46 protein-coding genes (1 of these 46 running past the window's edge) are annotated in these 43,834 nt (G+C 58.6%); 17 read left to right on the plus strand and 29 right to left on the minus strand.

The window, feature by feature from the left end; translation table 11 throughout:
- From pheT to AC2FI9_RS11330, 11 genes are all read right to left on the minus strand, one after another.
- Positions 1-468 carry the start of a phenylalanine--tRNA ligase subunit beta gene (gene pheT, locus AC2FI9_RS11280; RefSeq protein ID WP_496767669.1) on the minus strand. Its footprint begins 1,929 nt before the window's first position, so 468 of the gene's 2,397 nt are visible here — the first part of the coding sequence; it begins with the start codon at positions 466-468; the stop codon falls past the left edge of the window.
- A gap of 88 nt (positions 469-556) precedes the next feature.
- Positions 557-814: a cupin domain-containing protein gene (locus AC2FI9_RS11285; protein WP_496767671.1), complete on the minus strand. Its 258-nt coding sequence runs from the start codon at positions 812-814 to the stop codon at positions 557-559.
- Between the two features lie 2 nt (positions 815-816).
- Positions 817-963 carry a hypothetical protein gene (locus AC2FI9_RS11290; RefSeq protein WP_496767673.1) on the minus strand — a complete coding sequence of 49 codons (147 nt, stop codon included), beginning with the start codon at positions 961-963 and terminating at the stop codon, positions 817-819.
- A 65-nt stretch (positions 964-1,028) separates the two neighbouring features.
- Positions 1,029-1,823 carry a CE1 family esterase gene (locus AC2FI9_RS11295; RefSeq protein ID WP_496767676.1) on the minus strand — a complete coding sequence of 265 codons (795 nt, stop codon included), beginning with the start codon at positions 1,821-1,823 and terminating at the stop codon, positions 1,029-1,031.
- Positions 1,824-2,076: 253 nt separating this feature from the next.
- Positions 2,077-2,544, minus strand: coding sequence for a hypothetical protein (locus AC2FI9_RS11300; RefSeq protein ID WP_496767679.1), 468 nt, complete (start codon positions 2,542-2,544; stop codon positions 2,077-2,079).
- Positions 2,541-3,614, minus strand: a complete 1,074-nt coding sequence (gene pheS, locus AC2FI9_RS11305; protein ID WP_170415244.1) for a phenylalanine--tRNA ligase subunit alpha — start codon at positions 3,612-3,614, stop codon at positions 2,541-2,543. Before pheS ends, AC2FI9_RS11300 begins: the two co-directional genes overlap by 4 nt.
- Before the next feature lie 65 nt (positions 3,615-3,679).
- The gene (locus AC2FI9_RS11310; RefSeq protein ID WP_496767681.1) at positions 3,680-4,801 is read right to left on the minus strand and encodes a Hint domain-containing protein; all 1,122 of its coding nucleotides are present in this window, start codon (positions 4,799-4,801) and stop codon (positions 3,680-3,682) included.
- Positions 4,802-4,865: 64 nt separating this feature from the next.
- Positions 4,866-6,236: a glutamate--cysteine ligase gene (locus AC2FI9_RS11315; RefSeq protein ID WP_058273615.1), complete on the minus strand. Its 1,371-nt coding sequence runs from the start codon at positions 6,234-6,236 to the stop codon at positions 4,866-4,868.
- Between the two features lie 64 nt (positions 6,237-6,300).
- Positions 6,301-6,828: a hypothetical protein gene (locus AC2FI9_RS11320; RefSeq protein WP_496727287.1), complete on the minus strand. Its 528-nt coding sequence runs from the start codon at positions 6,826-6,828 to the stop codon at positions 6,301-6,303.
- Complete coding sequence (locus AC2FI9_RS11325; protein WP_496767683.1) at positions 6,825-7,673, minus strand: GNAT family N-acetyltransferase; 849 nt, start codon at positions 7,671-7,673, stop codon at positions 6,825-6,827. Before AC2FI9_RS11325 ends, AC2FI9_RS11320 begins: the two co-directional genes overlap by 4 nt.
- A complete protein-coding gene (locus AC2FI9_RS11330; RefSeq protein WP_496767685.1) occupies positions 7,670-8,395 on the minus strand; it encodes a 16S rRNA (uracil(1498)-N(3))-methyltransferase in 726 nt (241 codons plus the stop codon). Before AC2FI9_RS11330 ends, AC2FI9_RS11325 begins: the two co-directional genes overlap by 4 nt.
- Positions 8,396-8,407: 12 nt before the next feature.
- Here AC2FI9_RS11330 and ubiA point away from each other — a divergent pair, with 12 nt between their 5' ends.
- The 4 genes from ubiA (at position 8,408) to AC2FI9_RS11350 (ending at position 12,396) form a co-directional block, all read left to right on the plus strand.
- Entirely contained in the window at positions 8,408-9,370 is a 963-nt protein-coding gene (gene ubiA / locus AC2FI9_RS11335; protein WP_496767690.1) for a 4-hydroxybenzoate octaprenyltransferase, read from the plus strand.
- A gap of 65 nt (positions 9,371-9,435) precedes the next feature.
- Entirely contained in the window at positions 9,436-11,370 is a 1,935-nt protein-coding gene (locus AC2FI9_RS11340; RefSeq protein WP_496767693.1) for an OmpA family protein, read from the plus strand.
- Between the two features lies 1 nt (position 11,371).
- A complete protein-coding gene (locus tag AC2FI9_RS11345; protein WP_058278866.1) occupies positions 11,372-11,692 on the plus strand; it encodes a hypothetical protein in 321 nt (106 codons plus the stop codon).
- A 173-nt stretch (positions 11,693-11,865) separates the two neighbouring features.
- Positions 11,866-12,396, plus strand: coding sequence for a hypothetical protein (locus AC2FI9_RS11350; protein ID WP_058278867.1), 531 nt, complete (start codon positions 11,866-11,868; stop codon positions 12,394-12,396).
- Positions 12,397-12,445: 49 nt separating this feature from the next.
- Here the strand turns inward: AC2FI9_RS11350 and AC2FI9_RS11355 are convergent, their stop codons facing one another.
- The 3 genes from AC2FI9_RS11355 to pgsA are packed head-to-tail and all read right to left on the minus strand — an operon-like array spanning position 12,446 to position 13,811.
- Positions 12,446-12,889, minus strand: a complete 444-nt coding sequence (locus AC2FI9_RS11355; protein WP_496767697.1) for a molybdenum cofactor biosynthesis protein MoaE — start codon at positions 12,887-12,889, stop codon at positions 12,446-12,448.
- 4 nt (positions 12,890-12,893) lie between these two features.
- Positions 12,894-13,139, minus strand: coding sequence for a molybdopterin converting factor subunit 1 (gene moaD, locus AC2FI9_RS11360; protein WP_496767699.1), 246 nt, complete (start codon positions 13,137-13,139; stop codon positions 12,894-12,896).
- Between the two features lie 3 nt (positions 13,140-13,142).
- Complete coding sequence (gene pgsA / locus AC2FI9_RS11365; protein ID WP_496727277.1) at positions 13,143-13,811, minus strand: CDP-diacylglycerol--glycerol-3-phosphate 3-phosphatidyltransferase; 669 nt, start codon at positions 13,809-13,811, stop codon at positions 13,143-13,145.
- A gap of 178 nt (positions 13,812-13,989) precedes the next feature.
- On the opposite strand from pgsA, the gene AC2FI9_RS11370 reads away from it, so the two are divergent.
- On the plus strand, positions 13,990-14,874 hold the full coding sequence (locus AC2FI9_RS11370; RefSeq protein ID WP_496767750.1) for a DMT family transporter: 885 nt from the start codon (positions 13,990-13,992) through the stop codon (positions 14,872-14,874).
- Here AC2FI9_RS11370 and uvrC read toward each other — a convergent pair.
- The 6 genes from uvrC to AC2FI9_RS11400 all read right to left on the minus strand — a co-directional run bounded on the left by uvrC (position 14,871) and on the right by AC2FI9_RS11400 (position 21,557).
- Positions 14,871-16,745, minus strand: coding sequence for an excinuclease ABC subunit UvrC (gene uvrC, locus AC2FI9_RS11375; protein WP_496767752.1), 1,875 nt, complete (start codon positions 16,743-16,745; stop codon positions 14,871-14,873). The genes AC2FI9_RS11370 and uvrC overlap by 4 nt on opposite strands.
- Positions 16,746-17,035: 290 nt before the next feature.
- Positions 17,036-17,815 (minus strand): SDR family oxidoreductase, encoded by a 780-nt coding sequence (locus AC2FI9_RS11380; RefSeq protein ID WP_496767702.1) that lies wholly within the window; start codon positions 17,813-17,815, stop codon positions 17,036-17,038.
- Positions 17,816-17,836: 21 nt separating this feature from the next.
- The gene (locus AC2FI9_RS11385) at positions 17,837-18,799 is read right to left on the minus strand and encodes a calcium/sodium antiporter (RefSeq protein WP_496767704.1); all 963 of its coding nucleotides are present in this window, start codon (positions 18,797-18,799) and stop codon (positions 17,837-17,839) included.
- Between the two features lie 168 nt (positions 18,800-18,967).
- Positions 18,968-19,765, minus strand: a complete 798-nt coding sequence (locus AC2FI9_RS11390; protein ID WP_496767706.1) for a S49 family peptidase — start codon at positions 19,763-19,765, stop codon at positions 18,968-18,970.
- A 104-nt stretch (positions 19,766-19,869) separates the two neighbouring features.
- On the minus strand, positions 19,870-20,631 hold the full coding sequence (locus AC2FI9_RS11395; RefSeq protein WP_496727270.1) for an ABC transporter permease: 762 nt from the start codon (positions 20,629-20,631) through the stop codon (positions 19,870-19,872).
- Positions 20,628-21,557 (minus strand): ABC transporter ATP-binding protein, encoded by a 930-nt coding sequence (locus tag AC2FI9_RS11400; protein WP_058273632.1) that lies wholly within the window; start codon positions 21,555-21,557, stop codon positions 20,628-20,630. The genes AC2FI9_RS11395 and AC2FI9_RS11400 overlap by 4 nt, the downstream gene beginning before the upstream one ends.
- Before the next feature lie 339 nt (positions 21,558-21,896).
- Between AC2FI9_RS11400 and AC2FI9_RS11405 the strand changes: the two genes are divergently transcribed.
- Entirely contained in the window at positions 21,897-23,006 is a 1,110-nt protein-coding gene (locus tag AC2FI9_RS11405; protein ID WP_496767710.1) for a CaiB/BaiF CoA transferase family protein, read from the plus strand.
- Positions 23,007-23,053: 47 nt separating this feature from the next.
- On the opposite strand, the gene hemE is transcribed toward AC2FI9_RS11405, so the two are convergent.
- The gene (gene hemE, locus AC2FI9_RS11410; RefSeq protein ID WP_496767712.1) at positions 23,054-24,097 is read right to left on the minus strand and encodes a uroporphyrinogen decarboxylase; all 1,044 of its coding nucleotides are present in this window, start codon (positions 24,095-24,097) and stop codon (positions 23,054-23,056) included.
- A gap of 107 nt (positions 24,098-24,204) precedes the next feature.
- Between hemE and hemC the strand changes: the two genes are divergently transcribed.
- On the plus strand, positions 24,205-25,164 hold the full coding sequence (gene hemC, locus AC2FI9_RS11415) for a hydroxymethylbilane synthase (protein ID WP_496767714.1): 960 nt from the start codon (positions 24,205-24,207) through the stop codon (positions 25,162-25,164).
- Between the two features lie 228 nt (positions 25,165-25,392).
- Here the strand turns inward: hemC and AC2FI9_RS11420 are convergent, their stop codons facing one another.
- The 7 genes from AC2FI9_RS11420 to AC2FI9_RS11450 form a co-directional block, all read right to left on the minus strand.
- Entirely contained in the window at positions 25,393-26,670 is a 1,278-nt protein-coding gene (locus AC2FI9_RS11420) for an aspartate aminotransferase family protein (protein ID WP_496767716.1), read from the minus strand.
- 1 nt (position 26,671) lies between these two features.
- Positions 26,672-27,775 (minus strand): mandelate racemase/muconate lactonizing enzyme family protein, encoded by a 1,104-nt coding sequence (locus AC2FI9_RS11425; protein WP_496767718.1) that lies wholly within the window; start codon positions 27,773-27,775, stop codon positions 26,672-26,674.
- Positions 27,772-28,878, minus strand: a complete 1,107-nt coding sequence (locus tag AC2FI9_RS11430; protein WP_496767720.1) for a mandelate racemase/muconate lactonizing enzyme family protein — start codon at positions 28,876-28,878, stop codon at positions 27,772-27,774. The genes AC2FI9_RS11425 and AC2FI9_RS11430 overlap by 4 nt, the downstream gene beginning before the upstream one ends.
- Entirely contained in the window at positions 28,875-29,159 is a 285-nt protein-coding gene (locus AC2FI9_RS11435) for a cupin domain-containing protein (protein WP_496734228.1), read from the minus strand. The genes AC2FI9_RS11430 and AC2FI9_RS11435 overlap by 4 nt, the downstream gene beginning before the upstream one ends.
- Positions 29,160-29,247: 88 nt before the next feature.
- Positions 29,248-29,826, minus strand: a complete 579-nt coding sequence (locus tag AC2FI9_RS11440; RefSeq protein ID WP_496734226.1) for a dimethylsulfonioproprionate lyase family protein — start codon at positions 29,824-29,826, stop codon at positions 29,248-29,250.
- Positions 29,823-30,905: an alcohol dehydrogenase family protein gene (locus tag AC2FI9_RS11445; protein WP_496767724.1), complete on the minus strand. Its 1,083-nt coding sequence runs from the start codon at positions 30,903-30,905 to the stop codon at positions 29,823-29,825. The genes AC2FI9_RS11440 and AC2FI9_RS11445 overlap by 4 nt, the downstream gene beginning before the upstream one ends.
- Positions 30,905-33,358, minus strand: coding sequence for an FAD-dependent oxidoreductase (locus AC2FI9_RS11450; protein WP_496767729.1), 2,454 nt, complete (start codon positions 33,356-33,358; stop codon positions 30,905-30,907). The genes AC2FI9_RS11445 and AC2FI9_RS11450 overlap by 1 nt, the downstream gene beginning before the upstream one ends.
- Positions 33,359-33,426: 68 nt before the next feature.
- Here AC2FI9_RS11450 and AC2FI9_RS11455 point away from each other — a divergent pair, with 68 nt between their 5' ends.
- The 5 genes from AC2FI9_RS11455 to AC2FI9_RS11475 are packed head-to-tail and all read left to right on the plus strand — an operon-like array spanning position 33,427 to position 37,402.
- Positions 33,427-34,314 (plus strand): MurR/RpiR family transcriptional regulator, encoded by an 888-nt coding sequence (locus AC2FI9_RS11455; protein ID WP_496767733.1) that lies wholly within the window; start codon positions 33,427-33,429, stop codon positions 34,312-34,314.
- A complete protein-coding gene (locus tag AC2FI9_RS11460) occupies positions 34,311-35,399 on the plus strand; it encodes an aromatic ring-hydroxylating oxygenase subunit alpha (protein ID WP_496767736.1) in 1,089 nt (362 codons plus the stop codon). Before AC2FI9_RS11455 ends, AC2FI9_RS11460 begins: the two co-directional genes overlap by 4 nt.
- A gap of 18 nt (positions 35,400-35,417) precedes the next feature.
- Entirely contained in the window at positions 35,418-36,236 is an 819-nt protein-coding gene (locus tag AC2FI9_RS11465; RefSeq protein WP_496767738.1) for a hypothetical protein, read from the plus strand.
- Between the two features lie 24 nt (positions 36,237-36,260).
- Positions 36,261-37,001 (plus strand): sulfotransferase-like domain-containing protein, encoded by a 741-nt coding sequence (locus AC2FI9_RS11470; RefSeq protein ID WP_496767741.1) that lies wholly within the window; start codon positions 36,261-36,263, stop codon positions 36,999-37,001.
- Positions 37,002-37,018: 17 nt separating this feature from the next.
- Positions 37,019-37,402 (plus strand): carboxymuconolactone decarboxylase family protein, encoded by a 384-nt coding sequence (locus AC2FI9_RS11475; RefSeq protein ID WP_058273646.1) that lies wholly within the window; start codon positions 37,019-37,021, stop codon positions 37,400-37,402.
- Positions 37,403-37,473: 71 nt separating this feature from the next.
- On the opposite strand, the gene AC2FI9_RS11480 is transcribed toward AC2FI9_RS11475, so the two are convergent.
- Positions 37,474-38,076 carry a helix-turn-helix domain-containing protein gene (locus AC2FI9_RS11480; protein WP_058273647.1) on the minus strand — a complete coding sequence of 201 codons (603 nt, stop codon included), beginning with the start codon at positions 38,074-38,076 and terminating at the stop codon, positions 37,474-37,476.
- A 147-nt stretch (positions 38,077-38,223) separates the two neighbouring features.
- Here AC2FI9_RS11480 and glyA point away from each other — a divergent pair, with 147 nt between their 5' ends.
- From glyA to AC2FI9_RS11505, 5 genes are all read left to right on the plus strand, one after another.
- Entirely contained in the window at positions 38,224-39,477 is a 1,254-nt protein-coding gene (glyA, locus tag AC2FI9_RS11485) for a serine hydroxymethyltransferase (RefSeq protein WP_496767743.1), read from the plus strand.
- 11 nt (positions 39,478-39,488) lie between these two features.
- Positions 39,489-40,871, plus strand: a complete 1,383-nt coding sequence (gene lpdA / locus AC2FI9_RS11490; RefSeq protein WP_496767745.1) for a dihydrolipoyl dehydrogenase — start codon at positions 39,489-39,491, stop codon at positions 40,869-40,871.
- Between the two features lie 14 nt (positions 40,872-40,885).
- The gene (lipA, locus tag AC2FI9_RS11495) at positions 40,886-41,830 is read left to right on the plus strand and encodes a lipoyl synthase (RefSeq protein ID WP_496767747.1); all 945 of its coding nucleotides are present in this window, start codon (positions 40,886-40,888) and stop codon (positions 41,828-41,830) included.
- Positions 41,831-41,855: 25 nt separating this feature from the next.
- The gene (locus tag AC2FI9_RS11500; protein ID WP_170415306.1) at positions 41,856-43,226 is read left to right on the plus strand and encodes an alanine/glycine:cation symporter family protein; all 1,371 of its coding nucleotides are present in this window, start codon (positions 41,856-41,858) and stop codon (positions 43,224-43,226) included.
- Between the two features lie 80 nt (positions 43,227-43,306).
- Positions 43,307-43,729: a universal stress protein gene (locus AC2FI9_RS11505; protein ID WP_496767749.1), complete on the plus strand. Its 423-nt coding sequence runs from the start codon at positions 43,307-43,309 to the stop codon at positions 43,727-43,729.
- Positions 43,730-43,834 lie beyond the last annotated feature (105 nt).

Genomic DNA, 43,834 nt, shown 5'->3' on the forward strand with positions numbered 1-43,834 from the left:
CGCCGGCTCGTTCTCGGCCAACCAGTCGACGAACTTGTCTCCTACCTCGCCCGAGGGCAGCTCGATGATGCCGTCATGTTCCTCTGACAGCTCCAGCTCCCGCTCCGAGGCCATCATGCCAAAGCTTTCGACGCCGCGGATCTTGCCCACGCTGATCGTCAGATCCAGACCAGGGATATACATGCCCGGTTTACAGACCACGACCGTGATACCTTCGCGTGCGTTGGGCGCGCCGCAGATGATCTGCAGATCGCCTTCGTCAGTCGCGACCGTGCAAACGCGCAGCTTATCCGCATCCGGGTGCTTTTCCGCGTGTTTCACATAGCCCAGCGAAAAGCCCGCCAGACGGTCCGCAGGGTTCACGATCTCTTCGACTTCCAGTCCAAGATCGGTCAGCGTCTCTGCAATCTCATCCACCGACGCATCGGTGTCGAGGTGGTCTTTCAGCCAGGAAAGAGTGAATTTCATCGGTCGGTTTCCGCCAGTAAATCTAGGGTCAGACCGCGTGTAACGGATATTGCGGACAGGGGAAAGAGGGTGCGGGGGGCTTGGGCGCCTACTCTTCCGCGACCGTGTTGGAAACACCATCCGCACCGGCAAACACGGCTAGAATCCGTGCGATATCTTCGCCTGAGTTCACCCCGGCATGAGGGGAGCGGAATGCCTCGACCAACGCATCGCCGGTTTTGTAGGTTTTGGTCCCGGCATCTCCGTAATCCACGGTGATTTCACCCTCTAGCATGTAAGCCGCCAACGGGGCCTCATGCCGGTGCCAGCCGGTTTTTTGGCCGGGCTGCATGGTCACGATGGCCATAGTTATCTGCGCCTTGCTTCGGGGTACTCCAGCGGTTCACCAATCACGGACTTATCGGTCTGCAGCAGAACCTCAACCGGCGGATACGTATCGCGCGCCAGAACAGGTGTGGTTGCAAGGATCAGGGCGCTTAGCAGCAAGGTTCGCATCGGGCAGTTCCATTTTCGGATCATTCCGGGCAACCAGGCTGGAAATACCCGTCCAAGTCAAATGATCAGGGGTATGTCGGTTCACGCCCCAACAGTTCATCCAACTGCCGCCCAATCCAGCCATGCGGGATGAAGTGCCCGCCGGGATGCGTATCCAGCGAAACCTGTCCCTGTGCGCAATCGGTCCATTCCACCCGGCTGAGCGTCAGGATCGGCACAACACTCCAATCCCCGCGCGGCGTCGCTGTTTCACACCCGAATTTCTGCCGCCACAGCGCCACTGGATAAGTCGTGTCCGCGCCCGGCCCAAAGGGGAAATCCATTACGGTGTCGCTGGTCCCGTGCACATGGCGCACCTCGGCCGGGGCTTGCGGGCAGTGCTCGGTCTGACGGATCGACCCCGCGACCGCCAGCAAGGCAGCCGTGTCATTGCCTGACTGGCACACATAGCGCCACGCCATCGCACCGCCGAACGAATAGCCAGAGACATAGATGCGGTCCGGATCAATTGGATAGCGTTGGGCCACATCTTCAAGCACCCGGTCGGCAAAAGGCACGTCGCCGGTGTCCGAGGTCCAGAAATCCCAGCTTTTGCCCAACCCGTTCGGGGCCACCAACAACACGCCGCGCAGCTTCGTGGCCCCGGCGATACGTTCGTGGTTCACCACCACCGTCCCCTGCCGCGCCCAGCCGTGAAAATGCAGCAACACCGGCAAAGGCGCTTTGCCATCCCAGCCGTCGGGTTCAAGCACATGATAGGAACGGTCGCCGACCTGACAGGCGGTATCGCCGTGGCATCTATCCACAGCAGCGGCTTGGGTGGCGGTCAACAGGAGAAGGCAGAGCAGTCGGTAAATCATCTGCCGAACCCTAGCGAGCCTGCGCCCGCTGTCACGTCACAACCCCGTGCGAGAATGTGACAAGCCGTGCTGTCGCAAGACCGCGGGGTGGCGATATTCGGGCTGTGGTGGGCAATTCATGCTGGTCAAGTCCGTGGATCGCTCAAACCGAGCGCCTGCGGAGACAAATCGCCAGCCCGTGCGGGCGGTCTGGCGATAGCGCGGCGGCCTATCGGCCTTTGCTCCGCGCACTGTTTAGGACATCAACTAGTTTTCACTTGTTTAGTTCTTTACGCATGCACTTCTCACACGCGATGAGTGCCTCACGAAAGCTCTCGCGACCGCCATCAACTCGAGCATGAATATTGCCTACGTTTCCAACAACGTCATTTACTCTTGCCGATGTTTCCTCTCCGGCGACTAAATTGATCTGCTTTCCCAAGCCGTGCAATTCCATAATTTCAGGAACATTTTGTACGCTGGTACCTGTTTTTGTTTTGGCGGCCAAATGAGCGATTTCTACGCGACTCACAAACGCCGAAAACAATTCTCTTTTTTCTTTATTAAACTGAATTTGTTCAGAAAGCTTGATTTGGGATCTCCAAATCAGCAGTGAAATTATTCCGCCGAGCACCAGAGCCCAAATTGGGTTCTGGGCTGCGCTAATCATCCAATTTGAAAGAAAAAACCAAAAATCACGGCACACATTCTCGCATACCGTAATCACTTCAACTTCACTCACCGAGACAAGCCACCATGCAGGTTCGGCATATCCAGCGCCGCAAACCCGTAATGGCGCAGCCAGCGCAGGTCGGAATCAAAGAACGCCCGCAGATCAGGAATGCCGTATTTCAGCATCGCCAGACGGTCGATGCCGATGCCAAAGGCAAAACCCTGATAAACCTCGGGGTCGATGCCACCGGCGGCAATCACCTTGGGGTGGACCATGCCGGAACCCAGAATCTCCATCCAGTCGTCGCCCTCGCCGATCTTCAGCTGGCCGTTGTCCCAGGAACAGCGGATATCAACCTCGGCCGAAGGCTCGGTGAAGGGGAAGTGCGAGGCGCGGAAGCGCAGTTCGACGTCGTCGACCTCGAAGAACGCCTTCACGAACTCTTCCAGAACCCATTTCAGGTTCGCCATCGAGATGTCCTTGTCGATGGCCAGCCCTTCGACCTGATGGAACATCGGGGTGTGGGTCTGGTCATAATCGGCGCGGTACACACCGCCCGGGCAGATCACGCGGATCGGCGCGCCCTGTTTTTCCATCGACCGGATCTGCACCGGCGAGGTATGGGTGCGCAGCACGTGCGGCGGGCGATTGTCGCCCTCGGCGCGATGCATGTAGAACGTGTCCATCTCGGCCCGCGCGGGGTGGTGGCCGGGGATGTTCAGCGCGTCGAAATTATGCCAGTCGGTCTCAATCCGCGGCCCTTCAGCCACCGAGAAACCCAGTTCGGCAAAGATCGCGGTCAGCTCCTCAGTCGCTTGGCTAACTGGGTGGATCGAGCCCTGACGGCGCGCGCGGGTCGGCAGGGTCACATCCAGCCATTCCGTGCGCAGGCGTTCGTCCAGCGCGGCATCGGCCAAAGCGGCTTTCTTGGCGGACAGGGCCGAGTTGATCTCATCCTTCAAGGCATTCAGCGCGGGGCCAGCGACCTGGCGTTCCTCGGGCGTCATCTTGCCCAACTCGCGCATCTTCAGCGCAACCTCGCCCTTTTTGCCGACAGCCGCGACACGGATCGCTTCGAGCGCGTTTTCGTCGCCTGCATCGGCGATCTGACCCAGATATTTTGCCTTAAGATCGTCCATGACGGTTCCCTGAATGCTGTTGAAGCTCTGCTATCACAGCAGTCTGCGAAAGCAAGAGGGGCGGATCAGATCGCCCGCAGCATTGCCACTTGTGGGCCGCACCGGACCGGGCGAACAGTCGGGCCATAAGTTTGCGGCTGATCCAAAAGCTCGGGGAACAGGGCGAACAGCTCGTCTGCGGCTTCGCGATCAAGACTCGACAGGCCCTGCGCCCCGGGAAAGAAGCTTTCCGAGATCAGGCCAGAGGTCGACACCAGTTGATGCCGGTCAAAGAACAGGTGGACATAGTGGACAAGGTCGCAAGGCGCGGATGTGATGGTCGTGTCATTGACCATTGATTTGGCCGCGACAAGAACCTCATCTTCTCCGAACAGCAGCTGCGCCTGCCAACCTGAGACCAGCAGGCGGTGTTGCGGCGAGACGTAAATGTCCCTTTCCGCCCCCAACGCGCCGGAACGGATACGAACGGGTGCAAAACGACCCCGTCCTGAAACAGTGCGGCCACCGGCCCAGCGAATGATGCAAGCACCATCATCCTGTGTCAGCACCAGGTCACCCGGCCCCAGAGTTTCAACACTGCGCGGGCCATCTGGCGTGTCGACCAACGTGCCGGCCGCGAAACACGGCGCGCCTGAATCACCGGGCGAGAGCGGCGCATGCACCAGTGTGTCCGGGTTGGGCTGATTGAATTGCAGGGTCGTAGTGGTTTGGTTCGGCCCAACGAGAACCGGCAGATTTTCCGAAGTTTCCCCGGCGGCCAACCCGTTTTGAGCGACGATATCCGTGGTTCCGCCACCGATATCGTAGAAATCAATGACCTCGCCCGTCGATGTATTGGTCAGCGCATAGGCTTCATAGTTGTTCGGACCCCCGCCATTGGGGTCTGTCAGCAGGATCGGAAAGAAATCTGCCGAAATTACAAAGACCTGTTCATTGTTGTCAGGGTCGATGGAAACCTGAACCGATGGGTGGGTCAGCGGAATCTCAATCCCGACCTGACCATTCGCCTGATAGAAGGACACAGTGAAATTGGCCGGATCCTCATCGGATCTCAGCGCAACCTCTAGGAACTCGGAAACGCCGCTTTGGGCGGCATAGGCATTGGAATAATGCAGTTCGCTGATACGGGCCATGACGTCATCACGCTCGGGGATATCTTGCCAAGCATAGTCGGTTGACCCCGCCACATGGCAAGGTCACATCACGTTAATTGGCAAATACTCTCCTAAAGGCAACAGACCTAAAAGACGGTCAGTAGCTGAAATCGGGATAAATCCGGGTCAGATCGCCGTTCCAGTCGCCGTTATAGTGATCCAGCAACTCGTCCGCCGGAACCTTGCCAGTTTCGATACTGTCCTTGAGCGCATTCAGGAAATGCGTTTCATCCGGTACCAACCCACCTGCACCGGGAAAGGCGCGGGATTTCAAGCCGGCTTGGGCGATCGAAACCACCTCGCCAGCCAGATCGTGCATGTTGATGTCGCCGACCTGCGCCTGCAGGCCGTCCCGGGCGGCGGCAACCCGAAGCTCTTCGCGCGTCTCGGCATCCCAGCCTTTGACCAGATCCCAGGCCGCATCCAGCGCGCCTTGATCATAGGTCAAACCGACCCAGAATGCGGGCAAGGCACACAGGCGCCGCCAGGGACCACCATCGGCCCCGCGCATCTCCATGAACTTCTTGATCCGCGCCTCGGGGAATGCTGTGGTCAGGTGATCCGCCCAGTCAGACAACGTTGGCGTTTCGCCCGGCAATGCAGGCAGTTTGCCTTGCAGAAAGTCACGGAAGGACTGACCCAGCGCGTCGATATACTTGCCGTCGCGATAGACGAAATACATCGGCACATCCAAGGCGTACTCGACCCAAGCCTCGAACCCGAACCCGTCTTCGAACACAAAGGGCAGCATACCGGTGCGCGCATCATCCAGATGACGCCAGATATAGCTGCGCCAGCTTTTTTGGCCGTTTGGCTTACCCTCAAAGAACGGGGAATTGGCAAACAGTGCCGTTGCCACAGGCTGCAACGCCAGCGCGACGCGCAGTTTCTGCACCATGTCGGCCTCGGATCCAAAGTCGATATTGACCTGAACCGTACACGTCCGGCGCATCATCGACCGGCCCATGGTGCCGACTTTTTCCATGTAGTCATTCATCAGCCGGTAACGCCCCTTGGGCATCAGCGGCATTTCCTCGTGGGTCCAGATCGGGGCGGCCCCAAGGCCGATGAAACCGACACCGATCTTGTCCGCGATATCCTTCACATCGCGCAGATGCGCGTTCACCTCGTCACAGGTTTCATGAATGGTCTCAAGCGGCGCGCCTGACAATTCCAACTGCCCGCCGGGTTCCAGCGATACATTGGCGCCGTCTTTTTCCAGCCCGATCAGCTTGCCGGCCTCTTCCACCGGGGCCCAGCCATGCAAATCACGCAAACCCTGCAGGACGGCAAGAATGGAACGCTCACCCTCAAAGGGCAGCGGTTTCAGCGTGTCTTTGCAATAACCGAACTTCTCATGTTCGGTTCCGATGCGCCAATCCTGTTTGGGCTTGCAGCCCGATTCCAGATATTCGGCCAGTTGCTCATGGCGTTCGATCGGTCCGCCGCCGGACTGGGGAATGGACATGAACCGTGCTCCGATCCTGATGTGTCTGTCGTTTGGTCAGTCGTGGTCTTAAACCGCGCCAGTGTCAATGCAGCCTCAAATGGGCCGGACGCAGAGGCGTGCGTTCCCAAATAACCACAGGATGCGTCGCGCCACCGTTCAGTTCCAACAGCATTTGTTCGGTTTTCAAACCCGGAAGGGCCGAGAACACATCAAACAGCGCTTCGGCACCTTCCGCATTCACAGGAATGTGAAGCGTCGGCTGCCCCTGCTGATCCAAAATCCAATGTGCCGGGGACGATGTCGGGTCCAGCACAAGGCGCTCGATTTCACGTGTCGCAACGATGCCGCCTGTCAGCGGTCCCAGATAAGTGATCTGACCTTCATCGATTGTCACCAGACCGGGGCCACCTGCACCGGTACGGAACCGGGCGCGTTGAATGCCAATAACGGCCAGCGCCACCGAGACCGCGATCAGTACCCAGCCCAGCCAACCCAGCAATCCACCGGGTCCGCCGATCCAGCTGAGGCCGACCAACAAGACGACCCCTGCCACCAGCACTTCGCGCCAGCGCCACAGGGCCAGTTTGGCTTCGGGTCGGATGAAACTCATGCCGTGTCCTCAGGGTTTTTGAACAAAATCAGGGAATAATGGCCTGCTGGCCGGAACCCTATTGCTATATAGGCACGCGCGGCGGCATCGCTAGCGGCAAACAGAACAGCGCGGGTTGCGCCGTTGCTGTGCGCCTCGCGTAGATGTAGCGCCACTGCTAGTCGCGCGTATCCATGCCCCCGAAGATCGGGCGGCGTATAAACACCGCCAATCTGGACAACCTCTGGCAAACGCGAGTTGAACCCGGTCATTCCTACTGGCCGACCATCAATCAGCAAGGCCCGATGGGAATCGCGTTCGATATAGGCAGCGATATCTTTTTGTGCCTGAGGTTGCGCGCGTTCGGGGTCAAAGCCCATTGCTTCGATCAGATAGTCTTGCCGCCATCCCACTGTTATGGATCGGTCCAGTTCATCCAGCGGCACCAGTTTCGCGCTGGTGGCGTCCGGCATGACAAGTTGATTCAGCTCCAGCGAGAACCCCGGCTCGTCACTGTTTAGGGTTGCAGGGCGGTCTTCCCATCCCGCAAGCTGCATGATCCGACGTGCTTGAGTGGCCTCAGCCGCCAGACCGAACAACCTGCGCCCCCGGATCAGGCGAATCGCCTGGGCCAATTCGTCATCCGAGCATTCGGGGCATTGCGGCAGGACCATACCTTCATTTGTGATTCCAAATATCGCCCTCGGATCATCACCCAATGTCCACAAGTTCAAGGCGCGCGGGTCTGAGCCGCGCAAGCCGAAGTCCCGCAGGTTCGCCAGAAGGAACATGGACGTCTGGATATGTTCAAACAGGAACCTGTCGATCTTTGGAACCTCTGCGCCTTGCGCTTCTTGCCAGTTCATACCCAGTCTCCCAGCGCCTGCTGCCACATCGTCAGCGCCGCTACGGCAGCCGTATCCGCGCGCAGGATGCGCGGGCCAAGGCTGACCACATGCGAAAAGGGCAGCGCAGCCAGCCGCGCGCGCTCACGCTCGGAAAAGCCACCTTCGGGGCCGATGAGAATAGCCCAGGGTTGGTCCGTTTCATTGCCAGCCAGCCGTAGAGCCGAGCCTACCTCAGCCTCATCGCAGAACATCAGTTGCCGCCCTTCGGGCCAGCTTTCCAATACGCGATCCAATCGCTGCAGATCAGCCACCTCGGGCACAAATGTTCCACCGCATTGCTCGGTCGCCTCAACGGCGTGCGCCTGCAAGCGGTCCTGACGAATGCGTTCCGAGTTGGTGAATTCCGTCTGCACCGGCATGATCCGCGCCGCGCCCATTTCGGCTGCTTTTTCAACGATAAAGTCAGTGCGCGTTTTTTTGATCGGCGCAAACAGAAACCATAGATCGGGCGGCAGCTGCAGCGGTTTGGATTGCTCAACGCAGGACAAGACGCCGCCCCGCTTGCCGGCCTCTGTTACCTCGGCCAGCCACTCTCCGTCCTGCCCATTGAACAGCGCGACCTGTCCACCGACGGACAGGCGCATGACGCCAAACAGGTAATGGGCCTGCTCGCGCGTCAAAGGAACCGATTGCCCCTGACCCAGAGGGTGCTCTACATACAGTCTGATCTTTGCACTCATGAGACCTTACATATGCAAGGCAATGCCCCAACACCAGACGGTCAGGTTGCCGACGCTGTCAGCGGCAACTGGGTCGATACATATGCGCCCGCTTTCACCCGCCCCTACCTGCGTCTGAGCCGCGCTGACCGGCCCATCGGCACGTGGTTGCTGTTGATTCCCTGCTGGTGGGGATTGGCGCTGGCTATCCTCAGCGACGGCACCCCGCGGTGGGAGGATCTGTGGATCGCCATCGGCTGCGCCTTCGGAGCCTTTCTGATGCGCGGTGCGGGCTGCACATGGAACGACATCACCGACCGCGAATTTGACGGTCAGGTGGAGCGCACCCGATCCCGCCCGATTCCATCGGGTCAGGTCAGCGTGCGGCAGGCAGTGATCTGGATGGGGCTACAATGCCTGCTGGCGCTGATGATTCTGTTGACATTCAACCAGGCCGCAATTGCGATGGGCGTACTGTCGCTGTTGCCGGTGACGATCTACCCCTTTGCCAAGCGATTCACCTGGTGGCCGCAGGTGTTTCTGGGGCTGGCCTTCAACTGGGGCATCCTGCTGGCCTGGGCTGCCCACACGGGAACCGTGGGTATACCCGCAATCACGCTGTACCTAGCCGGGATCGCATGGACGCTGTTCTACGATACGATCTATGCCCATCAGGACGCTGAGGATGACGAGCTGATCGGAATCAAATCCACAGCTCGCCTGTTTGGAACCGACACTGCGCGATGGTTGAAATATTTCCTGATCGCCACCGTGGCGCTGATGGGGCTGGCAATAATCGACGCGGCAACGACTCAAGCATCAATCATCGCCTTGGTGGTGGCCCTTGCCGGGCCTTGGGCGATGGGGTGGCACATGGCATGGCAATTGCGGGGGCTTGATATCGAAGACAACGCCAAACTGCTGCAATTGTTCCGCGCCAACCGTGACACCGGCCTTATTCCGCTGATCTTCCTTTGCGTCGCCTTGTTGCTCTGATTGCACCCGGGCCTAGCCCTCTGTAAGAGTTCCGAACACTCACCCGAGGAGTCGATAGTTCGCACATGCGCCTGCCTTATGTCTTCGTCGTTGCCTTTGTCTTCCTTGTGTCCGCAGGGCTGTCTCTGTTGGCGGCAAGTTTTGCCGTAACAAAAGTCGAAGAAGCCTCGGAGTTCGCCGTGCGACGTGCGCTAGACCTGAAGGGTCACGACTGGGCCGAGGTCCAATCGGACGGGCTGCGGGTCGTTCTGACCGGTACGGCTTCGGATGAGGCCACACGATTCAACGCTCTGACAGCGGCAGGGACCGAGGTCGACACCTCGCGCGTCATTGACGAAATGGAAGTCGCGCCCACGACGCAGCTGGCCTCGCCACGCTTTTCAGCCGAGATTCTTCGCAATGACAGCGGAATATCGGTTATTGGCCTGATCCCGGCCAGCGAAGATCGTGACGCGCTGACAGAGAGATTGCGCAGACTGAATGACGGACCGGTCTCAGATTTGTTGGAAACCGCCGATTATCCAAAGCCGAAAGGCTGGGACGAAGCGATTACTTATTCGGTCGAGGCGCTGACCCGGTTGCCTCGGGCCAAAATCTCGGCCAGCCCCGGGCTTGTGAAGGTGACCGCAATTGCCGACAGTCAGCAGGAAAAGGAGCGGCTCGAACAAGAACTAACCCGCGCGGCACCGCCGAGCCTACGCATAGGCCTGTCCATCTCGGCACCTCGCCCGGTCATTACGCCCTTTACTTTGCGTTATCTGATCGACGAAAACGGCGGGCGTTTCGACGCCTGCTCAGCCCAGGATGAAAAGGCGCGGGATCGGATCGTCGCGGCCGCCCAGGATGCAGGTCTGGATGGCCCGTACTCCTGCACCATCGGTCTGGGCGAACCGTCTCCACGTTGGCCTGATGCCGCTGTGCTCAGCATTCGGGCCTTGTCAGACATCGGTCAGGGTACGGTTACTTTATCGGACGCCGACATCACTCTGGTCGCGGCTGAAGGTACAAGTACCGCGGTGTTCGACCAGGTGATCGGCGAACTGGAAAACGCACTGCCTGAGGTCTTTGCCCTGCACGCGGTTCTGCCAGAACCCGAAACGGAAAACCAATCCGGCCCGCCCGAATTCTCAGCGACACGCAGCCCCGAAGGTCTGGTGCAAATGCGCGGCCGGCTGGGGGATGAAACCCTTCGCGACATGGTCGACAGCTATGCCCGTGCCGCGTTTGGTTCCGAGCACGTTCATACGGCCACCCGCATCGCCCCTGACCTGCCCGCTGATTGGCCCATTCGCGTTCTCAGCGGGCTTGAGGCGTTGTCGCAACTGCACAATGGCGCGCTGACCGTGACACCGGACGAAGTGGTTCTGAACGGCATCAGCCACGATCCCAAAACCCGGGCATATGTTTCGGGGCTTTTGTCGGAAAAACTGGGCGAGGCGCAAGATTTCAGCCTGTCGATCACCTATCAAAAGCCACCCGAGCCCGCAGACAAGCTGCCCGACCCGGATGTTTGCGAAGAGCGCATCGCCGAGGTTCAGGCGGGTTCCAAAATCGCCTTTGAACCAGGTTCTGCCACGGTCGCCGCCGAATCGCGCGATACGGTCAATCAGATCGCCGACATCCTGCGGGAATGCGGACCCATCCGGCTGGAGATTCAGGGCCACACTGACAGCCAGGGCCGCGAAGAGATGAACCAGCAGCTCAGCCAGTCGCGTGCACAATCCATCTTAAATGAGCTGCGCGCGCGGCGCGTGCCCACAGCCAGCTTTACTGCCTTGGGCTATGGTGAAACCCAGCCAATCGCCGACAATGACACCGAAACCGGGCGCGAAGAAAACAGACGCATCGAATTCCGCCTGATCCGGCCCGAATCCACCGCTGAATCTCAAACCGCGTTGGAAGCGATGGAAGACGAAACAGAGACGTCACAAGACGCAGAGCCAGAGGCCGAAGCCGCGGAAACGGATGCGGAAACCGACTCGGGCGCAGGGGACCAGTAAATTGAACAGAATCGAATTCATTATCGCGACCGCCGTCATATTGTTTGCCGCCTTTAGCATGGGATGGTTCGCCAACTGGCTGGCCCATCGCCTGTCGCGCGTCCGCCAAAGCGACGTCGCCGATCTGGACCGCATGAGCCAGGAGCTGCATGAGGCAGAAGAAACCCGCGACCAGGCCATCACCTATCTGCAGCAGCGCGAGGCCGAACTGACCAACCAGCTGACCCAGACCGAGGCCGAATTGGCCGCCGCCATGGACGGCCTGCGCGCCGCCCGGCAAGAGGCGGAAGAACTACGCGGGCGTATCAACAACGCGGATTGATCCCAGCCCCGGGCTTAATAGCTGACCCCGGTTGGGGCCGACTGCACCTTCGGCACAAATCAGCCGATCCGAGGCAATCGCCTTCAATTCTTACAACAAATTCAATATTAGGAATTGGTGCATTTTTTACACATGCACATCACTGTTCACTATCCAGAAAATTGGAGTGTACTATGAATTTCAAATCATCATTAACAACCGCTGCGACTCTAAGCATCTTCTCTGCTGTAGCCGCTTGGGCTTCAAGTGACGTCATACCGTCAGAGAACGATACCTTCACCAACTGGGGCGAAGAATCCGGTTGGACTATCTTTGTGGATGACTCCCGCGGGTCCTGCCTGATCGAGCGTATGGACGAAAACCAGAACGTCGTTCAGATGGGTCTGACCAAGGACCACGAGATGGGCTATCTTGGTGTGTTCACGAAGAACGACATTGGCCTGAAGGGTAAGAAGGAAAAGATCTTCCTGTCACTCGACGGCAACGTCTACGAAGCTGAGGCGCACAAGAAGACTAAGCATCTCGCCGACGGATATACAGGCGGATACATCCTTGCGAACAACGCCCAGTTTGTGGATGACGTCATGAACAAATACGAAATGACCGTGTTTCCGAAGAAAGAGTTCGCATTCACCGTTAGTCTGGATGGTACTAAAAAAGCCATCGAAGCCGCACGGCAGTGTAACACTGAACAAAGCACCTAACTCGCTATGATAGACCCGGCACCAGATAATCCGGTGCCGGGCACAGAACCTACCACCGCGTCAGCGCATCTTCATCCTCATCCTTGGCTGCGACCCATTCCGCGCCGGATGTGGTGATTTCCTTTTTCCAGAAAGGCGCGCGGGATTTCAGGTAATCCATCAGGTATTCTGCCGCCTCAAACGCATCCTTGCGGTGCCGCGCGGCAGTTGCCACCATCATGATCCGATCCCCCGGGGCAAGGCGCCCGTGGCGGTGGATCACCAGCACATCGCCCAACGACCAGCGCTGCTGTGCCTCTTCGACGATTTTGGTTAGAGCCCGTTCGGTCATACCGGGGTAATGCTCGATCTCCATCACATCCAGATCACCGGATGCCAGATCGCGCACCACGCCGGTAAAGGTCACGATGGCGCCGTTGGCATCGTCTCCGGCAGCGAAGGTATTGGCTTCGGCCCCAAGATCAAATTCTTCTTCCTGAACCGCGATGCGCATGGTTTTAGCCGCCGGTCATCGGCGGGAAAAAAGCCACTTCGCGCACACCAGCAAGCGATGCGTTAAAATCGGACAGCTCCTGATCCAGTGCCACGCGCAGTGCGGACAGGTCCGCAAATGCGGCAGCATAGCGGTCTTCGCGCGCGCTCAGCTCGGCGACCAGATCGGATACGGTCGCGGCCTTGGTCTCGATCCGTTCTTTCGGCAGGCCGATCCGTTCACGCACCCAGGCAAAATACAGCACATCCATCCCTTAGCTCTCCTTCAGATGGGGCATGGCTTTACGTAGGTAGTCATAGCCGGTGATCAATGTCAGCGCCGCCGCAATCCACAGAAGCCACAACCCGATCCGGCCAGACCAGAACATCGCTTCGAGATGCCAGCGCATGTGATTTAGGTCTTCCAGTTGACCCGTCAGGACCAGATCCATTGTTTCGGCATCCATGCCGAATGTAGCCATCACAAAATAGTGTTCGAAAATCCCCTGCGAAAACAGAATGGCAATCGCCACCATCTGCGCGGTCGTTTTCCATTTCGCCAGCTTTGTGACCTTCAGCGTTCCGGCTGTATCGCCCAGATATTCACGCAGGCCTGAGACAAAAACTTCGCGGAACAGGATGACCGTCGCTGGCAGCACTAGCCAGGGCGTCCAGTGCTCAGCGGAGTAACCCACAAGGATCATCAGCGCGATCACCACCATCGCCTTGTCCGCAATCGGGTCCAACATGGCCCCGATCTTGGTTTCCTGTTTCCACGCGCGCGCCAGATATCCGTCAAACCAGTCGGTAATGGCTGCCGTCAGAAATAGGATCAGCGCAAACCAATCCGCGTAGGGTCTGGTGAAATACAAAAACATTACGGCCAGACCGGGCGCGGCCAGCAGGCGCAGGACGGTCAGGATATTCGGCAGGTTCCACTTCATGAAGCAGACCCTACATCGCTGGCCGGGGACAGGAAAGACGGGGCGGAAAAAAACTGTACCGATCACAGAGGCTTGGTCAAAGCGCCGCAGTCCGGCGCGGCACCGGTTATTGGCCTTGGCCCCGGGTCGTATTGTCGTCAGAGTGCAGCCGACCAAGCCCAATGGCAAAGACGAACCGATGACCCCGAATATTGAGACCGACGCGCGCGCCAACCTGATCGGTAGCGCATGGATGATCGGCGCGATGGCATGTTTCGCACTGGAAGACGCGCTGCTGAAAGCGGCGGCGGTTGCCTTGCCCGTCTGGCAAATACTTGTCCTGTTCGGATTGGGTGGCGCGCTCATCTTTGCCTGTGTCGCAATGGCACGTGGCACGCGGCTGCTGCAACCGGATGTTCTGTCGCACGCGATGAAAATCCGCGCGGTGTTCGAAATTCTCGGACGGCTGTTCTACGTCCTGGCTATCACACTGACGCCCTTGTCATCTGCAACCGTTATCCTGCAGGCCACCCCGCTTGTGGTCGTCGCCTGTGCCGCGCTGCTATTCGGAGAGACCGTTGGTTGGCGGCGGTGGAGCGCCATTCTCGTTGGCCTGATCGGCGTTGTGATCATCATCCAACCAACTGGTGACAGTTTCACCATCCTGTCCCTGCTGGCCGTGCTGGGGATGTTGGGATTTGCAGGTCGCGATCTGGCCAGCCGGGTCGCACCCGCCAGCCTTGGAACCGAAGTTTTAGGGTTCTACGGCTTTGTCAGCGTGATTGTCGCCGGGTTTGCCTACAGCTTTTGGGAACAGGCCCCGATTGCGCCAGTGCCGTTGCTCACAAGCCTGCATATCGCCGGAGCCGTAGGCCTTGGCGCAATCGCATACGGTTCCTTGATGAAAGCCATGCGGACGGGAGAAGTATCCGCTGTCACGCCCTTCCGCTATTCCCGCCTGCTGTTTGGTGTCGCCCTGGGTGTGGTCTTCTTTGGCGAGGATCTCGACCAGACGATGTGGATCGGCAGTTCGCTGATCGTCGCCTCGGGCCTGTACATATTGTGGCGCGGGCGCAAGGCCTAGCCTTTGTCGTGGAAGAAGTCGTAGACCTTTTGCGCCAACCCGGCTGAGATCCCCTCGACCGCTTTCAAATCCGCCAGATTGGCCCGGCTGACCGCCTTGGCACTGCCAAAATGCGCCAGCAATGCACGCTTACGCGCGGCACCAACTCCGGGGATTTCGTCCAACGGCGTCGCGCCGACCGCTTTGGCCCGTTTGGCACGGTGAGTGCCGATTGCAAACCGGTGCGCCTCATCCCGCAGGCGCTGAATAAAATATAGCACCGGGTCGTTGCGTTTTAATGCAAAAGGGCGCTGACCGGTACGGTGGAACTCTTCTTTACCGTGATCACGATCAACCCCCTTTGCAACACCGACCATAGGGATATCTTCGACCCCATGCTCGACCATGATTTCGCGCACAGCACTCACCTGCCCCGCGCCGCCGTCGATTAGCAACAGGTCGGGCCACAATCCCTTGTCACGATCCGGATCCTCTTTTTGCAAGCGGGTAAAGCGGCGGGTCAGAACCTCTTTCATCATCCCGAAATCGTCACCAGGGGTCAGGTCGTCGCCCCGAATGTTGAACTTTCGATAGGCATTTTTCATGAACCCTTCTGGGCCTGCCACGATCATCCCACCAACAGCGTTGGTGCCTTGGATATGAGAGTTATCGTAAACCTCGATCCGGTTCGGCGGGCTGTCCAGATCAAACGCTTCGGCCACGCCACGCAACAGCTTGGCCTGCGTGGCGCTTTCCGACATCCGACGGGCCAAGGATTCCCGCGCGTTGCGCAAGGCCCCTGCAATCAGTTCCTGTTTCTCACCCCGTTGAGGCACCAAAATTTGGACCTTGCGTCCCGCCTTCTCGCTTAGTGCTTCTTGCATCAGGTCAGCGTTTTCGACGGCATCCGAAAGGATCAGTTGCCGCGGCGGTTCCTTGTTGTCGTAGAACTGGCCAAGGAAAGCCTCCATCACCTCAGCCGCGGACACATCCGCACCGACACGAGGATAGAAATCCTTGTTTCCCCAGTTTTGATTGGCGCGGATAAAGAACACCTGAACACAAGCCTGCCCGCTGTCCAAATAAAGGCCAATCACATCCGCCTCAGCCACACCGCGCGGATTGATTCCCTGCGAAGTCTGCACCTGCGTCAGCGCCCGAATGCGATCTCGCAGCCCGGCGGCACGTTCGAACTCCATCGCCTCGGACGCGGCCATCATCTGTTCGGCCAGCTCCTCTTGCACTTTGGTCGACCGCCCCGACAGGAACCGCTCGGCATCTTTGACGCTTTCGCCGTATTCGTCATCCGAGATCAGACCAACGCATGGCCCCGAGCACCGCTTGATCTGATAAAGCAGACAGGGCCGCGTGCGGCCGTCAAACATGGAATCCGAGCAATTGCGCAACAGAAACGCCTTTTGCAGCTGGTTCAACGTCCGATTGACCGCGCCTGCACTGGCGAAGGGGCCGAAATAGGTCCCCTTCTCTTTCTTCGCGCCACGGTGCTTTTTGATCTGCGGAAAGGCATGGTCCTTGGCGACCAGAATATTGGGAAAGCTTTTGTCGTCGCGCAGCAGCACGTTGTACTTGGGCTTGAGCTGCTTGATCAGGTTCTGTTCCAGCAACAGCGCCTCGGTCTCAGTCCTTGTGGTCAGGAACATCATCGAGGCTGTCGCCGCGATCATCCGCTCAATCCGCCCCGAATGCCCCGGCCGCGCATAGTTCGACACACGCGCCTTGAGATTACGCGCTTTGCCCACGTACAGAACCCGGCTGTCCGCATCCAACATGCGATACACACCGGGGGAACTGTCCAGCGTTTTCAGATACCGCTGAATGCACGCATAGCCGGTCATTTGAGTGTCTTGGGTCGGGTCGCTGTCTGTCGTCATTTGCCTGAGATATGATTCTCTGACCATGGCTGCAATCTTGTGGCCTTCAGATCAAGAGAAAACAAATCCACGGTTTCTGTGGATAAGTGTGAAGATAAGTTTCTGAGCTTGGCAAATTTCCCTTGTTTCATTAAGGAATCCTTGATTTGCATAAAAAATAAGCAAATACTTAACCTATTGTTTTTATTGTAAATATTTTCATTCACAAGGCAAGTGTATGAAAAAAAAGACATTTTTGTAACGAGTAGGTAACAGAAATGAGAGCGGTGCAAAACTTACAGCAGTTTTACTTATTCAAGGCCCAGAACGTCCGGCGTTTTCCACCCCAGATGCTGCCCGCCGTCGACGCATAAAAGCTGCCCCGTGACCGCGTGCGCATCTAGGAAATAGCCCAAGGCGGCAGTGATATCTGACGGGTTCGACCCGCGTTCCAGAACCGTGTTTGCGCGCTGCGCCTGAAAGTGTTCTTCGCTTTGCCGGTGGCCCTGCATCGTTGGTCCTGGCCCGATCGCATTGACGCGGATCGCTGGCGTGAGCGCCTGCGCCGAGGTTCGGGTCAAGGCCCACAGACCCATTTTGGCAATCGTATAGGTCATGAACTCTGGCGTGAGCTTGCGCACCCGCATATCGACCATGTTGACGATCAGGCCGGTGGCAACAGGTTCGCCCGCCTCGTCCGTGCCCGGCTTCAGCCCCTGCGCAGCCATGGCCTGCGTCAGAACGAATGGCGCGCGCAGGTTGCTGTCGAGATGCCGGTCCCAGCTTTGCCGCGTGGCGGTTTGAAGGCCGTCGTATTCAAAGATCGACGCGTTGTTCACCAGACAGGTGATTGGTCCGCCCAACGCCTCTGCCGCACAGGGCAGCAAGGTCAGGACCTGCGCCTCATCCAGCAGATCGGCGTGCAAGGCGACCGCCTTGCGTCCAAGCGCCTGCACCTCGGCTACGGTTTCGGCGGCAGGTTGTTCAGACGTCGCATAGTGCACTGCGACGTCATATCCCCGCTTTGCCAGATACAGGGCCATTGCCCGACCAAGACGAATACCTGCACCGGTCACTAACGCTCGGGCCATGGATTTCCCCCTATCTTCAGGTCACGCCAACAGCGAGACGATGTAGACGGCATACAGCAGCGTCAACACCAGACCCCAGCCGCGTGTGATATCTTGTTTCAAGAACACGAACGGGATCAACAGAAGCGATGCGCCCAGCATGACCCACAGATCGAAACGCAGGAATTCCGGGTCCACAGGGATACGTCCAAACAAAGTGGCGATACCGACGATGGCCAAAAGGTTGAACATGTTCGACCCGATCACGTTGCCCAAGGCGACATCCGCCTGTCTGCGCAAGGCCGCCATGACGGTCGTGGCCAGTTCCGGCAGGGATGTCCCAACTGCGATCAGCGTCAGTCCGATAATCGTTTCGCTGACGCCATATGTGCGGGCAATGATCGTGGCGTTGTCGACCAATAGATGCGCACCCATCGGCAGGCCGATCAGGCCCAGGACCAGATAGATCGATAGTTTCCAATAGGGCATGTCCGGATCGGCCTCTTCCAGACCTTCCAACTCATCCTCTTCCCCACAGGCTTCACCGCAAGCTTTGCGATGCGCGCGCGCATCGCGGAATGCGTTGAACAGGACCAATCCCAAAGCAGCTAGCAAAATAGCACCACTGGCCAGATTGAACACGCCGCAGAATGCCAGGCCGATGAACAGCACCGTGGCCAGCAACATGAACACATAGTTTCTTCTGGTGTTGCATTCACTGGTGTGAAGCGTGGCAAGCAAGGCTGGCAGACCCAGAACCAGCAAGATGTTCGCCGTATTCGACCCGACCACGTTACCCAGCGCAATCCCCGGCGCGTTTTCCTTGATCGCGCTGACCGCGATCAACAGCTCGGGGGCCGAGGTGCCAAACGCCACAATGGTCAGGCTGACGATCAGGGCTGGTACACCCAGGCGCAGGCTCAGGTTCACTGCACCGCGGACCAAAGCATCACCTGCGAGAAGCAAGATCAGCAAGCCGAGGCCGGATAACAGCCATGCCGTCATGTACGGCCTCCTTTTTCGCAGGAGCAAGGCCCCTTACCGATACTGAACCGTCCACAGCGCGGACATCTTGCAGATTGCAGCCTTTTCTGCCCCGGAAAACGCAACTTGCCGAACATCGCCAGGACACCCATGGCAATCAGGAAAAGGGTGACAACCTTAACGATCACGTCACAAACCAAAGCGCGCGTAAGCCGCCCGCTCCTCAATTCCGGTTATGGCGTCCTGGGCAAGTGTGGCCCCGAACCGCGACCAGATCGGTTTGCGCAGGCCATAGCGGCGGAACTTCACCTTGTCGCCGAACCGCTCCTGCATTTTCGGCCTTAGGTGTGCGACGCCGTCTATCAGGCCCAGTTCCTGCGCGCGTCTGGCAAGCCAGACCTCGCCCGTGAACAAATCCGCACTTTGATCCAGCTTGTCACCGCGGCGGGCTTTGACATGGTCGATGAAGTTCGCGTGGATATCACCCAGCAAGCCTTGCAGCCGCGCGACATCTTCTTCTTTTTCCGGCGAAAACGGGTCGAGCATTGATTTTGATTTGCCCGCCGTATGTACGCGCCGCTCGATGCCTTGCCGCGCCAGAAGGACATGCACGCCAAACCCGGCCGAAATCACACCGATCGACCCCAGGACCGAGCTGTCATCGGCCCAGATTTCGTCAGCGGCAGCGGCCAGCCAGTAGCCGCCAGACGCTGCAACGTCTTCGACGAAGGCAATAACGGGGACCTCAAGCTCTTCCGACAGCCGCCGGATTCGCGACCCGATCAGAGAGCTTTGCACTGGCGATCCACCGGGCGAGTTGATCTCAAGCGCCACGGCCGCAGGTTTACCTTTGCGAAACGCCTTTTCCAGAACGGGGGCCAGCGCGGTATCGTTCAACGATCCACGCCCCGCCATTCCGATGGCGCCGGATAGGCGAACCACGGCCACGAGGGGCTGCTTTTTGACAAATGGCAGGCTGAGCTTCATGGGTGCCGATGTAGAGTGCGGCTGAGCCCTAAACAAGGGACCGTTCGAGCCTTAGACGTGACGTGAACCAAATTCACACACATGGCGGGCAAAAATGCAACGCCCTAGCTGCGAATACGCCAACCGGTTTTGAAGATCCAGCCGATCACAGCCAGACAAGTCCCTGTGAAGACCAGAATCGCCAGCAGGCTGAATCCGATCGGGACATCGGCCAACCCGTAAAACGACCAGCGGAACCCGGAAATCAGGTAAACAACCGGATTGAACAGGGTGATCGTCTGCCAAACAGGCGGCAGCATCGAGATCGAATAGAACGTGCCGCCCAGAAAGATCAGTGGCGTGATAACCAGTTGAGGCACCAATGATATTTGTTCAAAGTTGCTGGCCCATATCCCCACGATAAAGCCCAACAGCGAAAAACTGAGGCAGGACAGGATCAGGAACGCTGCCATCGCAAAGGGATGTTCGATACGTATGTCCACGAAGAATGTCGCTGTCACCAAGATCACCAACCCGACAAACAACGACTTGGTGGCGGCGGCCCCGACGTAACCTATTACGATCTCAATAAAATTTACTGGCGCCGACAACAGTTCGTAGATCGTACCAAGGAATTTCGGGAAGTAGATCCCGAAAGACGCGTTCGAGATTGCCAGCATCACAACGGACAACATGATAAGCCCCGGCACGATAAACGCGCCATAAGATACACCCTCGACCTCTTGGATGCGGCTGCCGATCGCAGTGCCGAAGACCACAAAATACAATGAGGTCGACAGGACCGGTGACAGAAAGCTCTGTGCCAGAGTGCGGAAGAACCGGGCCATTTCGAACCGGTAGATTGCTGCGATGGCAGACCAGTTCATGCAGGTTCTCCGGATACCAGGTTCACGAAAATCTCTTCTAGGCTCGACTGCCGGGTCTGCACGTCGCGCAGAACAAGCCCCGCCTGCGCCACGTCGTTTAGCAAAGTGGTGATCCCAGTGCGGTCCGCGTGGGTGTCATAGGTATAGACCAGCGCGTCGCCATTGCCGTTCAACGTCAGGTTATGCACAGCCAGACTGTCGGGAATGGCCTGGATAGGATCGGCCAGCATAACCTCGATCTGTTTCTTGCCCATCTGGGCCATCAGGGTGTTCTTGTCCTGGACCAGCCGCAGCTCACCCTTGTCGATCACACCTACCCTGTCGGCGATGGCTTCGGCCTCTTCGATGTAATGTGTCGTCAGGATGATGGTTACCCCGGCCTTTTTCAGCTCGGCCACGATCTCCCACATATCCTTGCGCAGTTCGACATCTACGCCGGCGGTCGGCTCATCCAGGAACAGCACGCGCGGCTCATGTGCCAGGGCCTTGGCAATCAGCACGCGGCGCTTCATGCCGCCGGACAGTTCCTTGATCGCGTTTTTACGCTTGTCCCACAAAGACAGCTTGCGCAGGATCTCTTCGATCCGGGCGTTGTCGCTGCCATATCCGAACAGGCCGCGAGAGAACCGGACCGTGTTCCAAACTTTCTCAAACGGCTCAAGCGCGATTTCCTGCGGCACCAGCCCGATCATCCGCCGCGCTGCACGAAATTCGGTCTGGATGTCATGCCCACCTACAGTAACGGTGCCAGAAGTCGGAGTGGTTATGCCGCACACGGTGGAAATTAGGGTCGTCTTGCCAGCCCCATTCGGGCCCAGCAACGCCAGAATTTCGCCCTGCTCGATATCCAAGGACACCCCTTTGAGCGCCTCGAATCCGTCGGCATAGGACTTACGCAAATCCCTGATGGACAGAATAGTTGTCATGCACATTCCCTGTTCTGGCGGGGACACTACCCCGACGGCCCGGCACAGAACAGGTCAATTCCGCACATTGTTCTGCGCTTTTTTGTGGGCGCGCGGCTGTGTCAGGTCTGCGGCACCGCCGCCATTCGGTAGTCCGCTTGTGTACATGCTCAATTAGCAAACACGCATCAGGCAAACGCGCATAATGTTGTCCTTGCCGATAGGCTGCGGGCACCGTGCGGTTCAATTGCGGCCAACATCAAACGCTGCGGCGGATGCAGGCGCACTATCACAGTCAGTTGAATCTGGTCTTGCAATCCCTGGGCATCCCCGAAAACTTGCGCCAAAAGGAGAAGGCCCATGCTCAGCGGAATACGGATCATTGAAGTTGAAGGTTTGGGGCCAGGTCCTTTTGCAGCCATGTTACTGGCCGATCTGGGGGCGGACGTCATCACGATCCACCGCAAGGGCCAGCCTGCCGGACCTGGTATGCCCGAGCAATCCGTCCTGGATCGCGGCAAACGCTCGATTGATCTGAATTTGAAGGATACAGCCGATCTGGACATCGCAAGACGCCTGATGGCCTCGGCCGACGCGCTGATCGAAGGGTTTCGCCCAGGTGTGATGGAAAAGCTGGGGCTTGGCCCCGACGCTTTTCAGGAAACCAACCCCAAACTGGTCTATGGTCGCATGACCGGATGGGGTCAGGACAGCCCGCTCTCCGCAACTGCCGGGCACGATCTGAACTATATCTCTCTGTCCGGGGCATTGTGGTACGCCTCGGCCGCGGGCCAGCCCCCGCAGACCCCTGCGACTCTGGTCGGGGATATTGGCGGCGGTGCCATGTATCTTGTCACCGGAATTCTAGCCGGGATTCTCAACGCGCAGCGGACCGGACAGGGCACCGTGGTTGATGCGGCCATCTATGACGGCTCAGCCCACATGATGAACCTGTTGATGAGCATGCGCCAATCCGGAAATCTGTCTGAGACGCGTGGTCACAGCCTGTTGGACGGCCCGCATTGGAGCCGCACCTACGCGTGCCTAGACGGGGGCTTCATGTCCGTCCAGTGTCTTGAGCCCAAGTTCTACGCCGAATTCCTGCAAAAACTGGGACTCACCGACGATCCCGAATTCAAAAACCAATATGTTCCGGCACTTTGGCCCAAACTCACGCAACGGCTAACCGACTTATTCGCCAGCAAACCCCGCGCCCACTGGGCCGATATATTCCAAGGTTCCGACGCCTGCGTCGCGCCCGTACTCGACCCGGTCGAGGCGCAAGCCCATCCCATGAACGCCGCGCGCCAAACCTGGATCGACCATGACGGAGCGCTGCAGGCTGCGGCCGCGCCCCGCTTTTCGACCGAGACATGGCAGCCCAAAACCAGCCCACGCCGAGGCGAACACAGGCAGGATATTCTGGATCAGCTGTCCACCAACACGCCTCCTGACCCCTCACCTGGCTAAAAATCTCCCTGGGTGAGTTGGCCAAAATCCAAGTGGGGCTGGCCCCTCTACGCGTCCCGCCACGACCGCACCGTGTCGATCATCAGCTGAACATTATCGGGATCGGCATCGGGTGTGATCCCGTGGCCCAGATTAAAGATATGCGGTCCTTTCGAGAACGCCTCGACGATCTGACGCGTCTCATCCACCAGCGCCTGTCCGCCGGTCACCATGTGTGACGAGGCCAGATTGCCCTGAACGCAGCCATCCACCTGCACATGCTCGACCGCCCAATCCGGCGACACAGAGTTGTCCAGCGCGACGCAATCCACGCCGGTGGTCTTGGCAAAACCTTTGTAACCATCACCTGCTTCGCGCGGGAAGCCGATCACCGGGATACCGGGATGGCGCGCTTTGATGGCCTGTGTAATCACGCGGCAAGGCTCGACCGCGTATTTCTGAAACTCGGTGCCCTTCAACGACCCCGCCCAGCTGTCAAAGATCTTGACCACCTCCGCTCCGGCCTCGATCTGGGCCGAGAGATACTCGATCGTTGCCAGTGTGATCCGGTCCAGCAACGCCTCGAACAAGGCCGTGTTCTCTTCACGCAACGCGTGGGCCGGTCCTTGGTCCGGTGTACCCCGCCCGGCAATCATGTAGGTCGCCACAGTCCACGGCGCGCCTGCAAAACCAATCAGCGTTGTCTGGGAGGGCAATTCGCGGGACAGGATGCGTACGGTTTCATATACGGGCGACAGCGTCTCATGGATATCCGACACAGGCTTTAGCGCGTCGAAATCAGATTGCCGGGTGATCGTCGACAGCCTTGGTCCCTCGCCAGTGACAAACCACAGGTCCGCACCCAGCGCTTGTGGCACCAGCAGGATATCCGCAAACAGGATCGCTGCGTCGAACCTGTAGCGGCGGATCGGTTGCAATGTCACCTCGGCGGCCAGTTCGGGGTTATAGCACAAAGACAGAAAATCCCCGGCCTGTGCCCGAGTCGCGCGATATTCGGGCAGATACCGCCCGGCCTGCCGCATCATCCAGATCGGCGGCACGTCCTGCATCTCACCCGCCAGCGCCCGCAGCAGTTTCTTTGTCTCGGCCATCTTTGTCCCCAATCGTCAGGTTTGTCGCAACGGGTCGTGCCTCAGTGGCAATTTGTCAAGCTCTGCCCCCATTGTCAGGGCAATGTGACGCGACTAAAGCTGTGCCCATGACTTTGACCCTGCCAACCCCCGCATCACCGCTCAAGATCGGCACTCGTGGCTCACCGCTGGCGCTGGCACAAGCCTATGAAACCCGGCAACGGCTGGGCAAAGCCTTTGATCTGCCCGAAGACGCGTTCGAGATTGTGGTGATCAAGACCACTGGTGACAACCGCGCCATGATTGATGCGGACCGCCCACTGAAAGAGATTGGCAACAAGGGCCTGTTCACCAAGGAAATCGAAGAGGCGATGCTGCGCGGAGATATCGACATCGCGGTGCATTCCACCAAGGACATGCCGGTTGAACAGCCAAAAGGTCTGGTCCTGGACACGTTTCTGCCGCGCGAAGATGTGCGAGACGCCTTTATCTCACCCAGCCTGAGCTCGATTCGTGACCTCGCGCAGGGTGCAGTTGTGGGCACCTCATCGCTGCGGCGGCGGGCACAATTGTTGAACCGTCGCCCGGACCTGAATGTGGTCGAGTTCCGGGGCAATGTTCAAACGCGCCTCAAGAAGCTGGCAGATGGTGTAGCCGATTGCACGTTTCTTGCCATGGCGGGCATCCGGCGTCTGAATATGGAGGAGGTTCCCGCAACCGCCATCGCCGCCGAAGACATGCTGCCCGCCATTGCCCAGGGCACGATCGGCATCGAGCGCCGTATCGACGATTCCCGTGCGGCTGAAATGCTCGAGGCCATCCACCATGCTGAGACCGCGCAGCGCTTGGCAGCGGAACGCACATTGCTGGCCGCTTTGGACGGCTCTTGCGAAACGCCGATCGCGGGTTTGGCAGAAATAAAAGGTGATCAACTACGCCTGCGCGGTGAGGTTTTGCGCCCCGACGGATCCGAATCCATATCCGAGGACACCTCAGGGTCGGTCGCAGATGGCCCTGAAATAGGTCGCGCCATGGCAGAATCCTTGCTGAAACAGGCAGGCCCAGGCTTTTTTGATTGGAAAAAATAAAAAAGTTTATGGAAAGTGAACTACTTCACTGAAACAGCACCGTCGATGGCGCATAAAGTATTCATACCGGTTGTGAAGTCGGGTCGGTCTCGAAAAAGTCGAAAGTTTTTTTAGTCCGTTTTGTTTTAAGTGGTATTCGAGGGGGCGAGACCAGACCCTGAAATCCAACCAGTTAGGGCCGCTGTCAGAAATGACAGCGGCCCGCTTAATTTTATGGCCTTTTGGACCTCAGGCTGCGCTGATCGCCTGAACCGCTTTCTCGACGGCCATCCGCGTCTGATCCAGGTCTGCTTGGGTCACGGCCAAAGACGGATAGAGTTTGCCGGGGGCTTTGAAAATCCCATGTGCGCGCAGCGAATCGTTGTAGATGGCGTTACGGCGGGGGTCGTCATGTTTGGCGCTGCGGTAGTCACGACAGTCCGTATCGGTGAAATAGATGTCGAACAGGGTTTCGTCCCCGCAGATCTGATGCGGGATGCCGGCCCCGGTCAGCGCATCCATCTGCATCTGCTGAAGCTCGGCACCGATTTCACGCAGACGGTCATACATGCCATCGCGCCGCAAAACCTCCATGGTCTTCAAACCGGCAGCCGAAGCGACCGGATTGCCGGACAAGGTCCCCAACTGCATCAGCCAGCCTTCCTCGCCCACTTTCGCTTTGTCGAAATGCTGCATGATCTCGGCGCTTGCGCCCAGCGCCGCCAACGGGAAGCCGCCGCCGATGATTTTGCCCAAGGTGCAGATATCGGGCGTCACGCCATATTTCTCTTGCGCACCGCCATAGGCCAAACGGAATCCGGTGACGATTTCATCGAAAATCAACAGGACATTGTGTTTATCGCAGAGATCGCGCAATCCCTGAAGGTATCCGGGTGCCGGAGGGACAATTCGTTGCAAAGGCTCAACCATGATCGCGGCAACGTCATCATGCTCGGCCAGTAGATTGGCCACCGCATCAAGATCATTGAAGGGCGCGATCAGCATCTGTTCGGCCACACTGTCGGGAATGCCCGCGCTGTCCGGGACAGCTTGGGGGAAGTTGACGTGGCGGCTGGGGGCCAGGCTCATCTGTGCCTCGGCGCTCATCCCATGATAGCCGCCTTCGAACTTCAGGATCTTGCTGCGGCCAGTATAGGCACGGGCCAGACGGATGGCGTACATATCCGCCTCACCACCCGCAGCGACAAAGCGGACCTGCTCGCAACACGGCACCGCGTCAACAATCGCTTCGGCCAGTTCGATACCCCGCGCGTTGTTGGCAAAGAAGGTCATGCCCTTAGGCAGTTGTTCCAACACGGCTTCCATGACCTCGGGATGACCATGGCCCAGCAACATCGGACCCGAACCGATTAGGTAGTCCACATATTCATTACCATCCTCATCCCAGACCCGGCTGCCTTCGCCGCGCGCGATGACGATACCGGGGTCGAAATTACCAAACCCACCGGCGGGCAGTACCTCATTCGCGCGGGCGATCCATTCGGTTTGGGTGTTGATTTTCAGCATCTCAAACGATCTCCAATACTGGTGGGCCAAGAACCTCTGGGTCCGGCACAACACCTAACCCCGGTCCTTCGGGCGGGGCAATCCGGCCGTTTTCACGGTTTGGTGCGTCGGGGCAAATGCGAGGCGCCACATAAGATGACAGGTCGCAGGTGTTCATCAGCGACCCGTGCGGGGTCGAGGCCGCAAAATGCAGCGATGCAGCGGTGACAATATCCGAGCCCCAGGTACATTCGGCGCAGATCTCGGCCCCGAAATGCACGGTCAGATCGCGCGCTCGGCGCATGGCCGACAAACCGCCGAACTTCGACAGTTTCAAAGCGACAGCATCCATGCAGCCCAGCTCATATGCGCGCCGCAGCGACGCCAGATCATGGGCGTTCTCGTCTATCTTCATAGGTAAGCCGGTGGCCCGTCGAACCGCGGCACAATCCTCCAGCGTTTTGCAGGGCTGTTCCAGCATCACATCCAAGTGCGCCACCGCCCGGCCCGTTCTCGTGGCGTGCAGGCGTGATGCACCGCAATTCCAGTCGCCATAGACCAAAGGCCCCGGTCCCACGGCCTCACGCACTTTGGTCAAACGCTCGGCGTCGGCCTGCCAGTCGCCTTCGACCCCCAGCTTGACCTGAAACTGGCGAATGCCGGTCTGGAAAGCCGTCTTGGCGATCCGTGCCATGTCATCTGGCGCGATGCAAGTGATCGAGTGATACAGCGGCATGTCCTTCCGCGTCCGCCCACCCAGCAACGCATAGACCGGCTGGCCCGTTGCCTGCCCGAACAAATCCCAAAGCGCGATGTCGACTATGGACTTGGCATAGCGATGTCCCTGCAGGAAACCTTCCAGCTTACGCATTGGCGCGTCCACCCCGTAAGGGGATATGCCCAAGATCTCGGGACCCATCTCAGCAATCGCGCTTGGCACTCCGCCCGCAAAAGCTGGCAGGTAATGCGGGATCGGACAGACCTCGCCCCAACCTTGTGGGCCCGTATCCGTCTCAAGGCTCAGGATATGAGAGATCACGGTCGCACAGGTCTTACCCTCGGCCATATGATAGGTCTCGTGGCTGGTAAGGTCGACGGACCAAAGCGTTATCTTGGTGATCTTCACTGGTAGACCCCGACAGGATCGCCCAACGCATTCTCGTCAGGTTGCACGCCAAGTCCCGGCGTTTCCGGCAAGTGCAGGTGGCCGTCGATATTGCGGGGGCCTCGCCCGCCAGCAACATCGACGGTGATCATATCCTGGCACGCCCAGACCGCGTGACAATTATCGTCCGGAATGGTGGCCGCCAGATGCAGCGCCTCGGTATCGGCCAGAACCGAACCACCGGTGGCCATCACGAACATGTCGATTCCATGCGCCAACGCGATGTCCCGCATCCGTGCCGCCTTGGTCAGGCCACCGACACGGTTCAGCTTTATTCCGAACACCTCAGCCAACCCTTCGCGGGCAATGCGGGCGGCGTCTTGCAGGGTTACAAGACTTTCATCCACTGAAACGGGTGAGGCATGGCGGCCTGAAATCGCGGCGATATCGTCCAGCGACTCGCAGGGCTGTTCAAACATCACGTTCAGATCCTCACAGGCGCTCATCACCCGCAGGGCTTGCTGCCGGGTCCAGCCACGGTTGACGTCATAAAGGACGATCTCGCCGGGGCGTCGGATGCTTTCCACGTCACGGACGCGGGCAATGTCGCGTTCTACATCCCCACCGATTTTAACCGAATGCGCAACGTAACCGCGGCTGCGATAGCGTTCCATCACTTCGCGCGTTTCTTCGACGGTTTTCGCGCCGACCGACGAGGCAATCGGGCGCGGCGTGCGAGACCCGCCGCCCATCAGATCGGCAATTGGCAGACCGGCGGCCTGACCCGCAATATCCCAGCAAGCCATATCAATGGGGCTTTTGGCATAGAGGTGGCCTGGCAGAGCGATATCCATCGCCCGTTCGACATCCAGCACCCGACGCGGATCAAGGCCCAGAATGAACGGTGCCATCGTCTGAATTCCGGCGCGAATACCCGGACCGTGGGCAGGAACATAAGTGTGGCCCCACGGGGTACCCTCGCCCCAACCGGTCAGACCTGAATCGGTTTCGATCTTTACAATCGTTGCGTCGAGCGTTTCAAACTTCAACCGCCCACCAGACAGCCAATACGGATGCTCAAGCGGTAGGTCGACATGGTAGACTGAAAGACGAGTGATTTTCATTTCAGTTCCACTTCAACAAAGGTCATCGGCGCGTCCCCGGCATTGATCACGTTGTGTTCGACACCCTCGTCGCGGCGATAAGTTACTCCCGCAGCAACCGTTACGTCGTTGACCGAACCATCGGGCAGTTCCAGCCGCATATGGCAATCGGTTACGGCGGTGATGACGTAATCCATTGCGTGACGATGCCATCCCGTTTCGGCCCCCGGTGCAAAGTCAAATCGCGTCACACGCACGCGGGCGTCATCAATCATCTGAGTGGCTTCGGCTTGCGGTCTCATAGACGGAACTCCTCAATCGGGATACTGGGCCATTTCGCAACACAGGCATGCCCACATTGGGATGGCCAGATAGGTATCGGAATGGTTTTCATGCCGCATCCATTTGTGGCAAGTCGTTCAATCCTTGTCCTCGCCACAGAACGAAAGCCAGAATTGGCTCGTCGGTTGTTGTCATGGCGTGGCTTTGCCAGCTGCAGTGATGTCGTGTCTGATTGAGGCCGACGTAAGTCTCGTCTTCTTCGACGCGGAACATCGCCCCACCGCCTACGATCAGATAGAGTTCTTCGGCCTGATGGCTGTGCCAATCATAATTCAGGCCCGCCCCCCAGTAGGCGACGTAGCCCCGCATTTGGGTCGAATGGAAATGCCCGGTCGGACCGAATAGCTCGTAATAGCCATAGCGACTAAGGAAATCGGCGCCGACCTCTTCCTCCGTATAGGTGTGTTTCCACTGCGCCAGATGTGCGGTTGCCCTGATCGCGTCTGAAAGGGATCGCGTTGCGTGCCCGGTCGCGAAGTCAGTTTGCTGAATCAATTCAACGGCTGGGATTTGGTATGGCTCCAAATCGGCCGGCGTCAGGTCATCAGGCCAAGCGCCGAATTCTGAAAGCTCAGGATGTGATTGATGCATCTGTCGGGCAGCTTCGAGAACGTCGTCCATCGTCATGGGATCACCACGATGTTCCCGGTGTGCTGCTTGGCAATGAATGCGGCTTGCGCCTCGCGCAACTCTTCCAGGGGAAATGTCGCGGCCAGGGCGGGCTTAATCTCACCAGCCTCGATATACTGAACGATGTTATGCATCACCTGGGGGTCAATCACGGTAGAGCCGGTGAGGGTCAGGTCACGCAGGTAGAATGTGCGCAGGTCAAATTCGACCATGGGCCCGGCAATCGCGCCCGAGCATGTATAGCGCCCCCCACGTTCCAGAATGTCGATCAGGTTGGGCCAGTAGGGGCCACCAACCACGTCGGCTACAACGGTGACCTTTTCATTGCCAAGCGCCGCACGCAGGTTTTCCGGAGCGCGTGGCAGGATCATGTCCGCGCCCAGTTTCGCCACGTCTGCGTGTTTCGCCTCTGACGCCAGTGCAATGACTCGGGCACCCCGGCGTTTGGCCAGTTGCACCAAGGCACCGCCAACCCCGCCCGAGGCTCCGGGCACCAGAACCGTGTCGGCGTCGGTGACGTTGGCGCGGGTCAGCATGCCCTCGGCAGTCGAATAGGAACACGAGAACGTTGCCAGTTCGGCATCCGACAGGTCGGACCGGATCGGCACCGCGTTAACCGCCAGGGTCGTGGCGTATTCGGCGAACCCACCGTCCCGTTCCGAGCCGAAATAGCCGGTTTTGTCCTTATTGCCCGGATCAGACGGGTCGAGCAGCCATCCATCGGTGATCACACGTTGACCGATCAACCCGGGGTCGACGCCTTTTCCCACGGCGACGACCTCCCCGCAGATATCAGCCCCTTGGATCCGGGGAAAAGTGATGGGCGCGCCGCCCCACGTCGGATCCTCGTCACTGACTTCCTCGAACGCGTCGCCTGTCGTCGCATCGGTCACGGTTTTTGAGTACCAGCCGGATCGCGTGTTGACGTCGGTATTGTTAAGCCCGCAGGCTGCGACTTTGATCAACACCTCGCCGGCCGCGGGATCCGGGCGCGGCCAGTCTTTGTGCAGCACCATTTGCTCCAAGCCGCCATGGCCCATCGTGACCATGGCCTTCATTTTGTCAGGCAAGCTCATTATGCAGTCTCCAAAATAGCGTCGGTGCGGGGCAGCAGGCTTTGCGGATCATAGGCTGGTTCGCCCAGAACATAGGCCGCGCGGGGTTGGCCATGAATCACGACCTGTAACTCGGTGCCAGGGGCAGCAGCCTCGGGCTTGATGTACGCAAAGGCCAGGATCTTGCCGACCGTGTGCCCATAGACGACTGAGGCTGTTGAACCCACTACACGTCCGCCCAGCATCACCGCTTCTCCACCGTGGCCGTCAATTTCACCATCCGGCTCAATTTCGAGATAGGCACACACCCACGGCAAGTCAGTGTTCAGCGTTTTGTCTTTGCCCAGATACTCTTTGTCCGTACGCGCAAAGCGCAGCACATCAGCCTCGGCCAAAGTGACCTCGTTGGTCAGCTCGCCCGCGCCCTTGAACCCCTTCTCCATCCGCATCACATTCATGGCAAAGCTGCCATAGTCGGCGATGCCATGCGGTTCGCCTGCGGTCCAGAGCGCGGTGTAGACGTCGAGGCAGGCAGCATTGGGCATGTGCAGTTCCCACCCCAACTCGCCGGCATAAGACATGCGGAAGGCCCAGACCTTGTGGCCTGCGATGGTGATCTCCTGCGCGGACAGCCAGCGGAACCCGGCATTGGTCAGATTGGCATCGGTACAGCGGGACAGTACGTCGCGTGACCGGGGACCGTTCAGCGACAAGGCCGACCAGTCGGTGGACAGCGCGGTAATCTGTACATCCTCACCGGCACGCTCGTGTGCCAGATGATCCAGTAGGCGTTGTTCAAAGAAGGCCGCACAGACCAGGTAGAAGCGGTCCTCGGCCTTGCGGACAATCGTCGTTTCCAATTCGATCCGCCCGCGTCGGTTCAACATATGGGTCAGCGTGATCGAGCCCACCTTTTGCGGCATCCGATTGGCGGTCAACCGGTCCAGCAGGGCGTGGGCGTCTGGGCCCGAAACCTCGACCTTGGTGAAAGCGGTGACATCCATGATGCCGACCCGTTCGCGCACCGCATTGACTTCAGCCGCGACCATGTCGTCTGCCGGTGTGCGGCGGAAGGAGTAGTGATCGTGCTGCTCAACCCCATCCCGCGCGAACCAGCGGGGGCGTTCGAACCCATAGACCTCTTCATGCACCGCGCCTTTGGAGTTCAGCAGCTCATACAGCGGCGATGGCTTGATCGGGCGGCCTTCCAGACGATTGAAATGCGGGAAAGGGATTTCATGGCGTAGGCAGTAGTCTTCCTCGGCCTTGATCACCTGCCAATCCTTGGTGGCATACGCCCCAAACCGGCGCGGGTCGAATTCGCGCATCGAGATATCGGCCGCCCCATGTACCATCCAGCGCGCCAGTTCGCGGGTCAGACCTGGCCCCCAGCCGATGCCGATCTGCGTCCCGCAACAACACCAATAGTTCCGAACACCCGGCGCTGGCCCGATCAGCGGGTTGCCGTCGGGCGGGTGCGAAATCGCCCCATGCACGTCACGTTGAATGCCCAGATCAGCAAAGATCGGCATCCGGTTCAGGCTTTCTTCAAGCCACGGCATCACCCGGTCGTAATCCGCATCGAACAGCCAGTTCTCGTATTCCCAGGGGCAATGATCATGCCAGACCGAGTTCGGGTTTTCTTTTTCGTAAATCCCGATCAGGCCGCGCTGCTGCTCCATCCGGATATAGCCCGAGACCTTGCGGTCATCGCGGATCACAGGCAGTTCCTTGTCCAGGTTCTCGAACTCGGGCACCGGCTCGGTCACAAAATAGTGGTGTGTCATCGAAGTCATGGGCAGTTGCAGCCCCGACCATTCGCCCATCTGACGGGCATAGGTGCCGCCAGCGTTCACCACATACTCACAAGTTATGGTGCCCTGTGCGGTCTCTACCACCCACTCGCCATTCTCGGCCTGCGTAATGTTGGTGGCGCGGCAGTTGCGGAAGATGCGTACACCCTTTTGCCGCGCTCCAGTTGCCATTGCCATGGTGACGTTGGTCGGGTCCACATGCCCGTCATCAGGCGTGTGCAGTGCACCCAACACGCCTTCGAGATTGTAGAACGGGTGCAGTTCGGCCACCTTTTCAGGTCCGACCAGCTCAATGTTGAACCCCAGCGACCGGCCCACAGACAGGGTGTGACGCAACCAGTCCATCTCGTCCTCGGTATAGGCCAGACGGAACGATCCGCAGCCATGCCACGTCACCGGCTGGCCGGTTTCGGCCTCCAGCTGGCCAGAATACAAGCTGATGTTGTAGTCGACGCATTTACCCAACCCAAAACTGGACGTCGAATGCGTGATCTGCCCAGCGGCGTGCCAGGTGCTGCCGCTGGTCAGCTCGGCCTTTTCAAGCAGGACGGTGTCGTCGCCCCATCCTTCATGCGCCAGATGATAGGCCAGACCGACTCCCATGACACCTCCGCCCACGATCACCACGCGGGCATGCGACGGCAGATTCTTCTCGGACATGATTTTTCCTCTTCCCGAGTCGCGTTTCTGCTCGACAGGCTAATTCCACAAATGTACCATCGTCAATCATGAATGACACAAATGTATCATCAACTGTTCTGGATCGCCTGTCCGAGGAATGGGACGCCCTTACGCCCGAAGCGCAGAAGGCCGCGCGTTACGTGCTGGAAAACCCAACCGATGTTGGAGTTTCTACCGTGCGAGAGATCGCCGAGGCGGCGAAAGTCAAACCCAACACGTTTGTCCGCATGGCGCGGCAGGTGGGGTTCGAGGGCTACGAAGATTTTCGCGCCCCGTTCCGGGATGCGATCCGGCAGGGACGAGTGTCATTTCCTGATCGCGCCCGCTGGTTGCAGGACATCGGCAAGTCAGGGGAACTGGGCGGCCTCTATGCCGATATGATCGGCGCCGCGATCCGCAATATCGAAGAAACCTTTGCCGGGATTGACGCCGCAAGCCTGAAGGCCGCCGCCGAGGATATCTGGAACTGCCGCCAGATTTTCACACTGGGTGTGGGCGTCAACAATTCGAACGCACGCAATTTCACCTATCTGGCTTCAACCGGCATGAAACAGTTCCACGCTATCCCGCGTCCCGGCTCTACTCCGGTGGATGATCTGGCATGGGCTGACCAGCAGGACGTACTGATCGCCATCACCTGCCATCCCTACCGCACCGAAGTGATCGACGCGATCAAACTGGCGCGCCAACAGGGAATGACCGTCATCGGCATTTCAGACAGCCCGGCCAGCCCGGTGATCCTGAACGCACAACACGGTTTTGTCGTTGCCGCCGACACACCACAGTTCTTTCCGTCCTCGGTTTCGACCATCGCCTTGCTGGAAACGCTGCTGTCCTTTGTGATTGCCGTTTCCAGCGATGAGATCGTCGAGCGGGTAGAACGATTTCACCAACGCCGCCACCAGCTTGGCCTCTACGCGGAGGAACCCGAATGAACGCACCTCTGACGCATTCACTGGACGCCCGGTATTACACTGACCCAGCGATCTTCGAGCAAGAGATGCAGGGATTACTGGCCCGAACGTGGCAATTTGCAGGTCACGTCGCCCAGGTGCGCGAGACAGGGGATTACTTCGCCTTCGAGATTGCTGGACAGAACCTTTTTTGCATTCGCGGCCGCGACGGGGAAATCCGAACATTCTACAATGTGTGTCAGCACCGCGCGCATGAAATGGTGACGGGCGCAGGCAACATTCGAGTCGTGGTCTGCCCCTATCACGCCTGGACCTATGAGCTGTCCGGCCAGCTGCGCGCCGGGCCGAACATCAAATCTGTACCCGGCTTTGACCGCAGCGCCATCTGCTTGACCTCGGTTCGGACCGAGGTGTTCAACGGATTCATCTTCGTCAATCTCGACGATGACGCCGCGCCGATGGATGAATGGTACCCCGGCGTGCGCAAGGAAATCCGCGCCTTTGTCCCTCATATCGATGATCTGGAACCGCTGGAATGGGTAGAAATCCCGGAAAACTGCAATTGGAAAGTCAGTATCGAGAATTACTCGGAGTGCTATCATTGCCCGACCAACCACCCGACTTTTGCCGAAGGTGTGGTCAAGCCCGAGACCTATGACATCCAGCCCGATGCAGACGGCGGTTACGTGCTGCGTCATACGACCGAATGCCAAAGCCTCGACAAGATGACCTACCCGGTCGACCTGTCGGTGCCACATGCGGGCGACTATCAGTCATGGTTCTTGTGGCCGATGTTCTCGTTCCAATGCTATCCCGGCAATGTGCTGAACACTTATCACTGGCGCGCCATTGATGCCGATCACTGCACCGTCTGGCGCGGCTGGTACACCGAGGGTGGATCCGAAAGCGCGGTGATCCGAAAACTGGCGGTGCAGGACCGGGAAACCACAGTCGAAGAAGACATCCATTTGGTCGAGAGTGTCCATCGCGGCCTGAAATCCCGCGGCTACCGCCCCGGTCCGCTGGTGCTGGACCCGGGTTGTGGTGTGATGTCGGAACACTCGATTGCCCGTTTGCAGCAATGGATGCGCGAGGCGGTGGACTAGTGATGAGGTGACCCGCCCATGCTGATGCCTGAAGACTGGCGCCCCGAACACAAGCTGTTTCCCTATCAGGTCGGCTTTACCAGCCCGCCCTTCGACTTTGACGCGGCGCCGTCGGATTTTCTGCGCATGTGCCCTGAAACGGTCGGTGTGCATGGCTGGATGCTGCACGTCCCGAACTACGTGCACGGGTTGGACCAGCGGAAACAGAACTTTGGCATGCTCGAGGATTTCGTCCATTGTATGTCCCGCAACGGCGTCGATGTTTGCGGGCAGGTCGGTTCGAATTGGGTCCACGCCTGTGGGTTAGGCGTCGAAGGGGTCCGGCAGCATTGCGCGGATCTGTCGGACAAGTACGGTACCCAGTTTCACATGGCAGGTTACGCCATGGTCGAGGCGCTGCGCGAGATGAATGTCGAAAAGGTCGCCCTGAACGCGGCCTACCACTGGCCTGAATGGTGGCGGGGCACCGTCGGATTTCTAAAAGAAGCCGGGTTCGATGTGCTCTACGCCGGAAATTTCCAAGATCAGGGATGGTTCAGCAGCCAGGAGGAGGTCAATTCCTACCGCTGGATTTTTGACGGTGATATCGCGATGAAAAGCTTCGAATACGTGGCCGAGCAGGCCCCGCAGGCCGATGCGATCCTGATCAACGGCATGTGCAATTTCCGCACCGGGCCGAATGGCCTGCCACAGCGCCCCTTGCATCTGGCGGATACGCTTGAGGCCGCGCTTGGCAAACCGGTGATCGGCCACGACATCGCGCTGTACTGGCGCATCTTCAAATCCCTCAACCTCGCGCCGGAAACACCCCGCGGGCAACTTCTGGGGCGGCTATAAACTTCACTTCAAAGGATCATCGACATGAACAAAGTCCTCGCGCTCTGGGCGGTGCCCCGCTCTACGTCCACTGCTTTTGAATGGATGATGCGACAGCGCGGAGATCTGGATTGTCTGCACGAACCCTTTGGCGAAGCGTGGTATCAGGGTGAAGACCCGCTGTGGCACAGGTTCCAGCCGGAGGATGTGACGACACCGGGCCTGACACTGGACACGGTTTGGGCCGACATTCAGGCGCGCGCGCAGAAGAGGTCTGTCTTCATCAAGGATTTCCCGCATTACATCAATCACATGTGGGACGCCGAGTTCCTGTCGAATTTCAACCACGCCTTCCTGATCCGCGATCCGGCAAAAACGATAACCTCAATGTACAAACAATGGCCCGACTTCGCCGAAGGTGAGGTCGGCTTTCCAGAACAGCGGGCCCTGTTCGATCTGGTTACAGCCCTGAACGACACGCCCCCACCTGTCATCGACAGTGATGACCTGCTGGAAAACCCGCACGCCATGACCGAACGCTTTTGCGAAGCGGTCGGCATCCCGTTTCTGGAAGACGCGTTGAGTTGGGAACCCGGTGGCGACCCATCCGCGCACTCTTGGTGGGATGGCGGGTCGTTCCACGCCAATCTGGCCAATTCGACGGGGTTGGCTCCGCAGCCCCGCAAACATATCTCGATCTCGGACGCGCCGGATCGGGTCAAACAGGTGTACCGCCGGATGAAACCCCACTACGACCATCTGTACAAACATCGGCTGACTGGCTGATAAACCGGAGAGAAAACATGGCAGACATTTTTGACGAGGACCTGTTTCTGAAAGGCCTTGAACAGCGCAAGAACACGCTGGGCGCGGAATACGTGGAAAAGAACCTGGCGGCGGCAGATGACTTTACCCGTCCGTTCCAAGAGGCGATGACCGCTTGGTGCTGGGGATTTGGCTGGGGCGATGACGTGATCGACGCCAAGACGCGGTCGATGATGAACCTGTCCATGATCGGCGCGCTTGGGAAGATGCATGAATGGGAAATTCACTGCAAAGGCGCGATCAACAACGGCGTCTCGCCCGAGGAAATCCGAGCCATCATCCACGTGATTGGCATCTACTGTGGTGTCCCACAAGCGCTGGAGTGTTTCCGCGTTGCCCGCAAGGTGCTGGGCCACACCTGACCCAGAGACCGTCTTATCCTACAAAAAAGCGGCCGCTGGGACCGCTTTAATTCATGCCTTGTGCGTCGCGCTTATTCGAGTGACACCCACAGCACTTTCGCATCTTCCTCACTGGTTGAAATGCACCCGTGCCCCATCCCGCTGTCATAATAAAGCGAGTCACCAGCCTTCATCGGCAGGGGGCGATAATGCTCTGATACAAAGATCAGCTCGCCGCTGATGACATACATGAACTCTTCACCCGTATGCCGGATCCAGTTTTCGAACTCTGACAGGTCGCGGGCTTTGATTGTCGCGATATAGGGCAGCATCCGCTTGCTGGTCAGCTCGGGACACAGCAGTTCGTGCAAATAGGTCGGTGTGCTTTTTATCTCGCCTTCACCTTTCGGCGTAAAGTCGCGCCTTCCCGAAATCCCCGATTGCCCGGACTGCAGAAACAGCTGCGGCGTGCTCATATCCAGCGCCTGTGTCAACCTGCGCACGATGTCGAAACTTGGCCGCGTCTGGTTGTTCTCGATCTTCGACAGGGTGGACCGACCGATTCCCGCCGCGCGTCCGGCTTCCTCCAAAGTCCAGCCTTTTGCACGTCGTGCATCGCGGATGGAACGCCCCAGAACCTCACCTTCGTCCTGATCTTCCGGTGAGGAAACATCACCGCGAGTCTCGTCGCCCATAAATATCTCCCTGTTTTACCGGAGGTTACAGAATTCCCCCTAACCACACAACTTCACAAATGTGAGATATATGTTGCTTTAACTGCACGAATTCCACTATAGGAAACAAAATTTCGTACTGAGGATTCGGTGCCTGAGGAGGAAACCATGTTCAAAACGTCGCTTACCGAAGCAGATCCGGTGGTCGCTGCGTCAATTGCGCGAGAAGGCAAACGTCAGGCTGAACAGATCGAATTGATCGCGTCCGAGAATATTGTCTCGCAAGCTGTGATCGACGCACAGGGGTCAGTCCTGACCAACAAATACGCCGAAGGCTATCCAGGCCGTCGCTACTATGGCGGATGCGAATTTGTAGACGAAGTTGAATCCGAGGCCATCGACCGTCTGAAACAGTTGTTCGGCTGCGAATACGCAAACGTTCAGCCGCATTCGGGCGCGCAGGCCAACGGCGCCGTCAAATTGGCCCTGCTCAGCCCCGGCGACACGATCTTGGGCATGTCACTGGATGCAGGTGGCCACCTGACGCACGGTGCCAAACCAGCACAATCCGGCAAGTGGTTCCGCCCGGTTCAGTACGGCCTGACCGATGCCGGTCTGATTGACTATGATCAGGTCGAAGAATTGGCAAAAGCCGAAAAGCCGCAACTGATCATCGCAGGCGCGTCCGCCTATTCACAAAAGATCGATTTTGCACGCTTCCGCGCCATTGCGGATGAGGTCGGCGCTTGGCTTCTGGCAGACATGGCCCATATCGCTGGTCTGGTCGCCACGGGTCTGCACCCTTCGCCCGTCGGCCACGCACATATCGTGACATCGACCACACATAAAACCCTGCGCGGTCCGCGCGGTGGGATCATCCTGACCAATGACGAAGCATTGGCGAAAAAGATCAATTCCGCCGTGTTCCCCGGCCTTCAGGGCGGCCCCCTCATGCACGTGATCGCCGGCAAAGCCGTCGCATTTGGCGAAGCGCTGAAGCCAGACTTTAAGAGCTACATGCAGCGCGTCGTGGACAGCGCCTCTGCGCTGGCAAACGTTATGATGGCACGGGGATGTGACATCGTTTCGGGTGGCACCGAAAACCACCTGATGCTGGTCGACCTGCGCCCGCTGGGCGTGACAGGCAAAGACGCAGAAGCCGCGTTGGAGCGTGCCGGGTTCACCTGCAACAAAAACAGCGTGCCGGGCGATCCGGAAAAACCTACCGTGACCAGCGGCATCCGTTTGGGAACCGCTGCAGGCTGCAGCCGCGGCTTTGGACCGGAAGAGTTCAAACAGATTGGTCACCTGATCGGTGATGTGCTGGACGCTCTGGCCCAGTCGCCGGAAGGCGACGCGACGATCGAAGCCGAAACCCGCGAAAAAGTCCGCGCGCTTTGCGCCAGCTATCCGATCTACTGAAAGACCACGAAATGAGCATCTACGACCTAATCGTCATCGGGGGCGGACCCGGCGGATACGTTGCAGCGATCCGCGCTGCACAGCTGGGACTGAAAGTGGCTTGCGTTGAAGGCCGCGGTTCGCTTGGCGGAACCTGTCTGAATGTGGGGTGCATACCCTCCAAAGCGTTGCTGACCTCCTCGGCCAAATATGCCGAGCTTGCACATCTCTCCTCCCATGGCATTGCTGTCGAGGGGGCCAGCATCGATCTGAGCTCGATGATGGGTCGCAAGGACAAGATCGTCGGCGATCTGACCAAGGGCATTGCGTTTCTGTTCAAGAAAAACGGCGTCGATCTGATCGAGGGCTGGGCCAGTATCCCCTCTGACGGGCAGGTCAAAGTTGGCGACGATGTTTATGAAGCCAAAAACATCCTGATCGCCACCGGTTCCGAGCCAACCCCGCTGAACGGGATCGAGATTGACGAGCAGGACATCCTGAGCTCGACCGGAGCAATCGCGTTGGACGCTGTACCCGAGCATCTGGTTGTCGTCGGTGCCGGGGTTATCGGGTTGGAGCTTGGGCAGGTCTGGTCCCGTTTGGGTGCAAAGGTCACGGTTGTCGAATATCTGGATCGCATTCTGCCCGGAATTGACGGCGAGATCGCGAAACTTGCGCAGCGTGCTCTGTCAAAGCGCGGCATGAAGTTCCAACTGGGACGCGCCCTAAAAACCATCGACAAGACCAACGTTGGACTGACGCTGAAATTGGACCGGGTCGGCAAAGACAAGGAAGAGGTGATCGAGGCTGACAAGGTCCTGATCGCCGTCGGACGCCGCCCCGTAACGCGCGGGCTTGGGTTGGAAGATCTGGGGATAGCCCTCGACCCGCGCGGCTTTATTCAGGTGGACAGGTCGTTCCGCACCTCGGTTCCCGGCATCTATGCGATCGGCGATTGTGTCCCCGGCCCGATGCTTGCCCACAAGGCCGAAGAAGACGGCGTCGCCTGTGTCGAGATGCTGGCAGGTGAAGCCGGTCATGTGGATTACAACACCGTTCCGGGCGTTGTGTATACTGACCCCGAAGTCGCCTCGGTCGGTTTGACCGAGGAAGCACTGAAAGAGGCTGGCACCGAATATTCGGTTGGCAAGTTTGCCTTCATGGCCAACTCACGTGCGCGCTCGACCGGTGAGACGGACGGTGCCGTCAAAGTACTGGCCGACCCAAATGGCAATATCCTGGGCGCGCATATCTGCGGCGCACATGGCGGTGACCTGATCGCCGAGCTGGTTCTGGCCATGACCAAGGGCGCAACCGTCGGCGAAGTCGCCTCAACCTGTCATGCGCATCCGGCAATGGGCGAGGCCGTCAAGGAAGCCTGCCTCGACGCCATGGGCCGAGCAATCCACGCCTGAGAGGGAACAGCCAGATGACCATCCAGCTTCGCACCCGCCACCCGGAAAAGGCCAAGAAGGCCGACAGTGTCATCCCGCGAAAGCCGAAGTGGATTCGCAAGAAAAAGATCGACGGGCCCGAATATTACGAGACCCGTCGCCTGATGCGCGACCACAATCTGGCAACGGTCTGCGAAGAGGCCGCCTGCCCCAATATTGGCGAATGCTGGTCCAAGCGCCACGCCACCATGATGATCATGGGCGAGGTCTGCACGCGCGGCTGTTCCTTCTGCAACGTTTCCACCGGTCGCCCAGATGCGCTGGACGTGTTTGAACCGGGCCGCGTCGCGGCAGCTGTGAAGAAGCTGGCCTTGCGCCATGTGGTCATTACATCCGTCGACCGCGACGATCTGGCGGATGGCGGAGCCGAACATATCGCCCAGACAATCCGCGCTGTCCGTCATCAAAACCCCGAAACCACGGTCGAGGTTTTGACCCCCGACTTTCTGGGCAAAGGCACTGCTGCAGATGTGGTGTTCGATGCTGCCCCGGATGTGTTCAACCACAATCTGGAAACCGTTCCGCACTTGTATCCGACGGTGCGCCCTGGCGCGCGCTACTATTCTTCACTGCGACTTCTGGATGATGCCAAGCGCGCAAACCCAGAAATCTTCACGAAATCCGGCCTGATGGTTGGCCTGGGCGAAAGCCTGAACGACGTTCGACAGGTGATGGACGACCTGCGCGCCGCACAGGTCGATTTTCTGACCGTGGGTCAGTACCTGCAGCCGACACCAAAACACCACCCGATTGACCGGTTCTGGTCACCGGAAGAGTTCGCCCAACTGGAACAGATCGCAAGGTCCAAGGGCTTTTTGCATGTGTCGGCGACGCCGCTGACACGTTCGTCGTTCCATGCCGACGAAGATTTTGCCGCCCTCAAGCAGGCCCGCCAGCGGGCCATCGCCAACGGGGCATAAACCAAACGCAAATGGGAGGGAAACCATGGAAGCGTTAAATTCAATCGTAGGAGCCATCAATGGCGTCGTATGGGGGCCGCTAATGCTGGTCCTCATCCTTGGCGTCGGCTTCTTTCTGCAGGTAGGGCTAAAATTCATGCCGATCCTGCGCATTGGCACAGGCTTCAAGCTTTTGTTTGCAGGCCGTGAGGGTCAGGGCGATGGACAAATCAGCCCGTTCAACGCGCTGATGACTTCGCTGTCGGCGACCATCGGTACGGGTAACATCGCCGGTGTGGCCACTGCTGTCTTCCTGGGCGGTCCGGGCGCCTTGTTCTGGATGTGGATGACCGCCCTGGTGGGCATGGCCACCAAATATGCCGAGGCTGTCTGCGCGGTGAAATACCGTGAAAAAGACGAGCTCGGTAACTTTGTTGGCGGCCCGATGTACTACATCAAAAACGGCCTCGGCGCAAAATGGGCCTGGCTGGGCGTAGCATTTGCCCTGTTCGGCGCAATCGCGGCCTTCGGCATCGGTAACGGCGTACAAGCCAACGGTGTTGCTCAGGTTCTGGAATCGAACTTCGGCGTGAACACCTCGGTCACTGGCGTTGTTCTGATGGTGCTGACCGCAGCCGTTATTCTGGGTGGCATTACCCGCATCGGTGCGGTTGCCGGTAAATTGGTTCCGGCCATGGCAATTGCCTACATCATCGCCGGCCTGCTGGTTCTGATCATCAACATTGGCGAGATTGGCAACGCGCTGTCGCTGGTCTTCACCTATGCCTTCACTCCTTCGGCGGCCGAAGGTGGTTTCGCAGGTGCAGCCGTATGGGCCGCGATCCGCTTTGGTGTGGCACGGGGCGTGTTCTCGAACGAAGCCGGTCTGGGTTCGGCTCCGATTGCACACGCAGCAGCCGAGACCAAAGGTCCGGTCAACCAGGGCCTGATCGCGATGCTCGGTACGTTCATCGACACCATCATCGTCTGCTCGATCACTGGTCTGGCGATCATTTCGACAGGCGCATGGACCTCGGGTGAATCGGGCGCTGCCCTGACCTCACTGGCATTTGCGACCTCTCTGCCGGGCGGCGGTCACTTGATCGCAATCGCGCTGTCGATCTTTGCCTTCACCACCATCCTGGGTTGGTCGTTCTATGGCGAGAAATGCGTCGAGTTCCTGCTGGGTGTCAAATCCCTGCTCCCCTACCGCATCCTGTGGATCGTCGCGATCTACTTCGGCGCAACTGCGGATCTGGGCTTTGTCTGGCTGTTGGCGGATACGCTGAACGCCATGATGGCCATCCCGAACCTGATCGCCCTGGCCCTGTTGAGCCCGATCGTCTTCAAACTGACGAAAGAGTTCTTTGCCTCGGGTGGCAAGTCCGAAGAACCGGGCGGAACACCTGCCGAGTAATACGGCCCCAAAAGAAAACGGGGGGGGCCGCGTCGGCCCCCCGCATTCAAACAGAATTCCATATCTCGAGGAGAGACGTGATGGCCACGAAAATCCTGCTGCCTATTGACCACACTGACGAACGCTCGTGGAAATTGGCCCTGCCGACCGCATTGGAACAAGCAAAGTTCTACGGTGCTGAACTGCATGCGGTTGCCGTCATTCCCGAGATCATCCAGCTGCCGAACCTGCCCGCCAACTATGGCGCCGGTGCCAAAGAGCACGTGCGTAATGCGGTTCAGGCCGTTCTGGATCATGCCAATGCCTCCGACGTTGCAATTCACATCGAAGAAGGCAGCGTCTACCGCGAAATCCTGAAGCTGGCCTACAAGGACGGCTTTGATCTGATCGTCATGGCGTCGACCAAAGGCGATTTCCCGAATTATGAAATTGGCCCGAACCTCGCCCGTGTCGTACGCAACGCGCATTGCACCGTCATGGTCGTTCGTGACCAATCTCGCTGATTGAAAGGTTGAGGAAATGACCGATTTAAAACGCACCCCCTTGTATGACTTGCACGTTGAGTTGGGGGGTAAGCTTGTTGATTTTGCTGGTTGGGAGATGCCTGT

Source organism: Ruegeria sp. CDSA246 (genome assembly GCF_059611225.1).

Excerpts from the sequence above, each read along its gene's own strand:
- AC2FI9_RS11285 (WP_496767671.1), bottom strand. The coding sequence starts at position 814 with ATGGCCATCGTGACCATGCAGCCCGGCCAAAAAACCGGCTGGCACCGG.
- AC2FI9_RS11290 (WP_496767673.1), bottom strand. The coding sequence starts at position 963 with ATGCGAACCTTGCTGCTAAGCGCCCTGATCCTTGCAACCACACCTGTT.
- AC2FI9_RS11295 (WP_496767676.1), bottom strand. The coding sequence starts at position 1,823 with ATGATTTACCGACTGCTCTGCCTTCTCCTGTTGACCGCCACCCAAGCC.
- pheS (WP_170415244.1), bottom strand. The coding sequence starts at position 3,614 with ATGGACGATCTTAAGGCAAAATATCTGGGTCAGATCGCCGATGCAGGC.
- AC2FI9_RS11315 (WP_058273615.1), bottom strand. The coding sequence starts at position 6,236 with ATGTCCATTCCCCAGTCCGGCGGCGGACCGATCGAACGCCATGAGCAA.
- AC2FI9_RS11320 (WP_496727287.1), bottom strand. The coding sequence starts at position 6,828 with ATGAGTTTCATCCGACCCGAAGCCAAACTGGCCCTGTGGCGCTGGCGC.
- AC2FI9_RS11325 (WP_496767683.1), bottom strand. The coding sequence starts at position 7,673 with ATGAACTGGCAAGAAGCGCAAGGCGCAGAGGTTCCAAAGATCGACAGG.
- AC2FI9_RS11330 (WP_496767685.1), bottom strand. The coding sequence starts at position 8,395 with ATGAGTGCAAAGATCAGACTGTATGTAGAGCACCCTCTGGGTCAGGGG.
- ubiA (WP_496767690.1), top strand. The coding sequence starts at position 8,408 with ATGCAAGGCAATGCCCCAACACCAGACGGTCAGGTTGCCGACGCTGTC.
- AC2FI9_RS11340 (WP_496767693.1), top strand. The coding sequence starts at position 9,436 with ATGCGCCTGCCTTATGTCTTCGTCGTTGCCTTTGTCTTCCTTGTGTCC.
- AC2FI9_RS11350 (WP_058278867.1), top strand. The coding sequence starts at position 11,866 with ATGAATTTCAAATCATCATTAACAACCGCTGCGACTCTAAGCATCTTC.
- AC2FI9_RS11355 (WP_496767697.1), bottom strand. The coding sequence starts at position 12,889 with ATGCGCATCGCGGTTCAGGAAGAAGAATTTGATCTTGGGGCCGAAGCC.
- moaD (WP_496767699.1), bottom strand. The coding sequence starts at position 13,139 with ATGGATGTGCTGTATTTTGCCTGGGTGCGTGAACGGATCGGCCTGCCG.
- pgsA (WP_496727277.1), bottom strand. The coding sequence starts at position 13,811 with ATGAAGTGGAACCTGCCGAATATCCTGACCGTCCTGCGCCTGCTGGCC.
- AC2FI9_RS11370 (WP_496767750.1), top strand. The coding sequence starts at position 13,990 with ATGACCCCGAATATTGAGACCGACGCGCGCGCCAACCTGATCGGTAGC.
- uvrC (WP_496767752.1), bottom strand. The coding sequence starts at position 16,745 with ATGACGACAGACAGCGACCCGACCCAAGACACTCAAATGACCGGCTAT.
- AC2FI9_RS11380 (WP_496767702.1), bottom strand. The coding sequence starts at position 17,815 with ATGGCCCGAGCGTTAGTGACCGGTGCAGGTATTCGTCTTGGTCGGGCA.
- AC2FI9_RS11385 (WP_496767704.1), bottom strand. The coding sequence starts at position 18,799 with ATGACGGCATGGCTGTTATCCGGCCTCGGCTTGCTGATCTTGCTTCTC.
- AC2FI9_RS11390 (WP_496767706.1), bottom strand. The coding sequence starts at position 19,765 with ATGAAGCTCAGCCTGCCATTTGTCAAAAAGCAGCCCCTCGTGGCCGTG.
- AC2FI9_RS11395 (WP_496727270.1), bottom strand. The coding sequence starts at position 20,631 with ATGAACTGGTCTGCCATCGCAGCAATCTACCGGTTCGAAATGGCCCGG.
- AC2FI9_RS11400 (WP_058273632.1), bottom strand. The coding sequence starts at position 21,557 with ATGACAACTATTCTGTCCATCAGGGATTTGCGTAAGTCCTATGCCGAC.
- AC2FI9_RS11405 (WP_496767710.1), top strand. The coding sequence starts at position 21,897 with ATGCTCAGCGGAATACGGATCATTGAAGTTGAAGGTTTGGGGCCAGGT.
- hemE (WP_496767712.1), bottom strand. The coding sequence starts at position 24,097 with ATGGCCGAGACAAAGAAACTGCTGCGGGCGCTGGCGGGTGAGATGCAG.
- hemC (WP_496767714.1), top strand. The coding sequence starts at position 24,205 with ATGACTTTGACCCTGCCAACCCCCGCATCACCGCTCAAGATCGGCACT.
- AC2FI9_RS11420 (WP_496767716.1), bottom strand. The coding sequence starts at position 26,670 with ATGCTGAAAATCAACACCCAAACCGAATGGATCGCCCGCGCGAATGAG.
- AC2FI9_RS11430 (WP_496767720.1), bottom strand. The coding sequence starts at position 28,878 with ATGAAAATCACTCGTCTTTCAGTCTACCATGTCGACCTACCGCTTGAG.
- AC2FI9_RS11435 (WP_496734228.1), bottom strand. The coding sequence starts at position 29,159 with ATGAGACCGCAAGCCGAAGCCACTCAGATGATTGATGACGCCCGCGTG.
- AC2FI9_RS11440 (WP_496734226.1), bottom strand. The coding sequence starts at position 29,826 with ATGACGATGGACGACGTTCTCGAAGCTGCCCGACAGATGCATCAATCA.
- AC2FI9_RS11445 (WP_496767724.1), bottom strand. The coding sequence starts at position 30,905 with ATGAGCTTGCCTGACAAAATGAAGGCCATGGTCACGATGGGCCATGGC.
- AC2FI9_RS11450 (WP_496767729.1), bottom strand. The coding sequence starts at position 33,358 with ATGTCCGAGAAGAATCTGCCGTCGCATGCCCGCGTGGTGATCGTGGGC.
- AC2FI9_RS11455 (WP_496767733.1), top strand. The coding sequence starts at position 33,427 with ATGAATGACACAAATGTATCATCAACTGTTCTGGATCGCCTGTCCGAG.
- AC2FI9_RS11460 (WP_496767736.1), top strand. The coding sequence starts at position 34,311 with ATGAACGCACCTCTGACGCATTCACTGGACGCCCGGTATTACACTGAC.
- AC2FI9_RS11465 (WP_496767738.1), top strand. The coding sequence starts at position 35,418 with ATGCTGATGCCTGAAGACTGGCGCCCCGAACACAAGCTGTTTCCCTAT.
- AC2FI9_RS11470 (WP_496767741.1), top strand. The coding sequence starts at position 36,261 with ATGAACAAAGTCCTCGCGCTCTGGGCGGTGCCCCGCTCTACGTCCACT.
- AC2FI9_RS11475 (WP_058273646.1), top strand. The coding sequence starts at position 37,019 with ATGGCAGACATTTTTGACGAGGACCTGTTTCTGAAAGGCCTTGAACAG.
- AC2FI9_RS11480 (WP_058273647.1), bottom strand. The coding sequence starts at position 38,076 with ATGGGCGACGAGACTCGCGGTGATGTTTCCTCACCGGAAGATCAGGAC.
- glyA (WP_496767743.1), top strand. The coding sequence starts at position 38,224 with ATGTTCAAAACGTCGCTTACCGAAGCAGATCCGGTGGTCGCTGCGTCA.
- lpdA (WP_496767745.1), top strand. The coding sequence starts at position 39,489 with ATGAGCATCTACGACCTAATCGTCATCGGGGGCGGACCCGGCGGATAC.
- lipA (WP_496767747.1), top strand. The coding sequence starts at position 40,886 with ATGACCATCCAGCTTCGCACCCGCCACCCGGAAAAGGCCAAGAAGGCC.
- AC2FI9_RS11500 (WP_170415306.1), top strand. The coding sequence starts at position 41,856 with ATGGAAGCGTTAAATTCAATCGTAGGAGCCATCAATGGCGTCGTATGG.
- AC2FI9_RS11505 (WP_496767749.1), top strand. The coding sequence starts at position 43,307 with ATGGCCACGAAAATCCTGCTGCCTATTGACCACACTGACGAACGCTCG.